Annotated in this window: 53 protein-coding genes, 2 tRNA genes and 1 riboswitch (2 of these 56 running past the window's edge); of the genes, 16 read left to right on the top strand and 39 right to left on the bottom strand. The window is 67.4% G+C overall.

Annotation, left to right across the window (positions count from 1 at the left end; translation table 11 throughout):
• A protein-coding gene (locus tag B0684_RS06185; RefSeq protein ID WP_018650315.1) for a hypothetical protein crosses the window boundary here: on the bottom strand, positions 1–96 show its 5' end (the start). Its footprint begins 279 nt before the window's first position; only the first 96 of its 375 coding nucleotides appear in the window; its start codon is at positions 94–96; its stop codon lies beyond the left edge, outside the window.
• 484 nt (positions 97–580) lie between these two features.
• Entirely contained in the window at positions 581–1,030 is a 450-nt protein-coding gene (locus B0684_RS06175; RefSeq protein ID WP_018145965.1) for a YaiI/YqxD family protein, read from the bottom strand.
• Between the two features lie 174 nt (positions 1,031–1,204).
• Between B0684_RS06175 and B0684_RS06170 the strand changes: the two genes are divergently transcribed.
• The gene (locus tag B0684_RS06170) at positions 1,205–1,381 is read left to right on the top strand and encodes a PLDc N-terminal domain-containing protein (RefSeq protein WP_018145966.1); all 177 of its coding nucleotides are present in this window, start codon (positions 1,205–1,207) and stop codon (positions 1,379–1,381) included.
• 22 nt (positions 1,382–1,403) lie between these two features.
• On the opposite strand, the gene B0684_RS06165 is transcribed toward B0684_RS06170, so the two are convergent.
• On the bottom strand, positions 1,404–2,843 hold the full coding sequence (locus B0684_RS06165; RefSeq protein WP_018650316.1) for a MinD/ParA family protein: 1,440 nt from the start codon (positions 2,841–2,843) through the stop codon (positions 1,404–1,406).
• A gap of 208 nt (positions 2,844–3,051) precedes the next feature.
• On the opposite strand from B0684_RS06165, the gene B0684_RS06160 reads away from it, so the two are divergent.
• Together B0684_RS06160 and B0684_RS06155 are read left to right on the top strand one after the other, a co-directional pair.
• Positions 3,052–5,181 (top strand): HDOD domain-containing protein, encoded by a 2,130-nt coding sequence (locus tag B0684_RS06160; RefSeq protein WP_018650317.1) that lies wholly within the window; start codon positions 3,052–3,054, stop codon positions 5,179–5,181.
• 24 nt (positions 5,182–5,205) lie between these two features.
• The gene (locus tag B0684_RS06155; RefSeq protein WP_018169516.1) at positions 5,206–7,341 is read left to right on the top strand and encodes an EAL domain-containing response regulator; all 2,136 of its coding nucleotides are present in this window, start codon (positions 5,206–5,208) and stop codon (positions 7,339–7,341) included.
• Positions 7,342–7,385: 44 nt separating this feature from the next.
• Here B0684_RS06155 and B0684_RS06150 read toward each other — a convergent pair whose 3' ends face one another.
• A complete protein-coding gene (locus B0684_RS06150; RefSeq protein WP_018145970.1) occupies positions 7,386–7,871 on the bottom strand; it encodes a DUF1249 domain-containing protein in 486 nt (161 codons plus the stop codon).
• A 428-nt stretch (positions 7,872–8,299) separates the two neighbouring features.
• Between B0684_RS06150 and B0684_RS06145 the strand changes: the two genes are divergently transcribed.
• Entirely contained in the window at positions 8,300–9,937 is a 1,638-nt protein-coding gene (locus tag B0684_RS06145; RefSeq protein ID WP_018169515.1) for an alpha-D-glucose phosphate-specific phosphoglucomutase, read from the top strand.
• Positions 9,938–9,940: 3 nt separating this feature from the next.
• Positions 9,941–11,314, top strand: a complete 1,374-nt coding sequence (locus B0684_RS06140) for a sodium-dependent transporter (protein ID WP_018650318.1) — start codon at positions 9,941–9,943, stop codon at positions 11,312–11,314.
• A gap of 19 nt (positions 11,315–11,333) precedes the next feature.
• Here B0684_RS06140 and B0684_RS06135 read toward each other — a convergent pair whose 3' ends face one another.
• The 19 genes from B0684_RS06135 to B0684_RS06045 form a co-directional block, all read right to left on the bottom strand.
• A complete protein-coding gene (locus B0684_RS06135; RefSeq protein ID WP_018650319.1) occupies positions 11,334–12,494 on the bottom strand; it encodes an aminotransferase class I/II-fold pyridoxal phosphate-dependent enzyme in 1,161 nt (386 codons plus the stop codon).
• A gap of 35 nt (positions 12,495–12,529) precedes the next feature.
• Positions 12,530–13,981 carry a ribosome biogenesis GTPase Der gene (gene der / locus B0684_RS06130; RefSeq protein ID WP_018176999.1) on the bottom strand — a complete coding sequence of 484 codons (1,452 nt, stop codon included), beginning with the start codon at positions 13,979–13,981 and terminating at the stop codon, positions 12,530–12,532.
• 49 nt (positions 13,982–14,030) lie between these two features.
• On the bottom strand, positions 14,031–15,191 hold the full coding sequence (gene bamB / locus B0684_RS06125; RefSeq protein WP_018169511.1) for an outer membrane protein assembly factor BamB: 1,161 nt from the start codon (positions 15,189–15,191) through the stop codon (positions 14,031–14,033).
• Between the two features lie 45 nt (positions 15,192–15,236).
• The gene (locus B0684_RS06120) at positions 15,237–15,851 is read right to left on the bottom strand and encodes a YfgM family protein (protein ID WP_018650320.1); all 615 of its coding nucleotides are present in this window, start codon (positions 15,849–15,851) and stop codon (positions 15,237–15,239) included.
• Positions 15,852–15,874: 23 nt separating this feature from the next.
• Entirely contained in the window at positions 15,875–17,155 is a 1,281-nt protein-coding gene (gene hisS, locus B0684_RS06115; protein WP_018650321.1) for a histidine--tRNA ligase, read from the bottom strand.
• A gap of 46 nt (positions 17,156–17,201) precedes the next feature.
• On the bottom strand, positions 17,202–18,374 hold the full coding sequence (locus tag B0684_RS06110) for a helix-turn-helix domain-containing protein (protein WP_018650322.1): 1,173 nt from the start codon (positions 18,372–18,374) through the stop codon (positions 17,202–17,204).
• Complete coding sequence (gene pilW / locus B0684_RS06105; RefSeq protein WP_018169508.1) at positions 18,371–19,141, bottom strand: type IV pilus biogenesis/stability protein PilW; 771 nt, start codon at positions 19,139–19,141, stop codon at positions 18,371–18,373. The genes B0684_RS06110 and pilW overlap by 4 nt, the downstream gene beginning before the upstream one ends.
• Positions 19,138–20,271 (bottom strand): dual-specificity RNA methyltransferase RlmN, encoded by a 1,134-nt coding sequence (rlmN, locus tag B0684_RS06100; protein WP_018145980.1) that lies wholly within the window; start codon positions 20,269–20,271, stop codon positions 19,138–19,140. Before rlmN ends, pilW begins: the two co-directional genes overlap by 4 nt.
• Positions 20,272–20,380: 109 nt before the next feature.
• A complete protein-coding gene (ndk, locus tag B0684_RS06095; RefSeq protein ID WP_018145981.1) occupies positions 20,381–20,812 on the bottom strand; it encodes a nucleoside-diphosphate kinase in 432 nt (143 codons plus the stop codon).
• Between the two features lie 368 nt (positions 20,813–21,180).
• A complete protein-coding gene (gene iscX, locus B0684_RS06090) occupies positions 21,181–21,384 on the bottom strand; it encodes a Fe-S cluster assembly protein IscX (RefSeq protein WP_018169506.1) in 204 nt (67 codons plus the stop codon).
• Between the two features lie 14 nt (positions 21,385–21,398).
• The gene (gene fdx / locus B0684_RS06085; protein ID WP_018169505.1) at positions 21,399–21,737 is read right to left on the bottom strand and encodes an ISC system 2Fe-2S type ferredoxin; all 339 of its coding nucleotides are present in this window, start codon (positions 21,735–21,737) and stop codon (positions 21,399–21,401) included.
• A gap of 4 nt (positions 21,738–21,741) precedes the next feature.
• On the bottom strand, positions 21,742–23,625 hold the full coding sequence (hscA, locus tag B0684_RS06080) for a Fe-S protein assembly chaperone HscA (protein WP_018176995.1): 1,884 nt from the start codon (positions 23,623–23,625) through the stop codon (positions 21,742–21,744).
• Between the two features lie 31 nt (positions 23,626–23,656).
• On the bottom strand, positions 23,657–24,181 hold the full coding sequence (gene hscB, locus B0684_RS06075; protein ID WP_018650323.1) for a Fe-S protein assembly co-chaperone HscB: 525 nt from the start codon (positions 24,179–24,181) through the stop codon (positions 23,657–23,659).
• 105 nt (positions 24,182–24,286) lie between these two features.
• Positions 24,287–24,610: an iron-sulfur cluster assembly protein IscA gene (gene iscA / locus B0684_RS06070; RefSeq protein WP_018939093.1), complete on the bottom strand. Its 324-nt coding sequence runs from the start codon at positions 24,608–24,610 to the stop codon at positions 24,287–24,289.
• 7 nt (positions 24,611–24,617) lie between these two features.
• The gene (iscU, locus tag B0684_RS06065) at positions 24,618–25,028 is read right to left on the bottom strand and encodes a Fe-S cluster assembly scaffold IscU (protein WP_018145987.1); all 411 of its coding nucleotides are present in this window, start codon (positions 25,026–25,028) and stop codon (positions 24,618–24,620) included.
• A gap of 54 nt (positions 25,029–25,082) precedes the next feature.
• Positions 25,083–26,306 carry an IscS subfamily cysteine desulfurase gene (locus B0684_RS06060; protein ID WP_018145988.1) on the bottom strand — a complete coding sequence of 408 codons (1,224 nt, stop codon included), beginning with the start codon at positions 26,304–26,306 and terminating at the stop codon, positions 25,083–25,085.
• 6 nt (positions 26,307–26,312) lie between these two features.
• Positions 26,313–26,825 (bottom strand): Rrf2 family transcriptional regulator, encoded by a 513-nt coding sequence (locus B0684_RS06055; protein WP_018145989.1) that lies wholly within the window; start codon positions 26,823–26,825, stop codon positions 26,313–26,315.
• A gap of 58 nt (positions 26,826–26,883) precedes the next feature.
• Positions 26,884–27,711, bottom strand: a complete 828-nt coding sequence (gene cysE / locus B0684_RS06050) for a serine O-acetyltransferase (RefSeq protein ID WP_196799414.1) — start codon at positions 27,709–27,711, stop codon at positions 26,884–26,886.
• A gap of 57 nt (positions 27,712–27,768) precedes the next feature.
• Complete coding sequence (locus B0684_RS06045; protein ID WP_018650324.1) at positions 27,769–28,506, bottom strand: RNA methyltransferase; 738 nt, start codon at positions 28,504–28,506, stop codon at positions 27,769–27,771.
• Between the two features lie 160 nt (positions 28,507–28,666).
• Here B0684_RS06045 and B0684_RS06040 point away from each other — a divergent pair, with 160 nt between their 5' ends.
• Positions 28,667–29,485, top strand: coding sequence for an inositol monophosphatase family protein (locus B0684_RS06040; RefSeq protein ID WP_018650325.1), 819 nt, complete (start codon positions 28,667–28,669; stop codon positions 29,483–29,485).
• A 29-nt stretch (positions 29,486–29,514) separates the two neighbouring features.
• Here the strand turns inward: B0684_RS06040 and B0684_RS06035 are convergent, their stop codons facing one another.
• Positions 29,515–30,840: a DUF3422 family protein gene (locus tag B0684_RS06035; protein WP_018650326.1), complete on the bottom strand. Its 1,326-nt coding sequence runs from the start codon at positions 30,838–30,840 to the stop codon at positions 29,515–29,517.
• 298 nt (positions 30,841–31,138) lie between these two features.
• On the bottom strand, positions 31,139–33,028 hold the full coding sequence (locus tag B0684_RS06030; RefSeq protein ID WP_018650328.1) for a thioredoxin domain-containing protein: 1,890 nt from the start codon (positions 33,026–33,028) through the stop codon (positions 31,139–31,141).
• Positions 33,029–33,158: 130 nt separating this feature from the next.
• Here B0684_RS06030 and B0684_RS06025 point away from each other — a divergent pair, with 130 nt between their 5' ends.
• The 6 genes from B0684_RS06025 to B0684_RS06000 all read left to right on the top strand — a co-directional run bounded on the left by B0684_RS06025 (position 33,159) and on the right by B0684_RS06000 (position 42,147).
• A complete protein-coding gene (locus B0684_RS06025; RefSeq protein WP_018650329.1) occupies positions 33,159–34,172 on the top strand; it encodes a MerR family transcriptional regulator in 1,014 nt (337 codons plus the stop codon).
• 39 nt (positions 34,173–34,211) lie between these two features.
• On the top strand, positions 34,212–35,765 hold the full coding sequence (locus B0684_RS06020) for a cryptochrome/photolyase family protein (RefSeq protein ID WP_018650330.1): 1,554 nt from the start codon (positions 34,212–34,214) through the stop codon (positions 35,763–35,765).
• Positions 35,765–37,171, top strand: a complete 1,407-nt coding sequence (locus B0684_RS06015) for a cryptochrome/photolyase family protein (protein WP_018650331.1) — start codon at positions 35,765–35,767, stop codon at positions 37,169–37,171. Before B0684_RS06020 ends, B0684_RS06015 begins: the two co-directional genes overlap by 1 nt.
• A gap of 17 nt (positions 37,172–37,188) precedes the next feature.
• Positions 37,189–37,452: a hypothetical protein gene (locus B0684_RS06010; protein WP_018145998.1), complete on the top strand. Its 264-nt coding sequence runs from the start codon at positions 37,189–37,191 to the stop codon at positions 37,450–37,452.
• A gap of 174 nt (positions 37,453–37,626) precedes the next feature.
• A complete protein-coding gene (locus tag B0684_RS06005; RefSeq protein WP_018169493.1) occupies positions 37,627–38,118 on the top strand; it encodes a DsrE family protein in 492 nt (163 codons plus the stop codon).
• A 153-nt stretch (positions 38,119–38,271) separates the two neighbouring features.
• A complete protein-coding gene (locus B0684_RS06000) occupies positions 38,272–42,147 on the top strand; it encodes an AAA family ATPase (RefSeq protein ID WP_018650332.1) in 3,876 nt (1,291 codons plus the stop codon).
• A 105-nt stretch (positions 42,148–42,252) separates the two neighbouring features.
• Here the strand turns inward: B0684_RS06000 and B0684_RS05995 are convergent.
• The 4 genes from B0684_RS05995 to gltX form a co-directional block, all read right to left on the bottom strand.
• Positions 42,253–42,328 (bottom strand) — tRNA-Glu (locus tag B0684_RS05995).
• Positions 42,329–42,359: 31 nt separating this feature from the next.
• Positions 42,360–42,584, bottom strand: a complete 225-nt coding sequence (locus B0684_RS05990) for a hypothetical protein (protein WP_019568239.1) — start codon at positions 42,582–42,584, stop codon at positions 42,360–42,362.
• Positions 42,585–42,608: 24 nt separating this feature from the next.
• Positions 42,609–42,684: transfer RNA gene (locus B0684_RS05985), tRNA-Ala, on the bottom strand.
• Between the two features lie 42 nt (positions 42,685–42,726).
• Positions 42,727–44,133 carry a glutamate--tRNA ligase gene (gene gltX, locus B0684_RS05980; protein WP_018169491.1) on the bottom strand — a complete coding sequence of 469 codons (1,407 nt, stop codon included), beginning with the start codon at positions 44,131–44,133 and terminating at the stop codon, positions 42,727–42,729.
• A gap of 142 nt (positions 44,134–44,275) precedes the next feature.
• Between gltX and B0684_RS05975 the strand changes: the two genes are divergently transcribed.
• A complete protein-coding gene (locus B0684_RS05975) occupies positions 44,276–44,725 on the top strand; it encodes a DUF4399 domain-containing protein (RefSeq protein ID WP_018169490.1) in 450 nt (149 codons plus the stop codon).
• A gap of 64 nt (positions 44,726–44,789) precedes the next feature.
• Here the strand turns inward: B0684_RS05975 and B0684_RS05970 are convergent, their stop codons facing one another.
• Positions 44,790–45,794, bottom strand: a complete 1,005-nt coding sequence (locus B0684_RS05970) for a cytochrome-c peroxidase (protein ID WP_018169489.1) — start codon at positions 45,792–45,794, stop codon at positions 44,790–44,792.
• Between the two features lie 187 nt (positions 45,795–45,981).
• A riboswitch (cobalamin riboswitch) is annotated at positions 45,982–46,216 on the top strand.
• 181 nt (positions 46,217–46,397) lie between these two features.
• Between B0684_RS05970 and B0684_RS05965 the strand changes: the two genes are divergently transcribed.
• Together B0684_RS05965 and B0684_RS05960 are read left to right on the top strand one after the other, a co-directional pair.
• Positions 46,398–47,513 (top strand): porin, encoded by a 1,116-nt coding sequence (locus B0684_RS05965; protein WP_018650333.1) that lies wholly within the window; start codon positions 46,398–46,400, stop codon positions 47,511–47,513.
• 34 nt (positions 47,514–47,547) lie between these two features.
• Positions 47,548–48,111: a cytochrome c gene (locus B0684_RS05960; protein ID WP_018169486.1), complete on the top strand. Its 564-nt coding sequence runs from the start codon at positions 47,548–47,550 to the stop codon at positions 48,109–48,111.
• Positions 48,112–48,378: 267 nt separating this feature from the next.
• Here the strand turns inward: B0684_RS05960 and cobM are convergent, their stop codons facing one another.
• Genes cobM through B0684_RS05945 form a run of 3 tightly spaced genes read right to left on the bottom strand, consistent with a single transcriptional unit; the run spans position 48,379 to position 50,836 of the window.
• A complete protein-coding gene (cobM, locus tag B0684_RS05955) occupies positions 48,379–49,143 on the bottom strand; it encodes a precorrin-4 C(11)-methyltransferase (RefSeq protein ID WP_018169485.1) in 765 nt (254 codons plus the stop codon).
• Entirely contained in the window at positions 49,140–49,562 is a 423-nt protein-coding gene (locus B0684_RS05950; RefSeq protein WP_018169484.1) for a cobalamin biosynthesis protein, read from the bottom strand. The genes cobM and B0684_RS05950 overlap by 4 nt, the downstream gene beginning before the upstream one ends.
• A 29-nt stretch (positions 49,563–49,591) precedes the next feature.
• The gene (locus tag B0684_RS05945) at positions 49,592–50,836 is read right to left on the bottom strand and encodes a bifunctional cobalt-precorrin-7 (C(5))-methyltransferase/cobalt-precorrin-6B (C(15))-methyltransferase (RefSeq protein ID WP_026305950.1); all 1,245 of its coding nucleotides are present in this window, start codon (positions 50,834–50,836) and stop codon (positions 49,592–49,594) included.
• A gap of 4 nt (positions 50,837–50,840) precedes the next feature.
• Between B0684_RS05945 and B0684_RS05940 the strand changes: the two genes are divergently transcribed.
• On the top strand, positions 50,841–51,641 hold the full coding sequence (locus tag B0684_RS05940) for a cobalt-precorrin-6A reductase (protein ID WP_018169482.1): 801 nt from the start codon (positions 50,841–50,843) through the stop codon (positions 51,639–51,641).
• 13 nt (positions 51,642–51,654) lie between these two features.
• On the opposite strand, the gene cobJ is transcribed toward B0684_RS05940, so the two are convergent.
• The 6 genes in view from cobJ to B0684_RS05910 are tightly spaced (at most 19 nt apart) and all read right to left on the bottom strand, a layout consistent with a single transcriptional unit that may run on beyond the window.
• Entirely contained in the window at positions 51,655–52,440 is a 786-nt protein-coding gene (gene cobJ / locus B0684_RS05935) for a precorrin-3B C(17)-methyltransferase (RefSeq protein ID WP_018169481.1), read from the bottom strand.
• Complete coding sequence (locus B0684_RS05930) at positions 52,437–53,192, bottom strand: precorrin-2 C(20)-methyltransferase (RefSeq protein ID WP_018169480.1); 756 nt, start codon at positions 53,190–53,192, stop codon at positions 52,437–52,439. Before B0684_RS05930 ends, cobJ begins: the two co-directional genes overlap by 4 nt.
• Entirely contained in the window at positions 53,189–53,842 is a 654-nt protein-coding gene (locus B0684_RS05925) for a precorrin-8X methylmutase (protein ID WP_018169479.1), read from the bottom strand. The genes B0684_RS05930 and B0684_RS05925 overlap by 4 nt, the downstream gene beginning before the upstream one ends.
• Positions 53,839–55,233: a precorrin-3B synthase gene (cobG, locus tag B0684_RS05920; RefSeq protein ID WP_018169478.1), complete on the bottom strand. Its 1,395-nt coding sequence runs from the start codon at positions 55,231–55,233 to the stop codon at positions 53,839–53,841. The genes B0684_RS05925 and cobG overlap by 4 nt, the downstream gene beginning before the upstream one ends.
• A 19-nt stretch (positions 55,234–55,252) precedes the next feature.
• The gene (locus B0684_RS05915) at positions 55,253–56,026 is read right to left on the bottom strand and encodes an ABC transporter permease (RefSeq protein WP_018169477.1); all 774 of its coding nucleotides are present in this window, start codon (positions 56,024–56,026) and stop codon (positions 55,253–55,255) included.
• Positions 56,023–56,640, bottom strand: the 3' portion of a protein-coding gene (locus B0684_RS05910) for an ABC transporter ATP-binding protein (protein ID WP_018169476.1). 327 nt of this gene lie beyond the right edge of the window; the window shows 618 of its 945 coding nt (coding positions 328–945); the start codon falls outside the window, past its right edge; its stop codon occupies positions 56,023–56,025. Before B0684_RS05910 ends, B0684_RS05915 begins: the two co-directional genes overlap by 4 nt.

Genomic DNA, 56,640 nt, shown 5'->3' with positions numbered 1-56,640 from the left:
GCGCTCGCCCTCGCAAGCCACCAGCACGGCGGTCATGGCCAGCCCCAGCCACACGGCATTGATCCCTTTCAGCACGATCTTCTCTCCCGGTTGCACTCGCGCCGACTGCCGACGCTTCTCCGGCTCCAGCCTACCGAAACTGCGCCATGTCACGCCCATTCACCCCTGAATGACGGGCCTAAGGAAACCCGGATGCATTCGCGCGACGTCGGCCCCGTCGAACTTCACGAGCGCTTTCGTTCGGAGGTGCGCGCTCAAGCTGATGGCATCGCCGCCGTTACCCTGGGCAGGTAAATCGCACACCCACCCGCGATCAAGGACGGACCCACCAGTGAACGCTTCACGCCACCATCGCCAGGCCCCTCGGACCTGGAACAACGCCCCATCCTCGCCGAAGGAATATCGACAAGGGACTGTCAGCCCCGGCCGGGACCATCCAATCACCGTTGCGCAGGAATTCCGGAGTACCGCGCAGGATGATGACTGGGTACAGCTCGCCAACGAAACCCTGAAACTGATCCGCCAGCTACGCATCTAGGTGTGATCTCTCAATAGGTTGTCCTCAGGGAGACCGAGGACGCTATTTCACGTTCTGAGCAAGCCAGCGATCCAGGGCATTGCCGAAGGCCTGGCGGTCGCGCGGGCCCAGCGCCGCCGGGCCGCCGGTCTCGACCCCACTGGAGCGCAGCGTGTCCATGAAGTCGCGCATGCTGAGGCGCTCGCGGATGTTGTCGGGAGTATAGAGCTCGCCCCGGGGATTCAGCGCCTGCCCGCCGTTCTCGATCACATCCGCGGCGAGCGGGATGTCCGCGGTGATGACCAGGTCCCCGGCGCCAAGGCGCCGGACAATCTCGTTGTCGGCCACGTCGAACCCGGCGCCGACCTGGATCGAGTCGATCAGCTTCGACGGCGGCGTGCGCATCGGCTGATTGGCCACCAGCGTGACCGGAACCCCCGTCCTCTTCGCCGCACGAAACAGAATCTCCTTGATGACCGCGGGGCAGGCATCCGCGTCGACCCAGATCTTCATGGTGCTCCTTCCCGAAAGCTCGCTGATGATCGCGGTGCAGGGTAGTCGTTTGCGGCGCCCGGCACATTTCCCCACCGTTCGGATTGGCGCCGGGGCGGCACACGTGCTATCAGCTTGGGAGACGTCAACCGACACGCTTGGACTTTCTAGGCCAAGCCTCGCAAGGAGCATTACATGGGCATTGAAGTCACCGGCATTCTGGGCCTGATCTGGCTGCTGATCGTGATCTGGGCGATCGTGCGGACCGCACAAAGCCCCGCGACCCCCATAGTGAAAGTACTGTGGATCCTGATCCTGCTGTTTCTTCCCCTGGTAGGCCTGATCGCCTGGTTGCTGCTCGGACCCAAGTAGGCCTCACCCAGGCACCGGGCGCTCACATCCGGCGCAGGAACTCCGCGAGGGTCGGCGCGTCATCGTCCCCCTGACGCAGTCGCTCGAGTAGCGCCTCCTGGGGGCCAAAACGGGCTGCGTCGTAGGCGGTTGCCTGCACACGAGATGCGGAGCCCGCCCGAGCGGGCCTGGCGGCCGACTCGTCCCGACCCTTCCAGCCGAAATCGGGCGGAGGACGGTCAGCCCCGGGGCGTCGACCGTCCTCGGCTTGCACGGTCGCCGGAGCCGCTACGTCCCTGGGGTCGTCCATCGCGGGCGCAAGCCGCGCACGCAAACGGCCCAGCAACCCGGCATGGCCCTCCGGGTCCGCCTGTAGCGCGTCCACCAGTGCCATCAGATCGATCGCAGCGCGGCCCGTTCGCGCCCGGTACTGTTCGTGCATGGCGTCCAATTCAACCGCCAGGGCCTCGGGCTCGGAGGCCTCCAGGGCCGCGTCGAACGCCGCGCGCAAGCGCCCGAGCACACCCTCTTCGCTGCCCAAGCCGTCCGAGCCGTCCGAGGCATGGTCGACCGGGGGCGGCTCCGTAGCGAGCGCCGGGGCTTGTGGACGGGCATCCTCCAACGGCGTATGCGCAGCCGGACTCTCCAGCTGCAGACGACGCCACCAGAAAAGGCTGAATGCTGGCGCGTCTTCATGCGGAAGGCTGTCTTCCAGGGCATTCGCCAGGCGCTGGAACGGACGCGCCGAGGGGTCATTCTCGGCGAACAGGGCGACCGGGTGCTGCAATGTGACGGCCGAGCGGAGGCTTTCGTCGCGCTGGACGAAGCCGAGAAATTCGACCCGGGTATGCAGGTATTTCTCGACGGCATTGGAAAACCGCTGGAAGACGCTGCGGGCCTCGGCGACATCCGCCACCATGTTCACGATCACGCGGACGTCCAGCGCCTGACGCCGCAACGCCAGCTTGAGCAGGGAGAACGCATCGGTCAGCGAGGTCGGTTCCGGCGTCAGCGCCAGCAGGACCTGGTGCCCGGCCGCGAGGAAATCGAGCGTGGTATCACCGATGCCCGCGGCGGTATCCAGCAGCAGGTCGTCGAAATCCGTCTCGATGTTCGCCAGTTCCTCCACCAGCCGCTGCTGATGCGCCCCGGAGAGCTCCGCATATTCGCGAATACCACTGGCACCGGGGATGATCTTCAGGCCGTGCGGCCCTTCCAGCAGGATATCGCGGATTCCACATTCGCCCGCCAGGACCTCCGCCAGGCCCTGTTCCGGGCGCAACCCCAGCAGTATGTTCACATTGGCGAGGCCGGTATCCCCATCCAGGATGCCGACCCGCCGCCCGCGCCGCGCCAGCGTGATCCCCAGGTTCACCGCGATGCTGGACTTGCCCACCCCGCCCTTGCCGCTGGCCACGACAAGGACCCGCGGGCGCGTGGCGACCCCGGAACGGGTATCCGTCAAGGCGCTGTGACCGGACATCGCGGCTTCCTGCATGGCACTCATCGGCATGGGGAAAGAATGACGGCGAACTCACGGTCGGTCTACCCCATTCGGTGGCGCGGGGCAATACCACTCAGTATAGTCAGGAACCAGTGGTGATCCGGCAGACTGCATCAGACTTTCGGTTCCGGACACGCACACAGGGCAAAAGGCGCGGCAGGCCGACTGCACGCGACCGGGGAGCAGCATGACGAGCGTCAATACGGCAACGGACGGTCTACCGAGCCTGCCCCAGGCGCTCATCCCGGTGCTCGACGCCACCCAGGCCAACGAGGCCGATTTCCAGTCCCTGGCCCGGGCGATCATGCAGGACGCGGGCATGTCCAGCCGCCTGCTGCAGGCGGCCAACTCGCCCTTCTACTATCGCGGCTCCACCTGCCGCACCATCGACCGCGCCCTGTTCAGCCTGGGCCTGGATACCGTGCGCAGCCTGGCCCTGACCGCGTCGATCCAGCAGTTGTTCGGCGAGTTCGGCCCACGCCATCGCGGCTACCTGCGCACCATCTGGCAACGGGCGCTGACCACCGCCAACCTGGCACAGGTCCTCGCCACCCTCACCCGCTATCCGCGGCCCGAGGAGGCCTATCTCGCCGGGCTGCTGATCGACATCGGGCGCCTGGTCCGGCTGGTCAGTGACGAGGGGCATTACTGGCCCATCCTGCAGACCGCCGAAGACGACCCCCACCTGATCGAGACCGAACGCACAACCTACAGTCAACACTACGGGGAACTGGGCGGCGAATGCCTCGAGGCCTGGGGGCTGGGCCCGTTCTTGGCCGATGCCGTTCGCTACCACCTGGAACCGGCCGAGCGCGTGCGCGACGCCCATCACCTGGTCAAGCTGGTCAACCTGTCGCATGCAATGGGCTGTCTGCCGGGCGCAGGCACACAGGATTCCGCGGCTGGGTGCAACGAGACCGCCCTGGCCGCGGCGGATACGCTTTTCGGCCTCAACGAGGGATTGACCCGCGAATTGCGCGGGCGCGTGGCCGAGGATGTGCGGCGAATTGCCGGATCACTGGAAATCGATCTGGGCGCGACCCGGACCACGGCGGATCAAAAGCCGGAGGAGATCGATCACGCGGCGGAGCGCGCACTGGCCGCCCGCGTCCGTGATCTGACCGAGCTGGAACGCATGAATGGCGAGCTGGCCAGGGCGACCGACCTGCAGGAGCGTTGCACCGCCGCGCGCCGCACCCTGTACCTGACGCTGGGCATAGACCACAGCCTGCTGTTTCTGATCGACCCGGATCACCAGTCCGTCGCCGCCTGGGTGGAGGACGACGAGACCCCCGATTTCACCCTGCCGCTGCTACCCGGGCGCAGCCTGGTGACCGATACGCTGCTGGATCGCGAGATTCAGCTCCACGAGGAAGAGAACGCCGCCGGCTTGCCCGTGATCGACCAGCAACTGTTCCGGCTCTGCGAAGCCGAAATCCTGTGGAGCTTTCCGCTGCTCGCCGACGGCCAGGAACCCGCGGGGGTGCTGATCCTGGGCCTTGCGCGCAGTCAGGCGCAGGCCCTGGAGGCCCGCTCGGACTTTATCGGCTCCCTCGCACGCGAGATCGCCCGGGCGCTGGTCGCCACACCCGAGCCGGCGGATGCCCCGGACGGCGCCACCGAGCAGCGCATCCGCGACACGGTGCACGAGGCCGGAAACCCGCTCAGCATCATCCAGAACTACCTGGGCGTGTTGAACCACAAGCTCGGCGAAGAACACGAAGCGCGCCACGAGCTGGGCCTCATCAAGGAGGAAATCGACCGGGTCGGGCGCATCCTGCTGCGCCTGCGCGATCCGCAGGCTGCCGGGAACGAGGAGACCGGACCGGCCTCGCTGAATGCACTGGTCCGCCAGGTCGCCGATATCGTGGACGGCTCACTCTGTCGGACACGGGGGGTCCGCCTGCACCTGGATCTGACTCCCTCCGATCCGCCGCTGTCGGCCCCCGCGGATCACCTGCGGCAAATCCTCATCAATCTTCTGAAGAACGCGGCCGAGGCCCAGGCATCCGGCGGGGAGATCACCATCGCCACCCGTGCCCCAACCACCGTGAACGGCCGCAGGGTTGTGCCCCTGTCGGTAGAGGACAAGGGGCCCGGGCTCCCTGCCGAGGTCCAGGCCGCGGCATTCGCGCCTGTGACATCGACCAAAGGCACAGGCCATGCCGGGCTCGGGCTCAGCATCGTCAAGCGCCTGACCGAGGAGATCGGTGCGGGACTCTCATTCACCAGCGGGAGCGCAGGGACGCGCTTCGAAATCGCACTGCCCCACGCATCACGGTGGTTGGCGAGCGCATCAGGGACGACGCGACCATGATTCGCTACTGACCACGAGACCCCGATGCCCGAACGCGACGCGCCGATCGACCCGCAGTCCGTCAGAATCCTCATTGCCGATGACGATCCCGGCCTGCTCGAGAGCCTGCGCGGACTCCTGACCATTCAGGGCTACCCCGTGCGGACGGCCGCGGGGGGTGGCGCGGCCATCGAGGCCCTGCGCGAAAAGCACTACGACCTGCTGCTGCTCGACCTCACCATGCCGGAACTCAACGGACTGGACGTGCTGCGCTTCATGCAGGCCGCCGGGCTCGAGACCCTCACCGTGGTCGTCAGTGGCAACAGCACGGTGGAGGATGTCGCCGGGGCGCTGCGCGAGGGCGCCCACGACTATCTGAAAAAGCCCTACGAACCCGCCGAGTTACTGGCCACCGTCCGCAATGCCCTGCACCACAAGGCGCTGGAGGACGCCAATCGGACCATGCGGGCCCGCCTGGAGAAGTCCGAGCGCCTGCACCGGGTGATCGTCAATAACTCCCCGGATATTGTCTTCGTTCTCGGCGCCGACCATCGCTTCCGTTTCGTCAATTCACGTGTACACGAGTTACTGGGCTATGCCCGCCGCGACTTGATCGACCGCTCGGTGTTCGACCTCGTCGAACCCGAGGATCGCGACAAGGCGGAATATTTCTTCGAACAGGCCGCCAGCCAGCACCCCCACATCCGCTCGGTGGAACTGGCCCTGCAGCCCGGCACGCCTTCGCGCAGCCGCCGCTTCTTCGAGGTCGCGGTATGGCCGTCCAGCAACAGCGACGACGCGGATAACGGCGAAACGCTGATCTACGGCACGGCACGGGATATCACCGACCGCAAGGAATCCGAGGCCTTCATCAACTTCCAGGCCTATCACGACCTCCTGACCCGACTGCCCAACCGGGCCCTGTTCCGCGACCGGGTGGATGTAGCCATCTCGCATGCGCAGCGCTCGGGCACCCAGCTGGCGGTGCTGTTCATCGATCTGAACCGCTTCAAGGTGATCAACGATTCCCTCGGTCACACCGTGGGCGACCGCCTGCTGCAGGAGGTCGCCCAACGGCTGCAAGCCTGCATCCGCAAGGGCGACACGCTGTCACGCTTCGGCGGCGACGAATTCACGCTGCTGATCCCGGGACTGGCCAGCAACGAGGCCGCCATCCAGGTAGCCGACAAGATCCTGGAAAGCCTGCAGGCCCCGTTCAAGATCGGCGACCAGGAGCTGTTCGTCGGGGCCAGCATCGGCATCGCGATCTACCCGGATGCCGGCGACAACCTCGAGGCCCTGATCAAGAATGCGGATATCGCAATGTATCGCGAGAAGAGCAGCGGCAAGACGGGTGTGCGCGTGTACAGCCCGGACATGGGCGGCCATCCGCCCCGACGACTGCAACTGGAACAGGACATGCGCCGCGCACTCGAGCGCGACGAGTTTCATATCCTCTACCAGCCGCAGGTGGATACGGAAACCGGGCATATGGTGGGCGTCGAGGCCCTGATCCGCTGGGATCACCCCACGCTCGGGCTGCTGGGCCCGGCCGAGTTCATCCCGGTCGCCGAGGAGACCCGCCTGATTGTGGACCTCGACCGTCTGACCCTGCGCACCGCCATCCGCGAAATGCAGCGCCACAGCCGCGACGGCTACCCGGAACTGCGACTGGCGGTGAACCTGTCGCCCGTGCTGGTCGAGCGTGACGACTTCGTGGAGGATTTCCTCGGCATTCTGGGCGAGACGGGCTTCCCGCCCGACCTGCTGGAGGTCGAGATCACCGAGAACCTGCTGATGAGCGACACCCCGGACACGGTGCACAAGCTGAACCGTCTAGGGGCCGCCGGCGTGCAGATCGCGGTAGATGACTTCGGCACCGGCTATTCGTCGCTAAGCTACCTGCAGAAGCTGCCGATTCACACGCTCAAGATCGACCGCAGCTTTACCCATACGATCTGCCGCGAGGACGAGGCCTGCATCGTCAACGCGATCATCTCCATGGCCCGCGGGTTGCAGATGAACATCGTGGCCGAGGGGGTCGAGACCGAGGCCCACCGCGACTATCTGCGCGACCTGGAGTGCCCGATGATTCAGGGCTTCCTGTTCGGCCAGCCGGCGCCACTGCATACCCTGCTGGAGAACGAGGCCCTCTTCGCCGCACCCACTACTTGCCAGTAGCCTCTCCGGCAACCAGGGAGACGCTGCGACTCCATTGCGTGTCCCTACGAATCGGCCGCGACCACCTCAGGCGCCGCATCGGCCAGGAAGCGGTGTCCCTGGCGCAGGCAGTAGCGCAGCCACTTGTACAGGAACCGGTTATGCCTCCAGCGGCAGACTAGGCCCGGGTGACCGGTCAGCATCTCCGGCGCGCGACCGTCGCCCATCGTGCGGCAGTGCAGTTCCAGCACCTCCGCCTGCCGCGCATCATGGAACATGCGTACGCGCATGTCCGGCTGTTGCCGACGCTCGCCCTGGTGGTCGAACCGGTAGGTCAGGTGCAGCGTGGTCGTGTAGCGGGTGCGCTCCAGCACCTCCAGATACAGATCCAGCGCACCCTCCACCCGCGAGACCGACCGCAACGGCTGCCGCTCGAGCTCGGGGCACAAACGCCGCAGTGCGAGATAGTTCTCCTCGTACATCTCCATCAGCGCCGCAAAGCTCTCGGGCCTGGGCTCCAAATGGGACGGGGTCTTACGCTCCAGCAACATGTCGCGCAGTCTAACAGCACCGTTTCGCGGGACACCGATTGTCCGCATCCAGAGCAGGACACCCCCAGGGCTTTTTGGTAACGTCGACAGGGGAGGTGCCGAGCAATGTTGTACTCGCACGCGTTGGTGTCCATGTTCTCCGAGACCCGGCCCGGCACGCAGTCCGGTGGTGGTGCTACCGGCCCGTTCTTGTCCTCATCAAGGCGCAACACAGGATTGCGGAACACGGGGCACCATCCTCACCAGCCAGCGAAAAACGGGACTCGGCCGCCCGTGCTGGATGAAAACGGGCCCGTTGCCCGCAGAACGGCTCCCTTGTGCCGAGCGAATACACGCCAGTCACCACGCCATGTCAGTACACAGAATCGACTCGAGCGCGAGCGTCCGCATTGCTCAGCGTCTCCCTGGACAACAAGGATGAGCGACCCATGGACATAAGTGTCGTCACGACCCAACCCTTTCCCGACCAGAAACCCGGCACCTCCGGTCTGCGCAAGCGCGTCCGGCAATTCCGCCAGCCGCACTATCTGGAGAATTACATCCAGAGCGTCTTCGATGCCTGCCCGGACCTGAAGAACGGCGAACTGCTGGTCGGCGGCGACGGGCGCTTCCACAATCGCGAGGCGATCCAGGTCATCCTGCGCATGGCCGCAGCCAACGGCGTACAGAAGGTCGCCATCGGGTATGGCGGACTGCTGTCCACGCCGGCCGCCTCATACCTGATCCGGTCTCGTGGGGCCACGGGCGCCCTGATCCTGTCCGCCTCCCACAACCCGGGCGGGCCGGAGGGGGATTTCGGCGTCAAGCTCAACACCGCCAACGGTGGCCCGGCCCCGCACTCGGTGACCGACGCGATCTTCGAGCAGAGCACCCGCATCAGCCATTACCGCATCGCCAACGGCGCAGAGCATGTCGACATCGATCATCTACACGCAGTACAGATGGGCGACATGGACATCGAGGTCGTCGACCCCGTGGGCACCTACGCCGACTACATGGCCACGCTGTTCGACTTTGACCGCATCGGCGAACTGCTGCGATCCGACCATTTCCGCATGCGCTTCGATTCCATGCACGCGGTCACCGGCCCGTACGCCGAAGAGATCCTGATCAACCGCCTCGGCGCCCCGGCCGACACCATCCTGCGTGCGGAACCGCTGGCCGACTTTGGCGGCCGTCACCCGGACCCGAATCTGTCCCACACGCGTGAACTGAGCGAGGCCCTGTTCGGTCGGGATGCCCCGGATTTCGGGGCCGCGTCGGACGGCGACGGCGACCGCAACATGATCCTCGGGCGCCGCTTCTTCGTCACGCCGTCGGACAGCCTCGCCATCATGGCCGCCAACGCCCATCACATCCCGGCGTTCGCCGACGGCCTGAAGGGCGTGGCCCGCAGCATGCCCACCAGCCAGGCCGTGGACGTGGTCGCCGAGAAGCTGGCCCTCCCCTGCTTCGAGACCCCCACCGGCTGGAAATTCTTCGGCAACCTGCTGGATGACGGGCGCATCCGCCTGTGCGGCGAAGAGAGCTTTGGCACCAGTTCCGATCACGTACGCGAGAAAGACGGCCTGTGGGCCGTGCTGTTCTGGCTGAACCTGCTAGCCGTACGCCGCCAGTCGGTCGAGGAGATCGTGCGTGATCACTGGCGCCAGTACGGCCGCCACTACTACACGCGCCACGACTACGAAGCGGTGGAGAGCGAGCGGGCCGAACAGGTGATGGCGCGCATCCGCGAGCAGCTCTCGGTACTGCCGGGCCAGTCCCTGGCCGGCATGCGCGTCGCCCAGGCGGATGACTTCGCCTATCGGGATCCGGTGGACAACAGCCTGACCGAGCACCAGGGCCTGCGGGTACTGTTCGAGAGCGGTGCCCGCATCGTCTTCCGCCTGTCCGGCACCGGCACCCAGGGCGCCACCCTGCGCCTGTATATCGAACAGCACGAGACCCATCCCGAACACCTCGATGCCGACCCCCAGGAACTGCTGGGACCGCTTATTGACGCCGCATCGCGCCTGGGCGACATCCCCGGCCTGACCCGCCGCGAGAAACCCGACGTCATCACCTGATAGATGACCATCACTGCCACTGCGCAGCGCTGGAGCCACGGCTATGCCTTCTTCCTCGCAGCCACGGCGTCGGCGGTGGGGCTGGGGAACGTGTGGAAGTTTCCCTACATCCTCGGGCAGAACGGGGGTGGCGCCTTTCTCGCGGTCTACCTCGGCTGCATCGTCCTGATCGGCATTCCGATCATGATGGCGGAGGTCATGATCGGTCGCCGGGGCCGCCGCTCGCCTGGATACGCGGCCCGCGAAGTGGCTCGCGAGAGCGGCGCCCACGACCTGTGGCAACTGGTCGGCTGGCTGGGTCTGTTCTCCGCCTTCCTGATCATGAGCTTCTACGTGGTGATCACCGGCTGGGCCTTCTCCTACGTCCACAAGGCCGCCACCGGCGCCTTTGTCGGCGCCGACGGCGACCAGGTGGCGGGAGTGTTCGCCGCCATGACGGCCTCCCCCGCCGAGATGCTCGCCTGGAGCACCCTCGCCGTCACCCTGGCCTTCGGCATCGTCGCCCTGGGCCTGCGCCAGGGGCTGGAACGCTGGCTGCATGTGCTGATGCCGGTGCTGCTGGTCTTGCTGCTGACCGCCATGGCCAGCGCCTGGTGGATTGGGGATGTCCGCCAGGCGCTGGATTTCCTGCTGCGGCCGGATTTCTCCGCGCTGACCTCGCACGGTGTATTGATCGCGGTGGGCCATGCGTTCTTCACCATGACGCTGGCCTCCGGGGTGCTGATGATGTTCGGCGCCTACCTGCCGCAGCACACGTCCATCGGCCGCACCGCCATTGGCGTGGCACTGGCGGATACCGCGGTCGCCCTGATCGCGGGGCTGGCGATCTTCCCCATCGTGTTCGGTTTCGGGCTCGACCCGGCCGAAGGCCCCGGGCTGATGTTTCAGACCCTTCCGCTGGCACTGGCGGCTGTGCCCGTCAGCGTCCTGCTGACGACCCTGTTCTTCGCCACCCTGAGCCTGGCCGCATTCAGCACCATGATCACCAACGTTCAGGCCTTCGTGCACCTGTTCCACGAGCGCCTGCATGCGTCACGCGTGCTCGCGGTCCTGGTGTGTGGCGGCGCGGTCTGGCTGCTGAGCCTGGCCAGTGTGTTCTCGTTCAGCGGCGCGGCCTGGACACGCCTGGACATCACCCTGCTGGGCCGCGAGATCCCGACCCTCTACCACGCCATCGAACACGTGGCCATCAACCTGCTGCTCCCGTTGGGGGGCCTGCTGATCGCGGTATTTGCCGGCTGGGTTGTGCATACCCGCGTGGCCCGCGCCGAACTCGCCCTGGCCCCCTTCGCGTTCACTATCTGGCGTTTCGTGCTCCGCTATGTCGCGCCGATCGGACTGGGTGCACTCCTGTTGAATCTGGCCGGTTGGATATAGCCCGACCCGGCCAGGGGGATCACAGCAAGCCCCGCAGGCGCTCGACGGCCTCGCGCAGGCGGGCCTCGGACTGGGTATAGGCGATACGCAGGTAGTCCCGACCCCGGCTGGGGCTGAAATCCGTCCCCGGCGTCAGGGCGACACCGGCCGTGTCCAGGACGCGCGCGCAAAGGGCCTCGGAGTCCGGGCCGTGGGCGGTACAGTCGGCATAGATGTAGAACGCGCCCTCCGGCCGCGCCTGGACCTCCAGCCCGAGCCCCGGCAGCGCCTCCAGCAGCACGTCCCGACGGCGTTTCAGCTCCCGCACCCGAGATTGCAGCAACGCCTCGGTCTCGGGCGCGAAGGCCGCCAGCGCCGCGGTCTGGGCCATGCTGGCCGGGGCCACAAACAGGTTCTGTGCCAGGCGCCGCACCGGGTCCACCCAGGTCTCCGGCACCACCATCCAGCCCAGGCGCCATCCGGTCATGGCGAAGTACTTGGAGAACGAGTTGATCACCACCACATCCGGGAAGCCGGCCGCGGCACTGGGCTCCGGGGTATCGAAGACGATCTGGGCGTAAATCTCGTCCATGATCACCAGGCCTCCGCGCTCGCGCACGACCTCGACGATCGCAGCCAGCCGATCACGCGACAGGCAGGTCCCGGTCGGGTTCGCCGGCGACCCCAACAGCACCGCACGGGTGTTGGCGCCCCACGCGGCGGCAATCGACTCGGCGGTCGGCTGGAAGGCATGTTCTGCCTGGACGGGCAAACCCACGGGGGTCGCCCCACGCGCGGCGACGAACTGGCGGTTGCAGGCATAGCCGGGGTCCGGCAGCAGGACTTCCTCGCCCGGATTCACCCCCGCCGCCAGCGCCAGCAGGATGGCTGCGGAGGCGCCCGCGGTGATCACGATGCGTTCCGGGTCGACCTCGGCCCCATGGCGTCGCCAGTAGTCGGCGGACAGCGCCTCGCGCAGGGCCTGGGTCCCGTGCGCGGGGGTGTAGCGGGTATCCCCCTCCGCCAGCGCGGCGCGACCGGCCGCGATTACCAGGGGCGGCGTCGGGAAGTCCGGCTCCCCTACCTCCAGGTGGATGATGTCGCGCCCGGTGCGCTCGGCCGCCTGGGCTCGTGCCAGGATGTCCATCACCCGAAACGGCTCCACCACCTCGGCGAAGCCGGACAGCGCCGGGTCACGCATCGGATTGGCGGGATGCCCCGGGACCACCGTCGCGATCAGCGGCGCACGTGCCGCATCAGACGCTTGCGCTTGTACTGCTGTCTCGGCGTGAGCTTGTTGCGCCGGCCCGCGTAGGGGTTGCGCCCGGAGCGGAATTCGAGCCGCAACGGTGTCCCGACCAGCTTGAGCTGCTTGCGGAAGAAGTTTTCCAGGTAACGCTTGTAGCTCCCGGCAAGCGCGTCGGTCTGATTGCCGTGGATCACGATCACCGGCGGGTTCTGGCCCCCCTGGTGCGCGTAGCGCAGTTTGATGCGCCGGCCGCTGATCATCGGCGGCGCATGCTCCGCCACCGCGGCCTCCAGCAGACGCGTGAGCTCCGGCGTGGACATTTTGCGGAAGGCACTGGCGTGGGCCTCGCACACGTCGTCCAGAAGATGCCCGACATTGGTGCCGTGCAAGGCCGAGATCAGGCGCATGCGGGCAAAATCGACAAACCCCAGGCGCCGATCCAGCTCGTCGCGGATGCGCTCGCGCGCGTGGTCGTCCAGCCCGTCCCACTTGTTCACGGCCAGCACCAGCGAGCGCCCGGCCTCGATGACCATCCCCAGCAGGTGGGAATCCTGATCCGACAGGCCGGCATGGGCGTCCACCACCAGGACCACCACGTGGGCGGACTCGATCGCCTGCAGCGTTTTGATGACGCTGAATTTCTCGATCACCTCGTGGACCCGGCCACGGCGGCGTACCCCGGCGGTATCGATCAGGGTGTACTCCTGACCGTCGCGCTCGAACGGGACAAAGATGCTGTCGCGGGTCGTACCGGCCACTTCCGTGGCCACCACGCGCTCGTCGCCCAGGATACGATTCACCAGGGTCGACTTGCCGACGTTGGGGCGTCCGACGATCGCGACGCGAATGCCCGGCCAGTCATCCAGCGCCGCCTGCTGCGAGGCTTCGTCGAGGCCGTCACTGGCGGCCTCGTCGTCTCCGGCATCTTCACTGGCCGCCCGGCGCGCGGCCGCCACGTCCTTGCGCACCGCCTGCATCAGGCCCTGTACGCCGCGCCCGTGTGCTGCGGCAATGGAGGTCACCTGCCCCAGCCCGAGGGCGTAGAACTCGGCACTGACGGAATCGGCATCCAGGCCATCGGTCTTGTTCACCACGACCCGCGCCTTTACCCCGGCGCCGCGCAGCTGATCGGCAATCGCCTGGTCCTGCGGCGTCAGGCCGTCACGAGCATCCACCAGGAACAGCACATGATCCGCTTCGGCCACCGCGCGCTGGGTCTGTTCGGCCATCGCGCGGTCCATCTCCGCGCCCTCGCCCGAGAGCCCGCCGGTGTCCACGACCAGATAGGGAAAGTCGCCGACCTTGCCAATGCCGTACTGGCGATCACGCGTCAGTCCGGCGACGTCCGCCACCAGGGCATCGCGCGAGCGCGTGAGCTGATTGAACAATGTGGACTTGCCGACATTCGGCCGACCGATCAGGGCGATAACCGGAATCATCTGCGGCTGCGCCCTGCGCGGAGAACCCGGCGCCCTGAAACCTTGTGGCTCACTCGTCACCCCGGATTGAGGGATTCACGGCCGTCAGCTGCCCGTTGTCGGTGACGACATACAGCGTGCCGTTCACCAGGGTGGGACGCGTAACCACGGAACCGGAACCGGCGCGCAGCCGGGCGACAATGCGCCCGTCCTCGACGTCGACCCAGTGCAGGTAGCCCTCGTAATCACCGACGATGGCGTGCTGGCCGACCACCACCGGCGCAGTCACACCGCGCAGGCGCAGGCCATCCATCTGCCACAGGTCACCACCACTGCGGGGCTCCAGGCCCCACAGGTGGCTCTCGGCATCGGTCACGACCAGGACATCGGAACGCGTATCCACATCTCCGCCTTGATAGGAAGAAAAATCACGGACCCAGAAGATCTCGCCGGAGTTGAGATCCAGCGCCGCGAGCCTTCCCTGGTAGGTGGCCGCAATGGCAGCGCCGCGATACATCGGGATATGCCCGTCCAGGTCCACCATGCGCTCGACCTCCGTGCGCCCGGTGGGAACCCCCAGGGTGGTCTCCCACAGCACGTTGCCGCGGTTCAGCCCCAGCATCAGCAGGCGGCCGTTGTCGAACCCGGCCAGCACACGGCCGGAGGTGATCTGCGGGCGCTGGGCCCCGCGCAGGCTCAGCGAGGGTGTGGTGCGCAGCGCGGTCCACTGGGTGGCGCCGGAGTCGGCGTCCAGGGCATGGATGCGGCCGTCGTTGGTACGCACGATGACCAGGCCGCCAGACACATCCGAGACTGCCAGCACCTCGCTGGAGAGCGCAGCACGCCAGCGTTCGCCATCGCCATCCAGATCCACGCCGATGGCGTAGCCGTCCAGCGTGCCGACCACGGCGAGGCCGCCACCGACGCCGACCCCCGCGGAGACCCGGGCATCATCCAGGCGCACCTGCCAGCGCTGGCTTCCACTGTCGGGATTCAGACCGGAAACCCGCCCGGCGGCGTCGCTCATCACGACCAGGTCGTCGGTGATTCCGGGATAGATCTGCCACAGGAAGCGCTCGCCACCGCTGCCCACCGAGCGCGACCACAGCCGTTCCGGCTGACCTTCGGCCTCGAACTCCGGCAGGTCCGCCGGCGGCTCGGTGGTATCGCGCGACCACAGACCGCAGGCGCTCAGGGACAGGATCAGCGCGCTGGCAATCAGCAGGCGCACGACCGGACTCGCAAGGGAAGGCACAGACATCAGGCGACGGGTCCTCTAGACGGAAAGTTCTTCATATTTCAGACGCAGGTACTCGGGGCTGTGCCCCGCGTCCAGTGCAGCCTCGTAATGCTCGCGGGCCCGCTCGCGATCGCCACGGGCGCGGGCCAGATCCCCTTCGAGCTCGCACTTCAGCCCCGTGAAGGCATCGCTGCGAACGTCGGCCAGGGTCGCCTCGGCATCATCCAGGCGCTCGGCCAGGATCATCTGGCGCGCAAGACGCAGCGTTAGCACCTCGCGATACCCGCGATCGGGGGCCGCGTCGCGCGCAGCCTGCAGCGCGTCGATCGCGGTATCGGTGTCGTCCTGCGCGATCGCCACATCGGCCCGGTAGACCCAGGCAAGCGCGCGGTAGGGCGTACCCCGTCCCTGTTCGATCACCGCATCGGCCAGTTCCAGCGCGCGATCGGTCTGGCCGGTCTGACCGGCGACCTGCAGGGCCTGATACATCTCGGAGGACACCTGGGCGCGCGATTCCTCGCGATCGCTCCACCAGTTCCAGCCGAACAGGCCGCCGACCCCGAGAACCAGGCCGGCCACAATCGCCATGCCGTTGTTCGCCCACCACTGCTTGATGCGTTCGGCTTTTTCTTCGTCGGTGAGATAACTCATCGTGTTCTCTATCCTTGCGTTGACTACGAGCGCTCTTGCAGAGCCGTGCGCAGATGGTCGGTGAGGGCTGCACGGTCGACGGCCACCTGCTCGCCGCCCTGCGATCTTAACGGCTTCACCGTGACGGTGCCCGCGGCATGCTCGTCACTACCGAGCACCAGGGCATAGTGCGCCCCCAGACGATCGGCACGTTTCATCTGCGACTTGAAGCTGCCGCCACCACAGTGCTGGACCAGGCGCAGCCCCGGCAATTCGCCACGCAGCTGGTCCGCCAGTTGCAGTGCCGGGCCGACCAGTTCGTCGCCGCCGACGATCAGGTAGGCATCCGGACCCGGCGCTGCCGGGGCGTCTTCGCGCGCCTCCAGCAGCGCGACTAGCCGCTCCAGGCCCATTGCCATCCCGATCGCCGGGGTGCCACGGCCACCGAGCTGTTCGACCAGGCCGTCGTAGCGCCCGCCGGCGCAGACCGTACCCTGGGCACCGAGATCCTCGGTGATCCACTCGAATACTGTATGCGTATAGTAATCGAGCCCACGCACTAGCCGCGGGTTGTGCTCGTACGTGATGCCCAGCGCATCCAGATGCGCGCACAAGCCGTCGAAATGGGCGCGCGACTCAGCGTCCAGATCATCCATCAGGCTGGGGGCCTGCGCGACCACCTCGCGGGTATCGGGATGCTTGCTGTCGAGGATGCGCATCGGGTTGTCATAGAGCCGGCGCTGCGCCTCCTCGTCTAGGGCGTCACGATGCTGCTCGAAATAGGCGATCAGGTGGTCGCGATAACGCTGCCGGCTTTCCGGGGTTCCCAGCGTGTTCAGCTCCAGGCGCACGTTCGAGAGCCCGAGCATGCGCCACAGCCGTGCGGTCATCGCGAGCATCTCGGCGTCGACATCCGGCCCCGGCAGGCCGAACACCTCGACCCCAACCTGGTGGAACTGGCGATAGCGCCCCTTCTGCGGGCGCTCATGGCGGAACATCGGCCCCAGGTACCATAGTCGCTGCACCTGGTTGTGCAGCAGCCCGTGCTGGATCCCCGCGCGCACGCAACTCGCGGTGCCTTCCGGGCGCAGGCTCAGGCTGTCGCCATTGCGGTCGTCGAAGGTGTACATCTCCTTCTCGACGATATCCGTGACGTCGCCGATGGAGCGCTTGAACAGCTCGGTCGACTCCACGATCGGCATGCGGACCTCGTGGTAGCCGTAGGCCTCCACAACCTCGCGCAGGGTGGCTTCGAGATGCTGCCAGACATGAATGGACTCGGGCAGGATGTCATGCATCCCGCGGATCGACTTGATCGCTTTCATGGTGTCTTTTTGTTTGTACGTGATGGCCTGCCGGAAAGACCCGGGTTCAGCCTTCCAGATCGAAGCGCGCGGTGCGGTCGCTCCGGATATGCGTCTCGACGTCTACCGGCTCGCCATCCAGCGTCAGCGAGACCCCGGACGCGTTGCCCAGGATCACCCGGCCAGGCAGATCCAGGCGAATCTCCTCGCGGTCACCCGAGCTGAGCACGCCGGTCAAAACCACCTCGTCGGCGGCATCGCGGATCTCCACCCAGGAGGTCTCGCCAAACTCCAGCACCAGTTGCGCGCCCTCACCCGCCGCCGGACCTTCACCGGAAGTCTCGATCACCGGGGAAGCATCCAGTGGGGCTTCGCTTTCGGCCCGCACGGGGGCCTCAGGCATGACCGGCTCTTCCGGCACGACCAGGCGTTCGGTCAGGGCCTCCGCCGGTGCGGTGGCTTCCGAGGATGCTGCCGGGGCGCCGGCCGATCCCTCGGCACCCGCCGACTCCGGCTGGGCGCCCTCCGGGAGGGCCTCCGGCGCGGGCGTGACGGGCTCCGGATCGGTGCTCTCGGCGATCGACGGGCTCCGCCCTTCGGCGTCGTCCGGGGACTGGAAATCGGCGAGGCTCGGGACGGCATCCCGCGCCTCGCCCAGGTTCAGCGCCGGCCACCCGGGCGTGTCCGTGCGCTCGCTCCAGGCATAGACCCCGAGTCCAAGCAGGATCGCGGCCAACAGCAAGGCGAGCCAGTAAATACCGCGGCCGCGCCGACGCTGACGGTCGCGCGCGGAGGGCGTTGCGACGGCCCGGAGTTCGGGGTCGACCATCCCGTGGTTCTCGAAGGACTGAATCCACGGATCCGCGGCCACGCCCAGCTCGCGGGCGCAGGAGCGCAGATAGCCGCGCACGTACGCCGGCGGCATGTGATGAAAGCGATTGGCTTCCAGGTCTTCCAGGGTGCCGCGCCCGAGGTGGATGCGGCTGGCCAGGGTCGCGCTGTCCAGACCGGCCGCCTCACGCGCCCGCCGCAGACTGGCGCCGGGCTCGTCCTCACCCCGGGGCGCCTCCGGTCCGGATGCCTCCGGGTGGTCCCGGGTGGTCAGACCATGCGCGGCGGAGAAGGACGGCTCCGGATCGGGGTCCGAACCCTCGGTGCGCAGGGAGGCGACGTTATTCGTTGAATCATCGACATCCTCGACCCGCCCGAGGCCCGGTTCCTTGTCGCGTGGATCGCTCACCCTTCACGCTCCAGCCGGCGCAGCTCGGCCATCTCGTCGCTGTCCGGGTGATGGCGGCTCAGGCGCTCGGCACACGCGTTGGCCGCGCGGCTGTTGCCCAGCGCGCTTTCGGCCTGATAGCACAGCAGCAGCGTCTCGGCATTCTCGACCCCCTGGCTGTCCAATCGTTGCAGGAAGGCCCGAGTCTGCATCGGCCGGTCGTCCTGATAAGTCAGCCGCGCCATTTCCAGAAGCGCGCGGGGATACTGCGGATTGAGTTCCAGCGCCCGGCGCAACTGCCGCTCGGCCTCCTCGGCATCGCCCGCGTCCGCGTGACAGACGCCGGAGTTCATGTGGGCGATGTCGCGGCGATCGTAATCCGGATTCTTAATCGCCTTGGCGAACAGCTCCTGAGCCTCGTCGAAGTCCTCGCGGGCGCAAAGCAATGCGCCCAGATTGGTCTGCGCAAAGGGGTTGTCCTCGTCGCGGCGCAGGGCCCGGCGATAGTGTTCCTCGGCACGGTCCAGCTGGTCCTTGCGCTCGTAGATCGCTGCCATACCGATATTGGCGAGGACATAGCCGGGGTCATAGTCCAGCGCCCGCCGCAGGTTGCGCTCGGCCTGCTCGAACTCGCCCTCGCGCAGATAGCCGATGCCCAGTTCAGCATGCACCTCGGCGGCATCCTCGCGTTCGCCGGAAACCGGTCGGTCGGCCGTGGCGGCACAGCCACCCAGCAGCAGCGCCAGGGTCAGAACCCCGGCGATGCGCAAACCCGCGCGTCCAGTCATGAAGCCCTCCGATCCGTCTGTGGCAACTCGGCATGCAGGCGGAACATGCGCATGCCACGATTGGTTCGATCCTCGACCTGCCCCACCAACTGCCCGCAGGCGGCATCGATGTCGTCGCCCCGGGTGCGCCGGACCGTGGTCACGTAGCCGGCCTTCTGCAGGCGCCGCTCAAAGGCCAGAACGGTGGCCTCCGACGGGCGTTCGAACGGAGCCCCCGGGAACGGGTTGAACGGGATCAGGTTGATCTTGCCAGGAATACCCCGCAACAGCCCGGCGAGCTCGTTGGCGTGCTCGGGCTGGTCGTTGACACCGGCCAGCAGGACGTATTCGAACGTCACGCCACTGTGGGCGTCGGTTGCCTCCACGTAGCGGCGGCAACTGTCCAGTAGCTCGGCGAGCGGATACTTGCGGTTGATCGGCACCAGACGGTCGCGCAACGCGTCATTGGGCGCATGCAGGCTGACGGCCAAAGCGACATCGGTATGTGCGCTCAGACGATCGAGGGCTGGAACCAGGCCGGAAGTCGAAAGGGTCACACGGCGCCGGCTGAGACCGTAGGCATTGTCGTCGGTCATCAACTGACAGGACGGGACCACCGCATCGAAATTGGCCAGCGGCTCGCCCATACCCATCAGGACCACGTTGCTGACTGCGCGCTTGCGGCCGTCCGGCGCCGGGAGCCGCTGCATGGCCAGCCACACCTGACCGATGATCTCGGCACTGGTGAGATTGCGGTTGAAGCCCTGCTGGGCCGTGGAGCAGAAGGTGCAGTCGAGCGCACAGCCGACCTGGGAGGAGATGCACAGTGTCCCGCGCCCGCCCTCGGGGATGAAGACGGTCTCGATGGCATTGCCGTCGGGGAGCCGCAGCACCCACTTGACGGTACCGTCGGAGGAGGCCTTTTCCAGACCGATCTCGGGCACGCGGATCTCGGTCTCGCGCTCCAGACGATCGCGCAGCTTGCGCGACACGTCGGTCATCTGTTCGAAGTCGGTGACCCCGCGCTGATGGATCCACTTGATCAGCTGGGTGGCACGAAAACGCGGTTCACCCCACTGCGCCAGCAGCTCGACGAGCTGTTGGTGGCTGTAGCCCAGGAGATTCAGGGGGGTGGAGGATGTGTGTGCCATAACAGGGACCGGTTGGCTCAAGTCCCCTAGTGTACTGTGCCGAAGGGATGCCTGCCTACGGGGCCCGGTGTGCGGTGCAACCGGGCCCCGTAGCGCATGCGGGCCCGCTTTATCGGGTACGCGGGCAGACGCCGTCGTCGCCAAAGAAGAAAGCGATCTCGCGCTCCGCGGTCTCCGGGGCGTCAGAGCCGTGTACGGCGTTCTCGTCGATGGACACGGCGAAGTCGGCACGGATGGTGCCCGGAGCGGCTTCCTTCGGGTTGGTCGCACCCATGATGTCGCGGTTCTTGGCAATGGCGTCCTCGCCTTCCAGGACCTGCACCAGCGCCGGGCCGGAGATCATGAACTCGACCAGATCGTTGAAGAACGGGCGTTCCTTGTGCACGTCGTAGAAGCCTTCGGCCTGCTCGCGGCTCAGGTGCATCATGCGCGCGCCAACGACCTTCAGGCCGGCCTTTTCGAAACGGCTGATGATGTCGCCGATGGCATTCTTGGCAACGGCGTCAGGCTTGATGATGGAAAGGGTGCGTTCAACGGCCATGGGGCGGCTCTCCTGGTACTTGGATTGAATATCGGTCGCTGGGCCCGGCTGCAAACGCGAGAACCCGCCGAACGGCGGGTTCCCAACGCAAAAAAGACGCGGACGCAACGTGCGGCGCGTAGTCTAGCGACCTGACGCCCCTGCAGCAACGTCACCGGCCTTGATTCACCACGAAGCGCACGCAGACACGCAGAAGGTCGAGGAGACGGCACAGAAGCACAGGCCGCGATACCACTTCGCATCGGTAAGCTATCCTGGTATCGGGTAGGCGTTTCAGCCTCCTGCCCTTCCCTGCGTCCTCTGTGCCCTCTGTGGTGAAAAAGGGTCTGGCCCTTCTTCGTGTGCTTCGTGGTCGATCCAAAAACCCGTCAGTCGTCGACGTCGGCCTCGTCCATCCAGGCAAGCTGGATCGCCTCAAGGACACGCTCGCCCGAGCGTTCGGGGTCGTCATCGAATTCCGGCAGGTTCATCACCCACTGACGCAGATCCACGAAGTTGATGTTGCGCGGGTCCACATCCGGGTGTTCGTCGGCTAACTGGATCGCAATTTCCTGGGTTTCGGTCCACTTCATCGCTTGGTCCTTGATCAGTGGTTCTCGGAGACCTGGTTAATGGTGTACTTCGGCAGTTCCACCACGAGATCGTTGTCGGTCACGATCGCCTGACAGGACAGGCGCGAGTCCGGCTCCAGGCCCCAGGCCTTGTCGAGCATGTCTTCTTCGTCCTCGGTCGGCTCGTCCAGGCTGTCGAATCCCTCGCGCACGTAGACATGGCAGGTGGTACAGGCGCAGGACTTTTCGCAGGCGTGCTCGATCTCGATGCCGTTTTGCAGCGCGAGATCGCAGATGCTAATGCCCGACGGGGCCTCGAGGGAGGCGCCTTCGGGGCAGATTTCCTCGTGGGGCAGAAAGATTACCTGGGGCATGTTCTCAGTTCCCTGCGTCGTATTCGCTAACGTTGTGACCGGCGAGTGCCCGCCGGATGCTGTCATTCATGCGCCGCGCGACGAAGGCCTCGGAGGCCTGCTCGACGCGCTTGCGCGCGGCCTCGATCGCGTCCGGGTCGTCGCCCTTCTCGCGTTCGGCGCGCAGGGTATCGCGCGCCTGTTCGATACTCTGGCGCTCCTCCGGCTCCAGGTAGCGATCGCCATCGGTCTGCAGCGCGGCGTCGATCGCCTCCAGCACGCGGTCGGCCTCCACCTGCTCCTCGCGCAGGCGGCGGGCCTCCATATCCTCGCGCGCTGAGGACGCCGAGTCGCGCAGCATCTGCTCGATCTCGGAATCGGTCAGGCCGTAGCTCGGCTTGACCTCGATATGCGCCTCCACGCCCTGGGTCTGTTCGCGCGCGGTCACGTTGAGCAGCCCGTCGGCGTCCACCTGGAAGGTCACGCGGATGCGCGCGGCCCCGGCCACCATCGGCGGGATGCCGGACAGGGTGAACTGGGCCAGCGAGCGGTTGGCATCCACCACGTCGCGCTCGCCCTGCACCACATGCAGGGACATCGCCGTCTGACCATCCTTGAAGGTGGTGAATTCCTGGGCCCGCGAGACCGGGATGGTGGTGTTGCGCGGGACGATGAACTCGACCAACCCGCCCATCGTTTCCAGGCCCAATGACAGTGGGATCACGTCCAGCAGCAGCAGTTCGGTATCGGGCTTGTTGCCGGCCAGGATGTCGGCCTGCTGCGCGGCGCCAATCGCCACCACGCGGTCCGGATCGATCCCGGCATGCGGGACCCGACCGAAGAACCCCTCCACCGCCTCGCGGACCGCAGGCATGCGGGTGGAGCCGCCCACCAGCACGACCTCGTCAATCGCATCCGTCTCCAGGCCGGCATCCGCGAGGACCTGCTGGCAGGCCTTCATGGTGCGATCCAGCAATGGACGCGCCAGCCCCACGAGGGTTTCGCGATCCAACGCGCCGGACCAGGTGGAGCCGTCCGCGCGCACGACCTCGACCGGGGTGCTCGCAGCGTCAGTCAGGGCTTCCTTCGCCTGACGCGCGGCCAGCAACACCCGACGCAGGCGCTGCGGGTCGTTCTCGCCGCCCATCCCGGCCTGGTTCAACAGCCAGTCGGCGATGGTGCGATCGATGTCATCGCCGCCCAGGGCCGAGTCGCCACCGGTCGCCAGCACCTCGAACACACCGCGGCGCAGCTGCAGTATGGAGATGTCGAAGGTCCCACCGCCCAGGTCGTAAACCGCGATGGTGCTCTCCTCGCCCTGATCCAGCCCGTAAGCCACCGCTGCGGCAGTCGGTTCGCTGATCAGGCGAAAAACGTTCAGCCCCGCCAATTGCGCGGCGTCGCGCGTGGCCTGGCGCTGGGCATCATCAAAGTACGCGGGCACGGTGATCACCACGCCCTCGAGTTCGTCGCCCAGGGTCGCTTCGGCCCGCTGGCGCAGGGTGTGAAGGATATCGGCGGACACCTCGACCGCGGTCTTGTCACCCGCGGCCGTCTCGATCCGCGGCACGCTGGACTCGCCGGTCTTGAGGCGAAACGGCAGCTCGCCAGACAGGCGCGCGACATCCGCCGCGCCGCGTCCGATCAGGCGTTTAACCGAGGCGATGGTGTTGTGCGGATCATCCGCCGCGTGCTCCGCGGCCGCATACCCCACGCTCACCCCATCCGCGGCGTAGTGGACCACCGACGGCAGGATATGCCGGCCCTGCTCGTCCGGCAGGGTATCCGCCTCGCCACTACGCACCGTGGCGACCAGCGAATGGGTCGTGCCGAGGTCGATCCCGGCCGCGAGGTGGCGCTGATGCGGCGCGGACTCGGCTCCGGGTTCGGTGATCTGCAATAACGCCATCGGGTGTTCGGCTCCTTCACATGGCCGCGGATCAACCGCGCGCCAGGTTCTGTCGGGTTCGTTTCAATTCGTCCAGCAAGCGGTCGAAAAAGCGCAATTCCAGCACTCGGTCCTTGGCCTCGGGCGCCGGGGCCGCCGGGTCCTTCAGGGCATCCGCGACCTTTGCCCGTGCCTCGGCCCGGGCCTGCTCCAGCTCTTCACCTGCGGCCTCCAGCGCGCCACCATCCCTGGCCGCCGCGGCCTCTTCCATGCGTTCGCGCCACTCGATCTGCGCCTCGATGAACTCGATGTTCTGGCTGGTATCGCGTTCCGGGTCGAACGCCACGCCCGTGCGCTCCAGCAGGTGCAACGCACGGCGGTAGTCATCCCCGAGGATCGCGTAGGCCTCGTTCACGTCGGCCGCCACCGCCGCCGCCATGCGCCGGGCCTGGTCGCCCTGGCGCACGAAGCGGTCCGGATGCAACTCTGCCTGCAGGCGGCGAAAGCGCTCGTCCAGCTGTTGCCGGTCCACCTCGAAGGCGACCGGCAGATCGAACTGCTCGAATGGGTCGTTCATCAACTCTCGGCCTCAAGAAGCACTGGCGACGCACTGACAAAAGAAAAGGGGTGGGACGACGACCAGCAATCGGCCGCCATGCACCACCCCGGATGCGATCGTCAGTCAGATACTGAAGCTTTCACCACAGCCACATCGGGCCTTCTCGTTCGGATTATTGAACTTGAACCCTTCGTTCAGGCCTTCCTTGCCGAAATCCAGCTCGGTGCCATCGAGGTACACGAGGGACTTCGGATTCACCACCAGCTTCACGCCGCGATCCTCGAACACCGTATCGGTGTCCTCGATATCGTCGGCAAACTCCACCACGTAGGCCATGCCGGAGCAGCCGGTCGTCCTGACAGCCAGCCGCACGCCCACGCCCTTGCCTCTCTTGTCGAGGAAATTGTGGATCCTTTCGGCTGCGGGTTCGGTCACTGTAATCGACATAGCACCCTCAGGCAGACTTCTTCTCGGCTTCCGCGGCCTCGCCGTGGCGCTCCTGGTAGTTGGACACGGCCGCCTTGATTGCGTCCTCGGCCAGCACCGAGCAGTGGATCTTCACCGGCGGCAGCGCCAGTTCCTCGGCGATCTGGGTGTTCTTGATCTGGCTGGCTTCTTCCAGGGTCTTGCCACGCACCCATTCGGTGAGCAGCGAGCTGGAAGCGATCGCCGACCCGCAACCGTAGGTCTTGAACTTGGCGTCCTCGATGATGCCGTCGTCGTTGACCTTGATCTGCAGCTTCATCACGTCGCCGCAGGCCGGGGCACCGACCATGCCGGTGCCGACCGTGTCGTCGTTCTTGTCGAAGCTGCCGACGTTGCGCGGATTTTCGTAGTGGTCCAGAACCTTGTCACTGTAAGCCATGACCGTTCTCCTGTTGCGTGTGTACGCGTTGCGTTAGTGGTGTCGAGCGGACCCCTAGTGGGCCGCCCACTCGACGGTGCTCAGATCGACGCCGTCCTGGTACATCTCCCACAGTGGCGAGAGTTCGCGCAGCTTGGCGACCGCGGCGCGCACAATCTTGACCGTGTGGTCGACCTCTTCCACCGTCGTGTAGCGACCGATGGAGAAGCGGATGGAGCTGTGGGCCAGCTCGTCGTTGCGGCCCAGGGCACGCAGGACGTAGGACGGTTCCAGACTCGCCGAGGTACAGGCCGAGCCGGAGGACACGGCGATGTCGCGCAGCGCCATGATCAGGCTCTCGCCCTCGACGAAGTTGAAGGAGACGTTCAGGTTGTGCGCCACGCGCTGTTCCTGATCGCCGTTCAGATAGACCTCTTCCATGCCGTCGAGACCCGTCCACAGACGGTCGCGCAGCATGCGGATGCGCTCCAGCTCGGGGCCCATCTCGGCACCGGCGAGCGCAAAGGCCTCACCCATGCCGACAATCTGGTGCGGTGCCAGCGTGCCGGAGCGCATGCCACGCTCGTGGCCGCCGCCGTGCATTTGCGCCTCGATCCGCACGCGCGGCTTGCGGCGCACGAACAGCGCGCCGATGCCCTTCGGACCGTAGGTCTTGTGCGCAGAGAAGCTCATCAGGTCCACCGGCAGGCTGGACAGGTCGACTGCGACCTTCCCGGTCGACTGGGCCGCGTCCACATGGAACACGATCCCGCGCTCACGGCAAAGGTTGCCGATCGCCTCGATGTCCTGGATGACGCCGATCTCGTTGTTCACGTGCATCACCGAGACCACGATGGTGTCGTCACGCATCGCGTCTTGCAGCTCCTGAAGGTCGATCAGGCCGTTTTCCTTCACACCCAGGTACGTGACCTCGAAGCCCTCGCGCTCCAGCTGACGCGTGGTGTCGAGCACGGCCTTGTGCTCGGTCTTCACGGTGATGATGTGCTTGCCCTTGCGCTGGTAGAAGTGCGCGGCACCCTTGATCGCCAGGTTATCGGCCTCGGTCGCACCGGAGGTCCAGATGATTTCCTTGGGATCGGCGCCCACCAGCTCGGCGACCTGGCCGCGAGCGTTCTCCACCGCCTTCTCCGCGCTCCAGCCAAAGCTGTGGCTGCGCGAGGCGGGATTGCCGAACAGGCCGTCCTTGGTCAGGCAGCCGGCCATCTTTTCGGCCACACGCTCGTCGACCGGCGTGGTCGAGGAATAATCGAGGTAGATCGGCAGTTTCAGGTCACTCATTGCGCGTTAGCTCCTTTCCGCGGCCGCTTTGGCGGTCGCATGGCTTTTTCCGGTCGAGGCTTGCAGAGGGGCGCCGTGCATCACGACCTCCTGCACGCCGTCTTTTTCCATTTGTTCCCGATGGCGCTGCAGTACATCCGCCAGCGAGCGGGTGCTGAGGAAGTCATAGACCTGCTGACTCAGATCGGTCCACAGGTCGTGCGTCAGGCAGCGCGAATCCGAATTGCAGTTGGCCTTGCCGCCGCAGCGGGTGACGTCCACCGGCTCGTCCACCGCCACCACGATGTCGGCCACGCTGATCCCCTCCGGTTCACGGCTGAGGGCATAGCCCCCGCCCGGCCCGCGACTGCTGTTCACCAGCCCCTTGCGGCGCAGCCTGGAAAAAAGCTGCTCCAGATAGGACAGCGAAAGCTTCTGCCGCCGCGCCACTTCGGCCAGGGATACCGGCCCGTTGCGGGTGTGCATCGCCACATCGAGCATGGCGGTGACGGCGTACCGGCCTTTGGTCGTCAGTTTCATGGTTGAGTGCACTTGTCAGTCATTTGCCGGCAAGCTTAGCAATACCCGAGCAAAACGATCAAGTATTCCCTTGCTGTTTACGTTCTTGTTGGGTCGCCACCTTCGGCGGAACCTCGCACTCGTCCGGCTCCAGACCTTCCAGATCGCAGGCCTCCAGCGGGCCCGAATCGTCCTCGCCCAGGGCCTCGCCCGGATCGATACCGGCGCGCTTGAGCGCCTGGCAGGCCCGTTCCATGCGCTCGTCCAGGTCGTGTACGCGCTGCACGATCCGGTGGATCGCGTTGGCCACCGGATCCGGCATGTCCCGCGAGAGGCCGTAGGCATCGAAGCCCATGCGGTCCGCCATCTGCTGGAAGCGCGGATCGGGCTCGGGCCGCGGGCCGAGCACCCGGGCGGGGATGCCGACCGCGGTCGCCTCCGCCGGAACATCCTTCAGCACCACTGCGTTGGAGCCAATGCGCGCGTGGTCGCCCACATGGATCGGGCCCAGCAATTTGGCACCCGCACCGATCACCACCTCGTTGCCGAGCGTCGGGTGGCGCTTGCCGCCTTCCCAGGTGGTGCCACCCAGGGTCACCTGGTGGTAGATCGTGCAGTCGTCGCCGACCTCGGCGGTCTCGCCGATCACCACCCCCATGCCATGGTCGATAAAGAACCGTCGGCCGAGGGTCGCCCCCGGATGGATCTCGATGCCGGTCACCCAGCGGCTGAAGTTCGCGATCACGCGCCCCAGCCAGCGCATCCGGTGGTTCCACAACCAGTGCGCGAGGCGGTGATACCACAGCGCATGCAGGCCGGGGTATGCGGTCAGCACCTCGAAGGCGTTGCGTGCCGCCGGGTCACGGTCAAACACGCAGCGAATGTCCTCGCGCATCCTGTCAAACATGGGCCGGCCTCAATTCCCGAGTCATCCGCTAGGTTATCACGCCGGTTTCCGGCGCCCTCAGCGGCCCTTTTCCGTGTGCGTCAATATACCGCGCAGCATGCGCACCTCGCTGCCGGTCAGTCCGGCGCGCATATAGAGGTGCCGCAAGCGCCGCATCAGATTGCGCGGATTGTCCGGGTCGAGCACCTCGATGGTCGTCAGGGCCTGCTCGAAATGACGGAACAGACCCTCCATCTCGTCTTGGGTCGCGAGCGGGTCGCGTGCCTCCCCTGCCGCACTCGCCTGCCCGGGATCCATTCCGGTCAGGGCCGCCATGCGGAGCGCGTAGGTCATCACCTGCACGCTGCCGGCCAGGTTCAGGGAGCTGAAATCCGGCACCGTCGGGATCTGCACAAACGCGTTGCAGTAATCCAGCTCGGTGTTGGTCAGACCACTGTGTTCACGTCCAAAAACCAGGGCCACCGGGCCCAGGCCCGCGTTCTCCAGCGCCTGCCCGGCCGCCACGTCCGGGCCCAGCACCGGTACCGAGTGGGTGCGCAGCCGGGCACTGGTGCCCACCACCCACACGCAGTCGGAGACCGCGGCGGCCACGTCTTCGACCACGCGCGCCCGCGCCAGCAGGTCATCCGCCCCGGACGCCAGCGCCGTCGCATCGGCATGCGGAAACCGCTCCGGCGCCACCAGCACCAGATCCGTCACTCCCATGGCCTTCATCGCACGTGCGGCGGACCCAATGTTGCCCGGATGCGTCGTACCCACCAGTACGACGCGCACCCGCTTCAGGCGTTCTTCCATTCGTGGAGTCTCCGTTGCCATGCCCGCATCAAAGCTCGCGGATTGTACACAGGGGGGCTCTCGACTTCCCAAAAAAGAGCGGCTTGTGTATTGTTCGCGACCTTCCCGCGGCGCGTGCGCGCGCCCGCCGGACACCCCGAAGAACACCAGGAGACATCCCATGCACCCCATGCTGAACACGGCGGTATCGGCGGCCCGCGAGGCCGGACGCATCACCACCCGCGCCTGGGGCCGGCCGGATCGCATGAACACCCGCGAAAAGGCCCGTAACGACTGGGTGTCGGATGTCGACCTGTCCGCCGAACAGGCCATCGTGCACACCCTGCGCCGCGCCTATCCCGACCACTCGATCATGGCCGAGGAAGGCGGTGAACAAAGCGGCAGCGGCAGCGATGCCGACTTCGTCTGGATCATCGATCCGCTGGACGGCACCACCAACTACCTGCGCGAGATCCCGCAGTACGGCATCTCCATCGCCCTGAAGCACAAGGGCCGACTGGAGCAGGCGGTGGTCTACGACCCGCTGAAGGAAGAGCTGTTTACCGCCACGCGCGGCGCCGGCGCCTTCCTCAACAGTCGCCGTATCCGCGTCTCCGAACGCAAGGACCTGAACGGCGCGCTGCTGGGCACCGGCATCCCGTTCCGCGAGGGCCAGGACCTGGAGCGCTACCTGAGCAGCCTGCGCCACCTGATCCCGGGCACCGCCGGCATCCGCCGGCCCGGGTCCGCCGCACTGGACCTGGCCTGGGTCGCCTGCGGGCGCTTTGACGGCTTCTGGGAAATGGGCCTGCAGCCCTGGGACATGGCCGCGGGCCTGCTCCTCGTACAGGAAGCCGGCGGCGTAGTCAGCGACTGGCAGGGCAACCCGGACGTGATGCGCCGCGGCGACGTCGTCGCCGGCAACCCGAAGGTCCTCAAGGCCATGCTCCAGCGCCTGCACAAGGCCGAAAAGGACACCACCGCCCGCTCTGACGCCTGAAGGGCCCGCGCCCCACCGGGTGCCGGGGGTCAGGCCCCGCGCCCGGCCTTCCGCTCGATTCGCGCGCGCATCCGCCTCAGGGAAAACCACACCCCGGCGACCACCACCGGCACCGTCATCCCGATGGCAATGTTCACCGGCAGCGGCAACGCGACCGCCGCGTCCACCCCGCGCAACAGGTAGGCCACCAGGCTGGTCAGGTAGTAGCTGATCACCACCACCGAAAGCCCTTCCACCGTCCGCTGCAAGCGCAACTGCAGGTCGGCGCGCCGGTTCATCGAGCTCAGCAGGTCGCGGTTCTGCCGTTCCAGCGCCACGTCCACCCGGGTGCGCAACAGCGATCCGGTGCGGTGGATGCGCGTGGACAGTACCTCCAGCCGTTCCGCCTGCGACGCGCAAGTACCCATGGCCGGAGCCATACGCCAGCTTAGATATTCACACAGGGTCTGCAGCCCCGGCATGCGCTTGGTCCTCAGTTCCTCAGCGCCTCTGTCCACCAGCGAGGCATAGGCGCGGGATGCGTGGAAGCGGCTGCCGGCATAGCTGCTCAGGCGCTCGACGTCGGATGCAAGGTCGGAGAGCACCGCCAGCAACTGCTGCTCGCGATCCGATGCGGCGAACTGCTCGGTGATCCCCGCCATCTCGTCATTGATGTCGTTCAGCCGGCCCTCGAGTTCGTCGAGTTCCGGCATCAACTCGCGGACCAGCGGGAGCGCCAGCAGGGCCAGCAACCGGTAGGTCTCCAGCTCGAACAGGCGCTGGGCGATACGCCCGGCCTCACGCCGGTTGAGATCGACATCGCGGACCAGGAAGCGGGAGAAACCGTCGTCGTGGACCCGAAAATCGGTCCACACCAGGCCATCCCCGCCAGCCACGCCGCTGCCGACGATGGGGTGCGGAGCGAATACGGCTTCCAGCTGCTCGAAGGACCGCTCCGGCATGTCACGCGACTCCAGCGCCAGATGGATCGCGGCGATGGTGCTCCCTGGCAGCTCGCTCAGCCAGTCGGCCGGCACGCGGTTGATCGCCGGGTTGGCGAACGGGTCGCTGAAGGCTTCTCCGGTCACGAAGAATGACCAGGTGGAGAACTCGTTGTGGCGTTCCCAGCGCAAGCGAAACGGCCCCAGATCGCAGGCGACGAAGTTCTTCTGCGGGACCGGCTCGTTCACGCCAAAACGACGGCAGAGCTCCGCCACCAGTTCGCGTTCGCGCTCGGTGGAGTCGCGCGGCGACAAAAGCGCCAGCCACGAGGCAGTCGCAGGGGCGTCCAGCGGTTCGTAGAAACGCGCATGGACTTCATCGTGAATCGACTCCCGCAGGGGGTGACTCGGGGGCAGGGACGGACTCTCTTTCATCACGGATTCAACCTGAAGACGGCTTCCAGAAGCCCGGGCAGGCCACGCTGACGGAAGTGGATATGGACGGCAAGGACAGCGTGCTGGCCCAGACGCCGCACCGATCAACTTCACTTTAGAGCGCCCGAACCTCGATTGCAGTTACCACGAGGGGCGGACCACGCCTCTCGCCGGGCGAGCCGACTGGAGCCGCCCGCAGCCTGTCCGCCTGCACGGCCAGGATGGCCCTCGGGTGCACAGCGTAGTTCGCGCCCACCTGCGGCGGCAACGCGAACACTCCCGATTCAGACGGCACCCGTTAGTCGCGTTCCTGCAGCCAAAGGATCAGGCGGGCATGCTGCTCCGGGTCGGCATCGATGGCGCGGCCCGGGCGCAGGTCGTAGTCCGCGAAGGCGGCATCCACCGTCTCGCTGTCCTCGGCCCATTCCTCGCTGAGACGGAAGATCAGGGTCGTCGGGGACGGCCGGTGCACCGCCGGGTGGAAACGCTGGGAGATCATCCCCGGCAGCGGCGGCTCCGGCTCCGAACGGAAGCCGTCACCATCGCGGAAGCGCTCCCAGGCCGCCTCCAGCAGTGCCAGGGCCGGGCCATGCTCACCCTCGCCGGTTGCCGCTTCCCAGTCGCGCAGGCCGCGCGCAACGTAAGCGTAATCGTTGAGCGTAGCGGTTCCCGCCTGCTCGGCGGGCAGACCCATCAGCGCCGGCAGCTCCGCCGGGGCGGCGGCGACCTCCAGCAGCCAGGCTTGAACCGCCGCGCCCGCGTCAAGGAAGCGCGCATCGTGCGCCGACGCCTCCGCCAGGGCGGACAGCAGCAGCCCGTGCGCCCCGGTCAGCACCTTCTCGTCACGCGGCAGGCCGCGCGCCTCGCGCGCCTGGATGAGGGCCTCGCGGCCGGACTCCACCTGCTCGCGAACCTCGTCCCCTGCCAGGTCGAAACGCTCCGCAAGCTGCTCGATCCCCGCGCCACTGCGCGGCAGGTAGCCAAGATCAAAGACCGAGCTGCCCTCCATGCCGAACCAGGCACGCACCAACTCCGGGTACTCGTGGTCCGCGAGTGCGGCTTCCAGATCTTCTTCCGGCCACAGGTAGGCCCCGCCCTCGCGGCCCTGATCGTCCACGGCCGACAGGCTGGAGGCAAACCCGCGGAAACCGCCCTCCGCAGCCTCCGCCTGGTCACCCGTCTCGTCCTCGCGCAGGGCCATGTCCCGCTTGACGAAATCGAGGTTCTCGAGCCCCAGATCCACCCAGTCCTCGCGGCCGAAATGCTCACCGGCACGCAGATAAACCAGTGCGAGCTGTGCCTGATCCTCCAGCATTACCTCGAAGTGAGGCTCGTTCCAGTCCGGTGATTCGGAGTAGCGGAAGAAGCCGCCCCCCAGCACGTCACGCAGACCGGAGTGGGCCATCTCGTCCAGGGTGATCTCGAGAAACTCCGCAACCCAGCCTGGGGCCGTGCCGGCCTGCTCGGCCTCCAGCATCGCGTGCAGGTAGGGCGAATGGGGGAACTTGGTGGAACTACCGAAACCACCCTGAAGGTCGTCGGCCTCGCGCTCCAGGCGGCTCCACAGGACCTGCGGCAGTCGGCCCGCGCGGCCCTCGGAAAGCGGTTCCTCTCCCTTGCGCAGTTGCTGGGTGAGTTCCTCGCTCCCGCGCCGGGCGAGATCCATCAGCCGGTCGTAATCCGACTCCAGGCGCTGGGTGATGCCATCGAGGAATTCGGCGAACTGGTCACGCGGGGCATACACCACGCCCGTCAGGGCATGACCGTCGGGAGTCACCACCACATTCAGCGGCCAACCCGCGCTCCCGGCGGTGGCACGCTGGAACTCCAGCAGGTAGCTGTCCAGTGCCCCATTGACCTCGCGATCCACCTTCACCGGAATGAAGTTCTCGTTCATCCGTTCGGCAATACCGTCGTCCTTGAAGCTCTCCTCCTGCATCACGTGACAGTAGAAGCAGGAGTAGTAGCCACTGGAGATCAGCAGCGGGCGCTGTTCTTCCCTGGCCTTTTCCAGCAACGCCGGATCCCAGGCGCGCCACTGAACCGGGTCGTCCACATGCAGACGCAGGTACGGTGACACACTGTCGGCCATCTCCGGGTTGGCTTGAACCGCACCGGGTGCAGCCAGTGCCACAAGCAGCAACGGGATATACATCCCGATCCAGCGGTTTCCGTTGGTTGCAAACATGCGAGTCTCCAGCAGCATCAAGAAAAGGTTGCTACCCTTTTGGGACGCGCAGGCAGGGAAGGTTCATTCCGTTCCCCGGAATCACGCGGATCGCATCGTGCATCACGCCCCTTGTACATGCGATGTACAAATGTCGTACAATTATTTCATGGCGAGCGCGACGCACATCGAACTTCAAGACGAAGAAGGGTTGTACCCGATCCGCCACGTGTGCGCGGAGACAGGTATCAACGACGTCACCCTGCGAGCCTGGGAGCGCCGCTACGGGCTGATCCGGCCGATGCGCACACCCAAGGGACACAGGCTCTACAGCCTGAGTGACATCGCCCGCATCAAACGGATCATGGAACTGCCCGAACAGGGCATCCCGGTCTCGCAAGTCCATCGCGTGCTGAATGACGAGTCCGCACACAGCACCGCCAGGGCCGAATCACCCGAAGCCGAAGGCACCCGGACCCAGGCCACCGGCGAGCGCGAACGCCGCTCCAGCCCCGGCCCCGGGATCGCCCCCCACACCACGGATCCGATCGCCGAGGCTCTGTATGCCTCGGTGGCCAACCTGGATGCCGACCAGCTGGATCGAATCTACACCCGGCTGGTCATGCGGCACGGCTGGGACGGCGTACATGAGAGCGCCTTTCCCGAGGTCTATCGCCGCCTGCGCGAGGAATCCCGCCACAGTGCCGAGGGCGAGGTTCGCCTGGCCATCTTCGCCGCCTGGGCCACCGCGGCCTTCGCCGATCAGTTGCGCTCGGCCACACGGGCCTGCGACGAGCCGTCCTACCCCTGCCTGGTGCTGGGCGGCGGCCACCAGCAGGTTGGCGGCATGCTGCTGCAGCTCGCCTGCGCACGCCGCGGCATGAAGACCCTGCCCCTGTTCGATGCCACCAGTCCCGAGGGCCTTGATACGCTGATCCGTCGCCTGCGCGCGCCGGCAATGATCATCCATGGCTCCTCGCAGCTGATGCGCAGCCCCGAGCTTCCGCGGGTGGAGGCGATCCTCAAGCAGGCCGGCCCGCCCTGCTATCTCGCCGGCTCGGCCGCCCTCGAGCTGTCGCAGATGGAACACGGTCGCGAGATCGAGGTCCTGCCCGGACCTCCGCTGGAGGCCGCCGCTCGCCTCTCGCGCCACCTGCCCGAATAACCTCGCTCCACCCGCGCCGGCCCCGTGCCCGATTCCGCCTTGCCCGTGGCCGTGCGCACCCTTCTGGTCGTGCTCGGCGACCAGCTGGCCCCGGACCACCCGGGTCTGCAGGGACTGGACCCGACGCGGGATCGCCTGTGGATGGCCGAAGTGGCCGAAGAATCCCGACATGCCCCGTCGCATATCGCGCGGACCGCGCTGTTCCTGTCGGCGATGCGTCACTTCGCCAAGGAGCGCCGGGATGACGGCTTTTCCGTCCATTATTGCCACCTCGGCGAACGCCCCGAGCAGGCCCTGAACGACGCCCTGCGCGCCGACCTCGAACACCTCCAACCGCAACACGTGCGCGTATTGCAGCCGGGCGAACACCGCGTGCTGCGCCAGCTTCAGGCCGCCTGCGCCGACCAGGCGATCCCGCTCGAGGTCCTGGACGATCCGCATTTCCTGGTCCCGCTGGACGCTTTTCACCAATGGGCCAAGGGCCGCAAGCAGCTGCGCATGGAGTATTTCTACCGCGAGCAGCGAAAAGCCCTGGGCGTGCTGATGAACGGCGACGAGCCCGCCGGTGGACAATGGAATTTCGACGCCGACAACCGCGGGCATTTCGGGCGTGACGGCCCCGGCCTGCTGCCGCCACCCCTGTCCTTTCCGCCGGACGCGCTCACCCGTGAGTGCCTGGGCGACATCGCCCGGCATCTCCCGGACCTGCCAGGACAGGCCGACGACTTCGACTGGCCAGTCACCGCGCAGCAGGCACAACAGGCGCTGGACGACTTCATCCAGCACCGCCTGCCCGCCTTCGGCACCTATCAGGACGCGATGTGGACTGACCAGCCCTGGCTCTACCACGCCCGCCTGTCCACCGCCCTCAACCTGCACCTGATCCATCCGCGCACGGTGATCGACGCCGCGGAACAGGCCTGGCGCGATGGCCATGCCCCGCTGCCCGCGGTCGAGGGCTTCATCCGCCAGATTCTCGGCTGGCGCGAATACGTGCGCGGGCTGTACTTCCATTTTGGCGAGGCCTGGCACGAGTGGAATGCCCTGGAGGCCGACCAGCCGCTCCCCGCCCTCTACTGGGACGCCAAGACCTCCATGCAGTGCCTGCACCAGGCCGTCGGCCAGACCCTGCAACTGGGCTACGCCCACCACATCCAGCGGCTGATGGTCACCGGCTTGTTCGCCCAGCTGCTTGGCGTGCGCCCTGCCGCGATCCATGCCTGGTACCTGGGCATCTACGTCGATGCCGTGGAATGGGTGGAGCTCCCCAACGTGGTCGGCATGTCGCAGTACGCCGACGATGGGCGCATGGCCTCCAAGCCCTACGTGGCCACGGGGCGCTACATCCAGCGCATGAGCAACTACTGCGCGCACTGCCCGTTCGACCCGGACGAGGCCCTGGGCGACAAGGCCTGTCCGTTTACCACGCTGTACTGGGACTTCCTCGACCGCCACCGCGACCGCTTCGCCCGGCATCCGCGCACCGCGCTGCAGTGGAAGCACGTCGAAAAGATGGACCCCGAACGCCTGCAAGCCATCCGCGACCGGGCCGGAGAACTCCGCAAGACTCTCGCCCAGGGAGACCGCATCTGATGCAAAGCCCCGGCCCCACCCTCGTCTGGCTGCGCCGCGACCTGCGCCTGACCGACCAGCCCGCGCTGCAGGCCGCCTGCGAACGCGGCGGCCCGGTGATCCCCGTGTTCATCCACGCCCCGGAGGAAGAGGCCCCATGGCAGCCAGGTGCCGCATCCAACTGGTGGCTGCACCACAGCATCAACGCGCTGGACCACGACCTGCGTGCGCAGGGCTCGCGCCTGACCCTGCGTGCCGGTCCCAGCCTCGACACCCTGCGGGCCCTGGTCCGCGAGACCGGCGCCACCGCCGTCTACTGGAACCGGCTGTACGATCCCGCCATCGTCCTGCGCGATCCGGACATCAAGGCCGGGCTGCGCGCCGACGGCATCGAAGTACACAGCTTCAATGCCCACCTGCTGATCGAGCCCTGGGAGGTCGCGACCGGCCAGGGCCGCCCCTACAAGGTCTTCAGCCCGTTCTGGAAGGCCTGCCTGCAACGCGGGATCGACCGCGCCCCGCTGCCCGCACCCGCCGATCTCCCGCGACCCGAGGCCTGGCCCGACTCGCTCCGTCCCGAACAGCTGGGGCTCCTGCCCGCGATCGACTGGGCCGGCGGCCTGCGCGCCACCTGGGCCCCAGGCGAGACCGCGGCCCGGGAGCGCCTGGAAGCGTTCCTCGACAACGCCGTGCGCGCCTACGCCGAGGGCCGCGACCGCCCGGATCAGGACGGGACCTCGCGCCTGTCGCCGCATCTGCACTTCGGCGAGATCTCGCCGCGCCAGATCCTGCGCGCGCTGCGCCAGGCCGGGCTGCACCCGGACAGCGGCGGCCCCGAGGCCTTCGTTCGTGAACTCGGCTGGCGCGATTTTGCCCATCACGTGCTCTACCACTTCCCGCACACCCCGGAGCAACCGCTCAACCCACGCTTCGAGGCGTTCCCCTGGCGCCAAGCCGATCGCGACCTGCGGGCCTGGCAGCGCGGCGAGACCGGGCTTCCGATTATCGACGCCGCGATGCAGCAGTTGTGGGAGACCGGCTGGATGCACAACCGCCTGCGCATGGTGGTCGCGTCCTTCCTGACCAAGAACCTGCGCCTGCACTGGCAGCACGGGGCCCACTGGTTCTGGGACACCCTGGTGGACGCCGATCTCGCCGCCAACACCCTGGGCTGGCAATGGGCCGGCGGCTGCGGTGCCGATGCCGCGCCCTACTTCCGCGTCTTCAACCCGCAAACCCAGGGCGAACGCCACGACCCCGACGGCACCTTCGTGCGCCGCTTCGTCCCCGTGCTCCAGGATGTCGAAACGCGGTATATTCACGCGCCAGGCGCCGGCGGTGCGCGCGGCTATCCGGCCCCGATCGTGGACCTGAAAGCCAGCCGCCAGGCCGCACTCGAGGCCTTCGAGGCCGTAAAAAACCACTGACCCAGACAGGCCCAACCATGACCTTTTCCGAACAGAATCTGTACTACCCGAAGAATGTCAGCTACAACTTCAGCCGCTACGACGAGACCACTCCCGTGCGTGTGACCCACGACGGCAAGCGCTTTGTTGGCCAGTTGCTGAACTGCGTGGCCCCCTTCCGCATCCGTGTCACCGAGGAAATCACGGGCCCGGGCGCCTCGCGCTTTACCCCGGTCCGAGAAATCGAGATCCAGAGCCTCGACGGCGTGGAATACCTGCACAAGGGCCACCACGGCCACTGAGCGGCATGTAAAGGCCGGACCGCTTTCCCGATCCGGCCTTCCATCACTCCCCTGACGTTCGTACCCGGAACCCTGCATCGCAGAATCGGGGAAAACACCGATGCATGTCATTCATGCAGTGTTTCCCTGGCCTGCTACCCTTGAGACAGGACATTCGCAAAAGGGACGAACGCCATGCAACGCCTTCTCGCCTCCTTCCTGGTGTGCACCCTGCTGATCCCCGGCCTGGCACTCGCTGACAAGCCCGGCGACCAGCGCGCCATCGCCGGCATGGACACGGGACGCATCCTCTGGGACATCACCATTGCCGAACCGGAACGCCTGATTGCCCGCCTCAGCGTGATCCGCGAGACCTATGACGACATGCAGCGCCAGGGCCTGGAGCCGGAAATGGTCTTCGCCTTCCGTGGTGGAGCGGCCGGCCTGATCGCCCGCTCCACCGATCACCTGGATCTCGAGGACGTCTCCGCGGTGCGCCATATCCATGAGCGCCTGGAGGGCTTGCTGGAACTGGATGGCATTCACATGGAGGCCTGCAACATCGCCACGCGGCGCTTCGAGCTCGAACCAGACGACCTATTGCCCGGCATCCACATGGTCGGCAATACTTTCCTGTCGATTATGGGTTACGAGCATCAGGGCTACGCGACCATACGCATCGACTAACCCCGACCGCGGAATGCCGTTACAATCGAGTCGGGCGGACATTCGGTCGGCCCCGGGACCGCGCCGTAGGCACGGTCACCGGGTCATTTGACCGGGTCACGAATGGCAGCGAAAGACTGCCGAAGAAGACGAGGGGAGGCCTCTTTGGCGCATATGGAAATCACGACCTTCGGGACCGTTGGTGTACGCGTGGAGGACCGTGACATACCCGCACTTTCCGGGACCAAGCTCGGCCTGCTCCTGACCTATGTGGCCGCCGAGAGCCCCCGGCGCATCCCGCGCGAGGAACTGGCCCGCCTGTTCTGGCCGGATCTGGACGCCGACAGTGCCCGGGTCAACCTGCGTCAGGGGCTGTTTCAGCTGCGGCGCCAGCTCCCCGCCGGGGACCCGCCCCTGCTCGACACTACGCCCCGCTATGTGCGTTTCCAGCCACAACCGGGATCGTGCATCGACTTCCTCACCCTGCATCGCGCCCGCGCCGAACGCCGCACCGTCGAGGGCCGCGAGACGACCGCCCCACCTGCCGAGCGTACCCGCGCCGAGCGACGCACCGCCGAAAGCCGCGCAGCCACCGCCGCACATCCGAACCTGGCGATCGTCTGCGACTACCGCGGGCACTTCCTCGAGGGCCTGCGCGCCCTGCAGGACCTCCCGGAACTGTCCGCCTGGGCCCAGGCCCAGCGCGACCATCACTGGCAAAATCTGCTCGTCTTCATCACCCACAACCTCGTCGCACTGGCCAAGCCCAACGAGGGCGAGCCGCTGCTCGCCGAGCTGCACCGTCTGCTGGCGATGGAGCCACACGACGAGACCCTGCACCACCTCTTGATGAAGGCCCTTGCAGCCAGTGGTCATCCGAAGCGCGCGCTCGATCACTATGCCCATCTCGAGGCCGAGGCCGGCAAGGCGCCCGGCGAACTCCTGGCGCGCACGCGCGAGGAAATCCTCGGCGCCGAACGCGCCGAGGCCAGCAGCCAGCACGTCAACACCGAGGAGGCCGAACCGGCCATCCTGCGCCCCGAACGTCGGCGGGTCACCGTCGTGGCCTGCCATGTCCAGCCCGACGCGGAAGCCGACATCGAGATCCAGCAGCAGCAGGTGAACCGCGCCCTGGAACACGTCGACTTCGTCCTGCTGAGGCATCATGGCCATGTGGTGCCCTCCCCCGGACACGGCCTGCTGGCTTATTTCGGCTACCCGGCCGGTCGCGAAGAGGCCACCGTCGACGCCGTGCACGCCGCCTGGCAAGCGCTGGAGACCGCCCCCGCCGACTGTCAGCTGCGTCTGGCCGTGGATACCGACCTGATCGTCACCGGTGCCGACCCTGACCTGCCCGATCCGACCGGCCAGCTCACCGCCCGCGTCCACGACTGCGCGCAGCACGCCGATCCCGGGACCCTGCGCGTCAGCGCACCGACCTACGCCCGTGTCTCGGGGTACTTCAGCTTCCGCGAGGCAGAGGACGCCACCGGTGCCTACCTCGTCACCGGCGACCCCGGCCCGCTGGACCGGGTGGATGCACAGAGCCTGCGCGACCTGACGCCCCTGACCGGGCGGGGTCAGGAACTGCAACAGCTTCGGGGACACTGGGACCAGGTCCTGGAGAGCGGCGAGGTCCGCTTCGTGCTGGTCCAGGGTGAGGCCGGGCTGGGCAAGAGCCGGCTTGCCCGGGGTCTCGACCAGCAAGTCCGCGGGCAGGCTCGCTCACGCTACCTGCTCAAGTGCCGCGAGGATCGCACCCGGCAGCTCCTGGCGCCCGTACGCCAGGCCTTCGCCACCTGGATGGGACACGATAGCCTGCGCGAGGCCCGCCAGCGCCGCCTCGAAGGCGCCCTCAAGACCGTGGGCACACCCCCCGAACTCGCACCACGCCTCGCCCATTGGCTGACCCACCCGGAAGCCGACGGCCCCGAGAGCCTTGCCCACGAGGGGCTGGACCGCGACCGCATTATCGACACCCTGGTCGAACTGGTCCACCGACGGGCGGCCCATGGTCCGACACTGCTCATCTGCGACGACCTGCACTGGATGGACTCGGGTACATCGGAGTTCCTGCGGCGGCTGTACCAGCGCCTGCATCACCGACCGATCATGGCCATCCTGACGGCGCGCATGAGCTTCCGCTCGTCGTGGCGCGACCTTTCCCTTGAGCACGTCCGCCTGCTTGGCCTGGACGCGGCCGCCGCGCACGATCTGGTGGACCGCCTGGACCCCAACGGACGCTTGGCGAGCGGTCTGCGCGAGCAGCTGATCGAACGCGGCGAAGGCGTCCCCCTGTTTCTCGAGGAACTGACGCGTTACGCCCTCGAGGCCGCCCGCACCGGCCAGCTGCCGGACACCCTGCCGCCAGGGCTCTCCAATCTTCTGGTCGCGCGTCTGGAACAGCTCGGCAGTGCCCGCGAACTGGCCCATTCCGCCGCAGTCATCGGGCGCGACTTCGATACCCGAATCCTCAGCCGCCTGCGCGGCCAGCCCGCCGATACCATCCGCCGCCAGCTGACGCGCCTGACCGGGAAGGGTTTCATCGAACCCGCCGGCATGGTGGATGGTGTGCGCTATCGCTTCCGCCACGTCCTGTTCCGCCAGGCAGCCTACGAATCGATGCTGCTGAGCGACCGCACCCGTCTGCACGGCCAGCTGGCCGACTTGATGCAGGAAGACGGCGAGCATGGGATGCAGACCGCCGACTGGGGCCGCATCGCCAACCACCTTTACCACGCCGGTCGCTATCCGGAAGCCGTAAACGCCTGGCTGCAGGCCGGCGAAGCCGCCTTCGCCCGCGGCATCCTGCCCGAGGCCTCGCACTACTTCGAGGACGCGCTGGACTGCCTGGAGCGCCACCCAGAGGCCCACGCGAGCGGCGATCCGGCGACCCACGAACATGACACCCTGCGCGCCCTGGGCGGCCTGGGGGCCTCCAACCTGGCCCTGCTGGGCTACGGTTCGCGCACGGTCAACGACATCTTCGAACGCGCCATGCGCCTGACCGCCCCGGAACAGGACCCGGTGCAGTACTTCCGCGTCCTCTGGGGCCTGTGGCACGGCGCCGGCTCCTGGCATGGATTCCAGGAGGCCCATCGCCTCGCCGCGGAGATGGAGCAACTGGCCGAGCGCTCCGGCGACCGCCTGCTGCGGATCGCGGCCCATTATGTCCAGGGCAACACCCACTTCTGGACCGGCCGCTTCGGCGAGGCGCTGGAACACCAGACGCGGGCGGTCAAGCTCTATCGCGACGCCGACCACGCAACCCTGGTGGCGCGCCATACTGAAAACCCGGCCATCAGCGCCCGGGGCTTCATGGCCTGGACGTTGCTCCATCTGGGAAATCACGCGCGCGCCTGGACCGAAATGGATGCCGCGTGCAAACAGGCAGACCAGCTCGGCCATCGGCCCACCGAGGCCTTCGTGCATGCCTTCCGCTCGGTACTCGGTTTCTACTCCAGCGATCCGGAATCCGCGCTGCCCGCAGCGCGCCACGCGCTCTCCATCGCCCGCGAGTACGACTACCCACTGTGGCGCGCCGCCGGCATCACCCTCGAGAGTTGGGCCCTGGCCCGGCAGGGCCAAGCCGATGCCTACCAGGCCATCGAACAGCAGGTCGAGGCGATGCGCCACATCATGGATGGCGTCAACACCATCTTCCAGCTCATCCTGCTGGACGCCCTGGAAGCCAGCGACATCGCGCCCGAACAGCGCCTGGCGATGGCCGACGAGGCGCTTGCAGGCTGTCGCAAGCGCGGCGACCTCGCCTTCGAACCGGCCATCCGCCGGTTGCGCGCCGTCGCCCTGCTCGCCAACAGCGACGGGAAAGACGACAACGGCTGGCAGGAACTGGAAAGCGCGCGCCGCATCGCCCACGAACAGGGCAACCCCAACATCGAACGCCAGGCCCTGCTCGATTACGCCCGATTCGCCAGCGACCCCCAGGTGCAATCCTGGGCCGAACGCGAACTCTCGCGTATTAACCACTGCATCATCCCGCGCCCGCACCCCGACGAACCCCGCCAGCGCGATCCCCGCCTCGCCTGACATCAGCCGCCGGGACAAGCGCCCGGCGGCCAAGGCGCTACCGGTGTGATCCCAACACCACAAAAGAAAAGGCCCGAACCTTGCGGTTCGGGCCTTTTCGGGATATGGCGTCCCCACGGGGATTCGAACCCCGGTCGCCGCCGTGAAAGGGCGGTGTCCTAGGCCTCTAGACGATGGGGACGTAGAGGCAACGTCTTCTTCTTACTTCCGTCTTACTCGGGTGGGCCCTTGGGCCGGTCTTCCTCGCTACCTGGTGCGCGATGCAGAAGCGTCGTCACCAGACCGTTGAACACCAGCAAAAACCCGACCGGCACCAGCGCGATGAGGGGCTTCGACCAGGTCTGTTCCCCGGTGAGCATCAGCCCGAATCCGCCGATCAATCCGATCACTGCCAGCACCAATCCAACGTAGAGCGATATGACTCCAAAACGATGCATTAATGAACTCGCAGTACCCCTGAGTGGTGGAGCCAGGCGGGATCGAACCGCCGACCTCCTGCATGCCATGCAGGCGCTCTCCCAGCTGAGCTATGGCCCCGTGTCAGGCGAGCGCGTACTGTAGCCAGCACCCCCAAATGTGTCAACCCGCTGCGGCGGAAATTTTCTGCAACGCACGGTCGATACGGGCCAGAACGCGCTCGCGACCAATGAGCACCAACGTGTCATCGATGGGCGGGGACACCGTGCCGCCGGTAAGGGCCACACGCAAGGGCTGCGCCACCTTGCCGAGCTTGAGCTCCAGACGCTCGCCGGTGTGCACCACCACCTCGTGCAGCGCCTCCTTCTCCCACGCCCCGAGAGCGCTGAAGCCATCGTGCAGGGTTTGCAGCACGGGCTGCGCCTCGGCGGTCAGCTGCTTGCGCGCCGCCTTCTCGTCGTAGTCCTCGAACTCGCGATAGAAATACACGCTGTTCTCGGCCATCTCGCGCAGGGTACGCGCCCGTTCGCGCTGCGCGATGACCACGTCGCGCAGTTCCGGCCCTTCGGAGGGATCGATCCCCAGCTGCCCCAGGTGCCAGCCCAGTTCCAGCGCGACGTGGTCCGGGTCCAGCGTCTTGATGTAATGCTGGTTCAGCCACAGGAGCTTGTCCGGGTTGATGGCGGAGGCGGACTGGTTCACGTCCTTGATGTCGAACAGCCGAACCAGTTCGTCCAGTCCGAAGATCTCCTGGTCGCCATGCGCCCAGCCCAGGCGCACCAGATAGTTGAGCAGTGCCTCCGGCAGGTAGCCCTCGTCGCGGTACTGCATGACCGACACCGCGCCGTGGCGTTTGGACAACTTGGCACCATCCGGGCCCATGATCATCGGCAGGTGGCCATAGCGCGGCGGCTCCACGCCCAGCGCCTTGAGGATGTTGATCTGGCGCGGCGTGTTGTTCAGGTGATCGTCGCCGCGCACCACGTGGGTGATGCCCATGTCCATGTCGTCGACCACCACCGTCAGGTTGTAGGTCGGCGAGCCATCCGAGCGGGCGATGATGAGGTCATCCAGCTCGTGATTCTGGAACGCGACCTTCCCGCGCACCATGTCGTCAACGACCGTCACGCCCTCGTCCGGCGTACGAAAGCGAATGACTGGCTCCACGCCCTCGCGCGGCTCGGTACGGGCGCGGCAGCGACCGTCGTAGCGCGGCTTCTCCTTGCGCGCCTTTTGCTCCTCGCGCATCGCGTCCAGCTCTTCCTTCGAGCAGTAGCAGCGGTAGGCATGCCCGGCGGCCATCAGCTGATCGATCACTTCCCGGTACCGGTCGAAGCGCTCGGTCTGATAGAACGGGCCCTGATCGTAAGTCAGACCCAGCCAGTTCATGCCTTCCAGGATCGCGTTCACCGACTCCGCAGTGCTGCGCTCGAGATCGGTGTCCTCGATGCGGAGCACGAAGTCGCCGCCGTGATGACGGGTGTACAACCAGGAGAACAATGCGGTGCGGGCACCACCAATGTGCAGATAACCGGTGGGACTGGGGGCAAAACGGGTACGGAAACTCATGCGCGGGACACTCGATTACGGGTAGTGAGCAAAGGCGCCTAGGGTAGCAGAACGCTACAGGGCGATAACCCGGCAGCCCGGTTTCCGCCGGCTATACTCGAGACAGGCCAACACACGGGCCCTATCGCCCGAAGGAGTCGTGATGAAATCCGTTTCGCTCACCCGCCTCGCGACCATCGCTCTGGTCACTGGAGGATTCGCCCTGGCCGCAAGCAGTGCGGCCAGCACGGACCGCGTTCCAGCGCCCGAAGGGGCCGAGGTGTACTTCATCAGCCCGCAGGATGGCGACACCGTCGAAAGTCCCGTGCGGATCCAGATGGGCCTGCGCGGCATGGGCGTGGCCCCGGCCGGCGTCGAGGCCGACAACACCGGGCATCACCACCTGCTGGTGAACCAGCCGCTGGACGAGGTCGACCTGGATGCCTCGCTCCCCTTCTCCGACCACAAGCGCCACTTCGGAGGCGGTCAGACCGAAGGCGAGATCGAACTGGAGCCGGGTACTCACACCCTGCAATTGCTCTTCATGGACTACCGCCACCTCAGCTTCGACCCGCCAGTGACCTCCGACAGGATCACCATCACCGTCGAATAGGCGGCACAAAAAAGCCCCCTCCGGACCCGGAGGGGGCTTGTCATCGCCAGTGGCAACCGGTCGCTTACGGCAGTGACGGGATCTCGAACTGCGGCATGTCACCGGTCAGCGCGTGCATGAAGGCCTCCAGGTCCGCGACTTCATCGTCGCTAAACTCCATGCCCAGCATCTCCTGCCCCATGATGCGGATCGCCTCGTCCAGCGTCGCGGTCTCGCCGTTGTTCATGTAGGGGTAGGTCAGGGCCACGTTGCGCAGGGTCGGGGTCTTGAAGGCAAAGCGATCACTCTCCTCCCCGGTCACCAGGTAACGGCCCTCGTCTTCCGACCCCGGCACCTGGATGCGATGGAAGTGGCTGTCGGTGAGTGCCGGGCCACGGTGGCAGGCGACGCAGCCGTTATCCGCGAACAGCTTCATGCCGCGCATTTGCTGCTCGCTCATCGCGCCCTCGTCCCCAACCAGCCAGCGGTCCAGCGGCGAGTTCGGGGTGTTCAGCGTGCGCTGGAAGGTCGCCAGCGCATGGGCCACGTGATCGGCATTGATCACGTTGTCACCGTCATAGTCCGGATAGGCGGCCTGGAACTTCTCCTGGTACTCGTTGAACTCTTCCAGACGCTCGATTGCGTCCTCCAGCGGCATCGCCATCTCGATCGCGTCCTGGATCGGACCCAGAGCCTGGCCTTCCAGGTCGTCCTCGCGGCCATCCCAGAACTGCGCCGTGAAGAAGCCGGAGTTCAGCACCGTCGGGGTGTTGCGCTCGCCGACCTGGCCATCATGCCCCACCGCGCGCGGGATACGGTCCGCCCAGCCCAGCGCAGGGTTGTGGCAGGTCGCGCAGGAGATCACGCCCGAACTGGAGATGCGCGGTTCGAAGAACAGCATCTTGCCCAGTTCGATCTTCTCCTCCGTCATCGAATTGTCCGCCGGGATCGGCGGCAGCGCCGGCAGCGGCTCGAACACGTCGCGGTACTGCGAATAGTCCGTATCGGCCAGCGCAGGCGCCGAGGCCCCGAACGCGATCGCCGCACAGGCGGCGATCGCCGTGATGCGGAATCCGGAAAGTGTCTTCATGGCAGGTCTCCTTGAAGGGGAACATCAGGGCGGACCGATATAGACTCGGTCCAGATCCCATGAAACCCACCCTATCGACGCGGAAAACCGGACGCGATCAAAAACGAGCGTTCCGTTGATCCAGATCAAAGGATACCCCCGCCATCCCGCCTCAACGCGCCCTTGACCCTCAAACGGAGGCACCGTAGGGTCCGCCTTGACTTCAGGTGCCCCGGCCTGTGTTGGCCGGGGATAATCGGGAAGCCGGTGCGCGAACTCTCGTTCGCAAGCCCGGCACTGCCCCCGCAACGGTAGGCGGAGTTGGGCGGATCCAATGCCACTGCGGCGCATCCCCAGGATGCCCGCGGGAAGGCGATCCGCATCTGGATGCAGCGCGCATCCACTCTGCGAGTCCGGAGACCGGCCTGGAGGACACCGACGCCGCGGTGGGCGGCCGGGCGGGCCAGGACCGGCGTGCTCATCGATCGGCCCTCCCCTGCTCCCAGCCCATCCTGTGGCGTCGTTTCATCCACGGCGTGCGGGGTCGCGCGCCAGGGAAACACATGACCCATGTGCGCGAACGGGCACATGGGTCATGTGTTTCCTTAGGGGAGCACCACAACAATGAACGATACCCATCTCCGACCGGGGCGACATGCCATCCCGGTCCTGGCCACCCTGTATCTGATGACGGCCGCGAGCATCGCTCCGGCTCAGGCCAACTTCGAGTTCGGCGACGCGGAAGACGGCCTGCAGGTGACACTGGATCCGCTGATCCAGGGCCGCTACAGCTACGCCCGTGCCCCGGACGGTTCCACTAGCGAGTTCGACTTCCGCCGCGCTTGGCTGGACACCCAGGGGACTCTGTTCCACCCAGATCTTCGCTTTCGCCTGCAGCCGGATTTCAGCAGCGGCGAACTCTCGATGCGCGACATCTGGATGCAGTACGCGTTCCGCGACAATCTGGGCCTGCGCCTCGGCCAGTTCACCGTACCCTTCGGACTGCCGCGCGACATCGGCGGACCCAACCGCCTGTTTACCGAACTCAGCGTGCCGGGCAACCAGTTCGAGGTCCCCGCCGGGCGCGATACCGGCGTGACCCTACTGGGCGGTGACGGCGAAGCCTGGGCCTGGGCCGCCGGGGTGTTCGACGGCCGTGGCCGTCTGGACCAGCGTGACGACCGCCCCGCCACCTCCGGCCACCTGTTCAGTGCCCGCGGGGCCTGGGCACCGGTCGGCGAGATCCCGCGCGACAACACTACCCTCGGCCGCGCCGTGGAGCGCACCGTGGCGCTGGGCGCCGGCCTTCAGGCAGCGGACCGCAACCACCTGCGCGACTGGAGCCGCGGACTGGAAGATACGGTGGACCGCCAGCGGGCCGACTGGGTCACCGCCACCGCCGACGCGGTGATCAAGTTCGGCCACACCTCGCTCTCGCTGGCCGCGTTCCGCCGCGACGTCTCCCCGAACCATGCGTCGTCCTATCACGACCTCGGTGCCGAGCTCGAACTCGCGCAGTCGCTGCCGGTGGACGGGCTGGAGGTGGCGGCGCGCCACGCGGTGCTGCGCCACGACGCCGGCGACGACCTGGAAGGCGACGAGCGCTGGCAGCGCGAATGGGGCGCCGGGCTCAACTGGTACCACCGGGGCCAGCGGCAAAAGACCCAGCTCATGTGGCTGGACCGCGACGCCGACCGCTCGGACTGGGAACTGCACCTGCAGCACCAGTTCCGCTTCTGACCCGCCACGGCTGACGCGAACAGGGAGAGCCACCATGAATCGAACGAAATCCATCCGGCGGTCGCTGACGACCGGCCTCCCGCTGGCCCTGCTGCTCGCATCGGCGGGGACCACGGGCGCCGAAGAGATCACCGTCCCGATGCCGGGCCCCTGGGGCGAAGGCTACGAAGAAACCCTGGACGACCCGGCCAGCGTGGACGCCACCGAGGCCTTCCAGCGCTTCCGCCAGCAGAGCATGCGGGGCACCTCGGCCACCTACCGCAGCATCGAGCAGATCCTGCGCTATGACGCGCCGTTCGCCGAGCGTCTGCCCGATCTGGCCGACGAGCTGGCACGGCGGGCCGCCGACATCGAAACCTGGTTCGACCGCGAGACACCAGCGCGGGACGGCGATCCAGGAGCCCTGCCCGCCGCCTGGGCGGACCCAGACTTCGCCGAGTACAAGGCGTCCTACCGCCAGGCCGCCGAACGGCTGCAGCGGAAGGTGGAGACGGCCGACGACCTGGCGGACGAGGCCTTCCAGCTGCGCGCCACCAAGGCCCTGAACAGCGTGCGCCACCAGTGCCTCGCCTGCCACGACAATTACCGCCGCCGCTGAACCACGCGGAAACGGGGCGTCCCCCGAGCCCCTTTTCCGGGGCAGGGCACGCCCCGTTTCCGGCGGCCCCTTTCCTGATCCTGATTAGCACGAATCCACCGCGCGCTTCATATGCCGAAACGGCCTTGCCCGCGAACACGGCGGCGGGCTTCGGCAAGCGCCGCATTCGCGCACAAGCGCGCTCCTGCAGGGCTGCGGGTTGCGCTGGGGGAAGGGACCTCTGCAGAGCTTCAGTGCTAATCAGGCCCTTGACTGGGTACCCGACGATCAGTCGTTGTCCATGCCGCGATAACGCCGCACATGCGCCGGGTCGTACAGGGCACTATCGCGGAAATCCCCCGGATCCAGCGCCGGCCCCACCAGGATCAGCGCCGAGCGCCGCGTGGTCAGCTGCGTTGCCCGCTCCACGATATTGCCCAGCGAGCCCCGCACCACCGTCTCGTCCGGCCAGCTGGCACGGAAGACGATCGCCACCGGACAGTCACAGCCATAGTGCGGACGCAGGTCCGCGACCACGGCCTCGATATTGTGCAGGGACAGGTGGATCGCCAGGGTTGCCCCGGTCGCAGCGAAGGCCGCCAGCCGTTCGCGTTCCGGCATCGACGAGGCCCGCCCCGGCGTCCGCGTCAGCACCACCGACTGCGCCACCTCCGGCACGGTCAGCTCGCGCCCCAGGGTCGCGGCCGCAGCGGAGAATGCCGGGACCCCCGGGGTAATCGTGTAATCGATCCCGGCCGCCTCCAGACGGCGGATCTGCTCGCCCAGCGCGCTGTACACCGACAGGTCCCCGGAGTGCAGTCGCGCCACGTCCTGACCCGCCGCGTGGGCGCGCTGGATCTCGTCCATGATCGCGTCCAGCGTCAGCGGCGCGGTATTCACGATGTGCGCGCCTTCCGGAGCATGCTCCAGCACCGCCTCCGGCACCAGCGAACCCGCGTACAGGCATACCGGACAGGCCGCGATACGATCCCGCCCGCGCAGCGTCAGCAGATCCGCCGCGCCCGGGCCCGCCCCGACAAAATGAACCGTCATGATGACTCCTTGAATACGTGATGGGTATCGACCCGGGCCACCGCGCAACTGGCCCGCGCGGACAGACGCCGCGGCAGCAGCAGACGCGCGCCCTCGCCGGCCACCGCCAGCGCCGCCGCCTCGGCCACCGACCCGACCCCGGCGGTTGTACGCGCCCGCGCCGACTCCGTAAGCACTTCCTCGTCGCAGTCCACCAGCGCAGACGCAGACGGAAATACGAGTTCCAGCTCCAGCTCCCGCGCCACCGACGCCAGCATGGGGCTGTCGCTCTTGTGCGCCGGTGCCGCCAGATGCCGGATCGCGATCGGCTCGACGCGCGCCGCATCCAGCACGGCGCGAACCTCGGCCAGTACCTCGCGGATCAGGCCCTCCAGCTCCCGGGCCGTACAGGCGGAGGCGAAGCCGACGCCGGGCACCACCCGGTCGGGCGCCCCGTCCGTTGCCTCACTCAACTCCGACGCAGGGACCACAGGGTCACCGGCCGCAGCGGTTTCCAGCCCGACATCGTACCCAGCGGTTCCGCACGGCTCACGTTGATGCGCGTCAGCTCACCACCATGGCGCTCGCGCGCCGCTGCCAGCACGGCATCGCCCTCGACCGTCACGCTGTTGGCAACCAGGCGCCCGCCCATGCGCAGGCTCTCCACACAGTGCTCCACCAGCCCCGGGGTGGTCAGGCCGCCGCCGATGAAGATCGCGTCAGGAGGCGCCAGGCCGTCCAGCGCCTCTGGCGCCCGCCCGGGGATGCATTGCAGGGCCGGAACACCCAGGGCGCGCGCATTGCGCGCGATGCGTTCCAGCCGCTCCGCGCGCGGCTCGATGGCCAGGGTGTGGTTGGCCGGATCCGCCAGCATCCACTCGATGCCGATGGAACCGGAGCCGGCGCCGATGTCCCACAGGCACTCGCCGCGCCCGGGCGCCAGCAGAGCCAGTGTCACCGCACGGACCTCGCGCTTGGTGATCTGCCCGTCCTGTTCGAACTGCGCCTCCGGTCGGCCGGCGCTGGCCGCGATCACCGGGGCCGTCGGGGCCACCGGGGAGGCGCGACATTCCAGCGCGATCGTGTTCAGCGGATCCACCTCGCGAGCGCCCCAGTCCGCCGCCGTGGTCGCGCCAATGCGCTCCCGGGCCCCGCCCAACTGCTCCAGGACCGTCAGGGCCGAGGCCCCGAAACCCAGGTCATTGAGCCAATGGGCCAGCTCGCCGGGGGTCTCGCCGTCGCGGCTCAGGATCAGCAGCCGCGCGCCGTCGTGCAGCCAAGGGCGCAGCGCTTCCAGCGGGCGCCCGTGGACCGACAGGCAGCGGGTCTCCTGTAACGGCCAGCCCATCCGCGCGGCGGCCAGGCTGAATGCCGAGGGCGCCGGAAACACCCGGGTGGCCGCCACCGGGAAACGCCGCATCAACGTCGCGCCCACCCCGAACCAGAACGGGTCGCCACTGGCGAGCACGCACAGCGGCTGCCCCGCCCGGGCCTCGATCCAGTCGAGGGCGGTCTCCAGCGGCGAGGGCCACACCAGACGTTCCTGCCCTGGCTGCTCCGGCACCATCTCCAGATGCCGTGCACCCCCGATCACCGTGGTCGCCTGCGCCACGGCCGCACGGGCCTCCGGCGCCAGTCCGGACAGACCGTCCGCACCGACCCCGACGATGTGCAACCATGGCGTCCCGCCCGGCTGCGTCGCTACACTTGGCATCCCCATGACCTCCCGTTCACCCCTTTCCAACGACGCCCGGCCACCGCGCCCGCGGCATGTCCTCCTGCTGGGCGGCACCACCGAGGCCGCGGCCCTGGAGCCGCTGCTGGACGGCCACCCGCGGCTGCAGTCCACCGTCTCGCTGGCTGGGCGCACCCGGAAACCGGGCCCGTCGCGGCTGCCACGGCGCACGGGCGGTTTCGGCGGTGCCGAGGGCCTTGCCGCCTGGCTGCACGAACACGCGGTCGACGCCCTGGTGGATGCAACCCACCCCTTCGCGCGGCAGATCTCGGCCAACGCCGTCGCGGCCGCGCGCCAGACCGGCATCCCGCTGGCGCGCCTGACCCGACCGTCGTGGGAGGCCGGAGCGGATGACAGATGGATCCGCGTGTCCGATCTCGCGGCCGCCGGCCGCACGCTGCCGGCACTCGGCCGGCGCGTGCTGCTGACCACCGGCCGCCAGCACCTTGAGGCCTTCGAGGCCGCGCCCGAGCTGGACTATGTCATCCGCACCATCGACCCGCCCGAACCGCCCCCGGCGCTGCCACGAGTCACCTGGATCCATGCCCGGGGCCCATTCACGGCCGAGGACGAGGCGCGCCTGCTGCGGGAACACGCGATCGACGTTCTGGTGACCAAGGACAGCGGCGGCGATGCCACCGCCGCCAAGCTGCAAGCGGCCCGCGAACGGGGCATCCCGGTGGTGATGGTGGAGCGCCCGCCGGACGCCCCCGGAGTGCCACGGTTCCACGCCCCGCAGGCGGTACTCGACTGGCTGGAGGCGCTCCCGGACACCCACGGCTAGAGCGGGTCCCGGCTCATTCCGCCGCCTCGACATAACGCGGGGTGTAGACGTGCCGCCGCCCCGAAGGGCGTTCCAACACGCGGGTGGATGTGGCGCCGACGATCACCAGCGTGCTCATATTCGCCGCCGCCGGGTCCACCTCGCCGAGGGTGGAGATCTGCACGTCTTCGCGTTCGCCACGTCCCACCGCAGTGGCCAGCACCACCAGGGTGTCCGGCCCCTGGACCTCGCGCACGATCCCCAGTGCCTCGCCCAGCTGCCAGGGTCGCGCGCGCGAGATCGGATTGTAGAAGGCCATGGCGAAATCCGCCTCGGCCGCCAGCCGCACCCGGCGCTGGATCAGCGACCAGGGCTTGAGATTGTCCGACAGCGAGATCACGCAGAAATCGTTCCCCAGCGGCGCCCCCAGCCGCGCGGCGGCGGCCTGCATCGCCGAAACCCCGGGGGCCACGTCCACCTCGACGTCCTCCCAGCGCCCCGCCGGTGCCCCTTCCAGGGCCTCGAAGACGGCCGCCGCCATCGCGAATACGCCGGGATCGCCACCGGAAACCACGGCCACGTCCCGCCCCTCGGCGGCCATGTCCAGGGCGTGCGTCGCACGCGCCAGCTCCTCGCGGTTGTCCGAGGCGTGAACACGGTGATGCGCGCACGTAATGCGTTCCAGGTACGGTCCGTACCCCACCAGGTCGGTCGCCGCTTCGAGACGGGCAGCGACCTGCGGCGTAAGCCATTCCGGCCCGGCCGGCCCCACCCCGACCACGCTCAGCCGACCGCGCGGGCGAGCGCCATCCCCGCTCATCGCCGCACCCCTCGCCCGGGAATCACGATCATCGAGAAATAGGGCACCTGCTCCGGGATCGCGGCCAACGGCAGGACCCGCTCCTCCGGCGTGCTCGCGCGTTCCACGTACCAGGCGCGCGCGTCCAGTCCCAGTTCCCGCAGGACCCCAACCACCGCATCGCGCTGGGTTCCGACCTTCATGATGACCGCGGCATCGGTCCCCTGCAGGGCCTGGCGCAGATCGTCGATCGGCATGGTGCCCGGGATCACCGTCAGCAGGTCATCGCGCATGGTCAACGGCGTCGGCAACTGCGCGGCAGAGGCCATCATCGAGGTCACGCCAGGCACGATGCGGGTGGGGAAACGATCCTTCAGCCGCAGGTAGACGTGCATGAAGGAGCCGTAGAAGAACGGGTCCCCCTCGTTCAGCACCACCACCGAACGCCCGGCCTCCAGTTCGGCGGCCAGCTGCTCGGCGGCAGTGTCGAAAAACTGCTCGATGCGGCTGCGATATTCGTCGGAGCCGTGCGGGATCTCGTTGGTCACGGGATATTCCAGCGGCATTTCGCGCTGCCCGGTACCCAGGTGGGCATCCACAATGGCACGCGCCTGGCCGCGGCCGCCCCGGCGACAGAAGTAGGCCACCACCGGGCTCTCCGCAATCAGACGGACGGCCTTCAGCGTCAACAGCTCGGGATCACCGGGACCGGTGCCCACGCCGTACAGACAGCCGGCGTCCGAGGAATCCTGCAGGTTGGGGGATGTCGTCATATCCGGTCACTCGCAAAGGCGTTGATGGCCGCCGCGGCCATGGCACTGCCACCCCGGCGTCCGAAAATGGTCAGGTAATCGAGATTCAGCGGGCTGCTGGCCAGTGCCTCTTTGCTCTCCACCGCGCCGACGAACCCCACCGGGATTCCCAGTACAGCCGCGGGACGTGGCGCGTCCTGGTGCAGCATCTCCAGCAGGTGAAACAGCGCCGTGGGTGCATTGCCAATGGCCACGACCGCGCCATCCAGATGCGGTCGCCAACATTCCAGCGCCGCGGCCGAACGCGTCGTGCCCAGACGCTCGGCGGCCGCCGCCACCCCATCCTCCCGCAGGCTGCAGATCACTGGGTTGTCCGCCGGAAGCCGGGCCCGCGTGACCCCGTGCGCCACCATGTTGCTGTCGCACAGGATCGGCGCGCCGGCGGCCAGCGCATCAATGGCCGCCCGGGCCACCCCGGCGGAAAACCCGACGTCCCGCGGCAGATCAGTCATGCCGCAGGCGTGGATCATGCGCACCACCGCGGGCACCAGGTCCTCCGGAAAGCGGGCTAGATCCGCCTCGGACCGGATAATCGCAAAGGACTCCCGGTAGATGGCCGCCCCGTCGCGGATATAGTCGGGTACGGCCCCGGCCGTATCGCTCTGCGTCATGCTGAATCTCCGTTGTTCATCTTTGCGTTCATCCGCCGGCTCAGTGCCGTGCCCCCCAGCCGTTGCAGGGCCTCGATCCTCGACTCATTCGCGCCACACTCTTCACGGGCAACCGTATCGAGGGCCGCGAGGGCCGGCTCGACCTGCCCGGGTCTCAGCCTCGTCAGGACGGTCTCCCATTGCGCGGGCGCGCGTTGCAGCGACAGGTCGTAGCAACCTTCCCGCGCCGTGAGCAGCACCTGCGCGTTCGCGGGGCGCCCGCAGTGCTTGTCGCAGCCACTGACATGCACATGACCGCCGCCCGCAAGCAACCTGCAGGCGGATACCCCGGCCCTCTCGGCATCCGCCCGCGTGGAGGTACTGCCCGCCGAGCACCCCGCCTGCCCGATACAGGCACTCACCGCCAGGCGCGAATCATCCGGATCGGTCACACCGCCCCACTCGGCGACCCGGGCTGATTCCACCGGTGATGCCCCGGTCACGAGCAGGCTGCGCCACGGTGTCAGCCGCAGGCGTCCGTCGCGCACCCGGATATGTTCGGCCAGCCCGTGCAAGGCCTCCGCGCGCAGGGCCCCGAAGGGAAACGCGATCCCGAAGGCGCGCCCGTTCAGGCACGCCCCCATCCCGGTATCCGCGCATCCGGGCATCCGGGCCGCGACCCAGTCCCCGCCCGGGAGCACGCGCTCCAGCCCTGGCGGGGTCAGCACGCTCGGGCCGAACCGGGCCACGGCACCGGCCACGCGCCCCGGCGGATCCACCTCGCCTTCGCGCAAATCCACGAAGCGTTCGAGCACCGCCAGGGCGACCTCCACGACCTTCTCCGGGCGCGTCCAGCCCAGCACCGTGGCCGTGCGACGGGACGCGCCCACGGCCACCCGAAACCACACCCCTCCCAGCGCCGCACTGGCCTCCAGCCGCAGGTCCGCCGCTACGCCATCCAGCGGCAAACCTCCACCGGCCTCCACCAGCACCCCCACCTTCGGCGGCAGTGCCCGCAGACGCGGGTGTTCCCCCAGCGCCCGCGCGAGGTCCCGCGCGACCGGCTGTACATCCATGGCCGCCTCCGGATCGATGTCCGTCACCGGGGCCACCAGGACATTGCGCACCGCCTCCACCGCGGGATCGCGGTCAGCCAGACCCGCGCGCTCCAGCTCGACACGTGCCGGCTCCAGATCCGCCGTCTCCAGACCGCGCAACTGCAGATTGCCGCGGCTGGTCAGCTCCAGGGCACCGGAACCAAAACGGCGCGCCACCTCCGCGAGGGTCTGCGCCTGCTCCGCATCTAGCCCCCCGATCGGGTGACGCACCCGCATCAGCAAACCGTCCCCGGTGCTCAACGGCGCAGCCACCCCCGGACAGGCCTGGCGCACCCACGGACGATCGGCGCTCATGGTTTCACCCTGCCCGCGCTCATGTCCGAATCCGCACGCCACGCGCCACCAGGGCCCAGGCCAGCCCGCCGACGACGAGGGTCGCCCCCACGAGGACCCAGAAGGTCGTGGCCCAGGCAAAGGACCCGGTCCCCAGCAGGCCGTAGCGAAAGCCCTCGATCATGTAATACAGCGGGTTCAGCACCGCCAACGACTGCCAGGGCTCGGGCATCCGTTCCACCGGGTAGAACAGGCCTCCCAGGTAGATCAGCGGGGTCAACACGAACGTGGCCACTACGGAGGTATGGTCAAAGCTGCGTGCATACAGGCCGTTCAAGAGCCCGGCCAGCGCGAACAGCAAGGCACTGATCAGCGCGATCCCCAACGTGGCCGCCAGGTGGTGCAGCTGGAGATGGGTAAACGGGATCGCGACCAGCGCCACCAGCGCCCCGGCCAGCAGCCCGCGGATCACGCCGCCGGTGGCGAAGCCCGCCACAATCAGCCAGGCAGGCAGCGGCGCGACCAGCAGCTCCTCGATATGCCGCTGCAAGCGCGCGCCGTAAAACGCCAGCGTCACATTGCTGTAGGCATTGGTGGCAACCGCCAGGATGATCAGGCCGGGCAGGATGAAATCAGCGTAGTCGACCCCCCGCATGGTGCCCAGTTCGCGCCCGATCAGATGACCGAAGATCACCAGGAACAGGACGGTCGTCACCACCGATGGCAGGAGGTTCTGCACCCAGGCCCGCAGGAACCGGCGCACCTGCTTGACCACCATCCCGCGATAGGCGAATGCGTAGGCCGCGAGTCTCATGCCCCGGCCCCTTGCAGTGCGTCCGCGCGTTTCGCAATGCGCTGCAGGAATAGCGACTCGAGCCGGTTGCGCTTGTTGCGCAGTCCCGCGACCCGGACCCCGCTGCCGCCCAGGCGATCGAACAGGTCATTGACCTCCATGCCCTGCGGGAGATCGATCTCCAGGGTCCAGGCATCCACCAGTCGGGTCGCCAGCCCCTCCAGGACCGGGGCCGCGTCCAGAGGCGCATTCAATTCCAGCACCAGCGTCTGCACGTTCAGCCCGTGCAGCAGCTCGCCGGTCTCGCCGCGCGCGACGATCCCGCCCTGATCCAGGATCGCCAGCCTGTCGCACAGGCTCTCGGCCTCCTCCAGATAGTGGGTGGTCAGGAGAATCGTCACGCCATCCGCGTTCAAGCCGCGCAGCAGCTCCCAGGTTGCATGGCGCCCCTCCAGGTCCACCCCCGCCGTCGGCTCGTCCAGCAACAAAACGCGAGGGCGATGCACCAGGGCGCGGGCAATCATCAGCCGGCGCTTCATGCCGCCCGACAGGCCCCAGGCCGACTGTTCGCGCCGGTCCAGAAGACCCGCCTGTTCCAGCACCTCGCCGGTTCGTTCGCGCGCCCGCCTCGGGGA

Origin of the sequence: Thioalkalivibrio versutus, assembly GCF_001999325.1 — a bacterium.
Taxonomy (GTDB): Bacteria; Pseudomonadota; Gammaproteobacteria; order Ectothiorhodospirales; family Ectothiorhodospiraceae; genus Thioalkalivibrio; species Thioalkalivibrio versutus.
Note: the sequence above shows the minus strand (reverse complement) of the source record. Positions and strands in the feature narration are given on the sequence as shown.

Coding starts and splice junctions, on each gene's coding strand:
- B0684_RS06175 (WP_018145965.1), bottom strand. CDS start 1,030: ATGAAGATCTGGGTCGACGCGGATGCCTGCCCCGCGGTCATCAAGGAG.
- B0684_RS06170 (WP_018145966.1), top strand. CDS start 1,205: ATGGGCATTGAAGTCACCGGCATTCTGGGCCTGATCTGGCTGCTGATC.
- B0684_RS06165 (WP_018650316.1), bottom strand. CDS start 2,843: ATGTCCGGTCACAGCGCCTTGACGGATACCCGTTCCGGGGTCGCCACG.
- B0684_RS06160 (WP_018650317.1), top strand. CDS start 3,052: ATGACGAGCGTCAATACGGCAACGGACGGTCTACCGAGCCTGCCCCAG.
- B0684_RS06155 (WP_018169516.1), top strand. CDS start 5,206: ATGCCCGAACGCGACGCGCCGATCGACCCGCAGTCCGTCAGAATCCTC.
- B0684_RS06150 (WP_018145970.1), bottom strand. CDS start 7,871: ATGTTGCTGGAGCGTAAGACCCCGTCCCATTTGGAGCCCAGGCCCGAG.
- B0684_RS06145 (WP_018169515.1), top strand. CDS start 8,300: ATGGACATAAGTGTCGTCACGACCCAACCCTTTCCCGACCAGAAACCC.
- B0684_RS06140 (WP_018650318.1), top strand. CDS start 9,941: ATGACCATCACTGCCACTGCGCAGCGCTGGAGCCACGGCTATGCCTTC.
- B0684_RS06135 (WP_018650319.1), bottom strand. CDS start 12,494: ATGCGTGACCCGGCGCTGTCCGGCTTCGCCGAGGTGGTGGAGCCGTTT.
- der (WP_018176999.1), bottom strand. CDS start 13,981: ATGATTCCGGTTATCGCCCTGATCGGTCGGCCGAATGTCGGCAAGTCC.
- B0684_RS06120 (WP_018650320.1), bottom strand. CDS start 15,851: ATGAGTTATCTCACCGACGAAGAAAAAGCCGAACGCATCAAGCAGTGG.
- hisS (WP_018650321.1), bottom strand. CDS start 17,155: ATGAAAGCGATCAAGTCGATCCGCGGGATGCATGACATCCTGCCCGAG.
- pilW (WP_018169508.1), bottom strand. CDS start 19,141: ATGACTGGACGCGCGGGTTTGCGCATCGCCGGGGTTCTGACCCTGGCG.
- rlmN (WP_018145980.1), bottom strand. CDS start 20,271: ATGGCACACACATCCTCCACCCCCCTGAATCTCCTGGGCTACAGCCAC.
- ndk (WP_018145981.1), bottom strand. CDS start 20,812: ATGGCCGTTGAACGCACCCTTTCCATCATCAAGCCTGACGCCGTTGCC.
- iscX (WP_018169506.1), bottom strand. CDS start 21,384: ATGAAGTGGACCGAAACCCAGGAAATTGCGATCCAGTTAGCCGACGAA.
- fdx (WP_018169505.1), bottom strand. CDS start 21,737: ATGCCCCAGGTAATCTTTCTGCCCCACGAGGAAATCTGCCCCGAAGGC.
- hscA (WP_018176995.1), bottom strand. CDS start 23,625: ATGGCGTTATTGCAGATCACCGAACCCGGAGCCGAGTCCGCGCCGCAT.
- hscB (WP_018650323.1), bottom strand. CDS start 24,181: ATGAACGACCCATTCGAGCAGTTCGATCTGCCGGTCGCCTTCGAGGTG.
- iscA (WP_018939093.1), bottom strand. CDS start 24,610: ATGTCGATTACAGTGACCGAACCCGCAGCCGAAAGGATCCACAATTTC.
- iscU (WP_018145987.1), bottom strand. CDS start 25,028: ATGGCTTACAGTGACAAGGTTCTGGACCACTACGAAAATCCGCGCAAC.
- B0684_RS06060 (WP_018145988.1), bottom strand. CDS start 26,306: ATGAGTGACCTGAAACTGCCGATCTACCTCGATTATTCCTCGACCACG.
- B0684_RS06055 (WP_018145989.1), bottom strand. CDS start 26,825: ATGAAACTGACGACCAAAGGCCGGTACGCCGTCACCGCCATGCTCGAT.
- cysE (WP_196799414.1), bottom strand. CDS start 27,711: ATGTTTGACAGGATGCGCGAGGACATTCGCTGCGTGTTTGACCGTGAC.
- B0684_RS06045 (WP_018650324.1), bottom strand. CDS start 28,506: ATGGAAGAACGCCTGAAGCGGGTGCGCGTCGTACTGGTGGGTACGACG.
- B0684_RS06040 (WP_018650325.1), top strand. CDS start 28,667: ATGCACCCCATGCTGAACACGGCGGTATCGGCGGCCCGCGAGGCCGGA.
- B0684_RS06035 (WP_018650326.1), bottom strand. CDS start 30,840: ATGAAAGAGAGTCCGTCCCTGCCCCCGAGTCACCCCCTGCGGGAGTCG.
- B0684_RS06030 (WP_018650328.1), bottom strand. CDS start 33,028: ATGTTTGCAACCAACGGAAACCGCTGGATCGGGATGTATATCCCGTTG.
- B0684_RS06025 (WP_018650329.1), top strand. CDS start 33,159: ATGTCGTACAATTATTTCATGGCGAGCGCGACGCACATCGAACTTCAA.
- B0684_RS06015 (WP_018650331.1), top strand. CDS start 35,765: ATGCAAAGCCCCGGCCCCACCCTCGTCTGGCTGCGCCGCGACCTGCGC.
- B0684_RS06010 (WP_018145998.1), top strand. CDS start 37,189: ATGACCTTTTCCGAACAGAATCTGTACTACCCGAAGAATGTCAGCTAC.
- B0684_RS06005 (WP_018169493.1), top strand. CDS start 37,627: ATGCAACGCCTTCTCGCCTCCTTCCTGGTGTGCACCCTGCTGATCCCC.
- B0684_RS06000 (WP_018650332.1), top strand. CDS start 38,272: ATGGAAATCACGACCTTCGGGACCGTTGGTGTACGCGTGGAGGACCGT.
- B0684_RS05990 (WP_019568239.1), bottom strand. CDS start 42,584: ATGCATCGTTTTGGAGTCATATCGCTCTACGTTGGATTGGTGCTGGCA.
- gltX (WP_018169491.1), bottom strand. CDS start 44,133: ATGAGTTTCCGTACCCGTTTTGCCCCCAGTCCCACCGGTTATCTGCAC.
- B0684_RS05975 (WP_018169490.1), top strand. CDS start 44,276: ATGAAATCCGTTTCGCTCACCCGCCTCGCGACCATCGCTCTGGTCACT.
- B0684_RS05970 (WP_018169489.1), bottom strand. CDS start 45,794: ATGAAGACACTTTCCGGATTCCGCATCACGGCGATCGCCGCCTGTGCG.
- B0684_RS05965 (WP_018650333.1), top strand. CDS start 46,398: ATGAACGATACCCATCTCCGACCGGGGCGACATGCCATCCCGGTCCTG.
- B0684_RS05960 (WP_018169486.1), top strand. CDS start 47,548: ATGAATCGAACGAAATCCATCCGGCGGTCGCTGACGACCGGCCTCCCG.
- cobM (WP_018169485.1), bottom strand. CDS start 49,143: ATGACGGTTCATTTTGTCGGGGCGGGCCCGGGCGCGGCGGATCTGCTG.
- B0684_RS05945 (WP_026305950.1), bottom strand. CDS start 50,836: ATGCCAAGTGTAGCGACGCAGCCGGGCGGGACGCCATGGTTGCACATC.
- B0684_RS05940 (WP_018169482.1), top strand. CDS start 50,841: ATGACCTCCCGTTCACCCCTTTCCAACGACGCCCGGCCACCGCGCCCG.
- cobJ (WP_018169481.1), bottom strand. CDS start 52,440: ATGAGCGGGGATGGCGCTCGCCCGCGCGGTCGGCTGAGCGTGGTCGGG.
- B0684_RS05930 (WP_018169480.1), bottom strand. CDS start 53,192: ATGACGACATCCCCCAACCTGCAGGATTCCTCGGACGCCGGCTGTCTG.
- B0684_RS05925 (WP_018169479.1), bottom strand. CDS start 53,842: ATGACGCAGAGCGATACGGCCGGGGCCGTACCCGACTATATCCGCGAC.
- cobG (WP_018169478.1), bottom strand. CDS start 55,233: ATGAGCGCCGATCGTCCGTGGGTGCGCCAGGCCTGTCCGGGGGTGGCT.
- B0684_RS05915 (WP_018169477.1), bottom strand. CDS start 56,026: ATGAGACTCGCGGCCTACGCATTCGCCTATCGCGGGATGGTGGTCAAG.